The sequence below is a fragment of the Chryseobacterium sp. genome (assembly GCF_041914225.1).
Classification (GTDB): Bacteria; Bacteroidota; Bacteroidia; order Flavobacteriales; family Weeksellaceae; genus Chryseobacterium.
Map to the genome: position 1 here is coordinate 115,344 of NZ_JAYSDT010000003.1, position 56,230 is coordinate 171,573.

64 protein-coding genes (2 of these 64 only partly in view) are annotated in these 56,230 nt (G+C 37.6%); 22 read left to right on the plus strand and 42 right to left on the minus strand.

Going from position 1 to position 56,230, the window contains the following annotated elements; all coding sequences use genetic code 11:
- Positions 1-55 carry the final stretch of a TauD/TfdA family dioxygenase gene (locus ACE3RB_RS02425; protein WP_374462730.1) on the plus strand. 1,043 nt of this gene lie to the left of the window's left edge, so 55 of the gene's 1,098 nt are visible here — the last part of the coding sequence; its start codon lies off the left edge, out of view; it ends in the stop codon at positions 53-55.
- A 281-nt stretch (positions 56-336) separates the two neighbouring features.
- On the opposite strand, the gene ACE3RB_RS02430 is transcribed toward ACE3RB_RS02425, so the two are convergent.
- The 9 genes from ACE3RB_RS02430 to ACE3RB_RS02470 all read right to left on the minus strand — a co-directional run bounded on the left by ACE3RB_RS02430 (position 337) and on the right by ACE3RB_RS02470 (position 8,162).
- Positions 337-1,149: an alpha/beta hydrolase gene (locus ACE3RB_RS02430; protein ID WP_374462731.1), complete on the minus strand. Its 813-nt coding sequence runs from the start codon at positions 1,147-1,149 to the stop codon at positions 337-339.
- 159 nt (positions 1,150-1,308) lie between these two features.
- A complete protein-coding gene (locus ACE3RB_RS02435) occupies positions 1,309-1,884 on the minus strand; it encodes a Crp/Fnr family transcriptional regulator (protein ID WP_374462732.1) in 576 nt (191 codons plus the stop codon).
- Positions 1,885-1,981: 97 nt separating this feature from the next.
- Positions 1,982-2,503 carry a GNAT family N-acetyltransferase gene (locus ACE3RB_RS02440; protein WP_374462733.1) on the minus strand — a complete coding sequence of 174 codons (522 nt, stop codon included), beginning with the start codon at positions 2,501-2,503 and terminating at the stop codon, positions 1,982-1,984.
- A gap of 124 nt (positions 2,504-2,627) precedes the next feature.
- Positions 2,628-3,524, minus strand: coding sequence for a S41 family peptidase (locus ACE3RB_RS02445; protein WP_374462734.1), 897 nt, complete (start codon positions 3,522-3,524; stop codon positions 2,628-2,630).
- Between the two features lie 69 nt (positions 3,525-3,593).
- The gene (locus tag ACE3RB_RS02450; protein ID WP_374462735.1) at positions 3,594-4,388 is read right to left on the minus strand and encodes a helix-turn-helix domain-containing protein; all 795 of its coding nucleotides are present in this window, start codon (positions 4,386-4,388) and stop codon (positions 3,594-3,596) included.
- A 68-nt stretch (positions 4,389-4,456) separates the two neighbouring features.
- Positions 4,457-5,038: a nucleosidase gene (locus tag ACE3RB_RS02455; protein ID WP_374462736.1), complete on the minus strand. Its 582-nt coding sequence runs from the start codon at positions 5,036-5,038 to the stop codon at positions 4,457-4,459.
- Between the two features lie 104 nt (positions 5,039-5,142).
- Complete coding sequence (locus ACE3RB_RS02460) at positions 5,143-5,844, minus strand: DsbA family protein (protein ID WP_374462737.1); 702 nt, start codon at positions 5,842-5,844, stop codon at positions 5,143-5,145.
- 257 nt (positions 5,845-6,101) lie between these two features.
- Positions 6,102-7,268, minus strand: a complete 1,167-nt coding sequence (locus ACE3RB_RS02465; protein WP_374462738.1) for an MFS transporter — start codon at positions 7,266-7,268, stop codon at positions 6,102-6,104.
- Between the two features lie 3 nt (positions 7,269-7,271).
- On the minus strand, positions 7,272-8,162 hold the full coding sequence (locus ACE3RB_RS02470) for an alpha/beta hydrolase (RefSeq protein WP_374462739.1): 891 nt from the start codon (positions 8,160-8,162) through the stop codon (positions 7,272-7,274).
- 188 nt (positions 8,163-8,350) lie between these two features.
- Between ACE3RB_RS02470 and ACE3RB_RS02475 the strand changes: the two genes are divergently transcribed.
- Positions 8,351-8,728 carry a winged helix-turn-helix transcriptional regulator gene (locus ACE3RB_RS02475; protein ID WP_374462740.1) on the plus strand — a complete coding sequence of 126 codons (378 nt, stop codon included), beginning with the start codon at positions 8,351-8,353 and terminating at the stop codon, positions 8,726-8,728.
- 104 nt (positions 8,729-8,832) lie between these two features.
- Here ACE3RB_RS02475 and ACE3RB_RS02480 read toward each other — a convergent pair whose 3' ends face one another.
- Positions 8,833-10,029, minus strand: coding sequence for an MFS transporter (locus ACE3RB_RS02480; RefSeq protein WP_374462741.1), 1,197 nt, complete (start codon positions 10,027-10,029; stop codon positions 8,833-8,835).
- Between the two features lie 243 nt (positions 10,030-10,272).
- Here ACE3RB_RS02480 and ACE3RB_RS02485 point away from each other — a divergent pair, with 243 nt between their 5' ends.
- On the plus strand, positions 10,273-11,004 hold the full coding sequence (locus ACE3RB_RS02485; protein ID WP_374462742.1) for an MBL fold metallo-hydrolase: 732 nt from the start codon (positions 10,273-10,275) through the stop codon (positions 11,002-11,004).
- 13 nt (positions 11,005-11,017) lie between these two features.
- Here ACE3RB_RS02485 and ACE3RB_RS02490 read toward each other — a convergent pair whose 3' ends face one another.
- A complete protein-coding gene (locus ACE3RB_RS02490) occupies positions 11,018-11,359 on the minus strand; it encodes a helix-turn-helix transcriptional regulator (RefSeq protein WP_374462743.1) in 342 nt (113 codons plus the stop codon).
- Between the two features lie 580 nt (positions 11,360-11,939).
- Here ACE3RB_RS02490 and ACE3RB_RS02495 point away from each other — a divergent pair.
- Complete coding sequence (locus ACE3RB_RS02495) at positions 11,940-12,533, plus strand: Crp/Fnr family transcriptional regulator (RefSeq protein WP_374462744.1); 594 nt, start codon at positions 11,940-11,942, stop codon at positions 12,531-12,533.
- A gap of 59 nt (positions 12,534-12,592) precedes the next feature.
- Here the strand turns inward: ACE3RB_RS02495 and ACE3RB_RS02500 are convergent, their stop codons facing one another.
- The gene (locus tag ACE3RB_RS02500) at positions 12,593-13,219 is read right to left on the minus strand and encodes a CatA-like O-acetyltransferase (protein ID WP_374462745.1); all 627 of its coding nucleotides are present in this window, start codon (positions 13,217-13,219) and stop codon (positions 12,593-12,595) included.
- A 202-nt stretch (positions 13,220-13,421) separates the two neighbouring features.
- Here ACE3RB_RS02500 and ACE3RB_RS02505 point away from each other — a divergent pair, with 202 nt between their 5' ends.
- Positions 13,422-14,273 (plus strand): NAD(P)-dependent oxidoreductase, encoded by an 852-nt coding sequence (locus tag ACE3RB_RS02505; protein ID WP_374462746.1) that lies wholly within the window; start codon positions 13,422-13,424, stop codon positions 14,271-14,273.
- Between the two features lies 1 nt (position 14,274).
- Positions 14,275-14,730 (plus strand): PPC domain-containing DNA-binding protein, encoded by a 456-nt coding sequence (locus ACE3RB_RS02510; protein ID WP_374462747.1) that lies wholly within the window; start codon positions 14,275-14,277, stop codon positions 14,728-14,730.
- Positions 14,731-14,886: 156 nt separating this feature from the next.
- Here ACE3RB_RS02510 and ACE3RB_RS02515 read toward each other — a convergent pair whose 3' ends face one another.
- The 3 genes from ACE3RB_RS02515 to ACE3RB_RS02525 are packed head-to-tail and all read right to left on the minus strand — an operon-like array spanning position 14,887 to position 16,903.
- On the minus strand, positions 14,887-15,690 hold the full coding sequence (locus ACE3RB_RS02515; RefSeq protein ID WP_374462748.1) for a helix-turn-helix domain-containing protein: 804 nt from the start codon (positions 15,688-15,690) through the stop codon (positions 14,887-14,889).
- An 18-nt stretch (positions 15,691-15,708) separates the two neighbouring features.
- A complete protein-coding gene (locus tag ACE3RB_RS02520) occupies positions 15,709-16,110 on the minus strand; it encodes a heme-binding protein (protein ID WP_374462749.1) in 402 nt (133 codons plus the stop codon).
- 4 nt (positions 16,111-16,114) lie between these two features.
- Complete coding sequence (locus ACE3RB_RS02525; protein WP_374462751.1) at positions 16,115-16,903, minus strand: SDR family oxidoreductase; 789 nt, start codon at positions 16,901-16,903, stop codon at positions 16,115-16,117.
- 193 nt (positions 16,904-17,096) lie between these two features.
- Here ACE3RB_RS02525 and ACE3RB_RS02530 point away from each other — a divergent pair, with 193 nt between their 5' ends.
- From ACE3RB_RS02530 to pdeM, 7 genes are all read left to right on the plus strand, one after another.
- Entirely contained in the window at positions 17,097-18,542 is a 1,446-nt protein-coding gene (locus ACE3RB_RS02530; RefSeq protein WP_374462752.1) for a S41 family peptidase, read from the plus strand.
- A 128-nt stretch (positions 18,543-18,670) separates the two neighbouring features.
- Entirely contained in the window at positions 18,671-18,958 is a 288-nt protein-coding gene (locus tag ACE3RB_RS02535; RefSeq protein ID WP_374462753.1) for a hypothetical protein, read from the plus strand.
- Positions 18,865-19,692, plus strand: a complete 828-nt coding sequence (locus ACE3RB_RS02540; RefSeq protein WP_374462754.1) for a DNA ligase-associated DEXH box helicase — start codon at positions 18,865-18,867, stop codon at positions 19,690-19,692. The genes ACE3RB_RS02535 and ACE3RB_RS02540 overlap by 94 nt, the downstream gene beginning before the upstream one ends.
- On the plus strand, positions 19,689-21,269 hold the full coding sequence (locus ACE3RB_RS02545; protein ID WP_374462755.1) for an ATP-dependent DNA ligase: 1,581 nt from the start codon (positions 19,689-19,691) through the stop codon (positions 21,267-21,269). The genes ACE3RB_RS02540 and ACE3RB_RS02545 overlap by 4 nt, the downstream gene beginning before the upstream one ends.
- Positions 21,270-21,449: 180 nt before the next feature.
- Positions 21,450-23,903, plus strand: coding sequence for a ligase-associated DNA damage response DEXH box helicase (locus ACE3RB_RS02550; protein WP_374462756.1), 2,454 nt, complete (start codon positions 21,450-21,452; stop codon positions 23,901-23,903).
- A 343-nt stretch (positions 23,904-24,246) separates the two neighbouring features.
- Positions 24,247-24,849: a 2,3-diphosphoglycerate-dependent phosphoglycerate mutase gene (locus ACE3RB_RS02555; RefSeq protein ID WP_374462757.1), complete on the plus strand. Its 603-nt coding sequence runs from the start codon at positions 24,247-24,249 to the stop codon at positions 24,847-24,849.
- 47 nt (positions 24,850-24,896) lie between these two features.
- The gene (pdeM, locus tag ACE3RB_RS02560) at positions 24,897-25,541 is read left to right on the plus strand and encodes a ligase-associated DNA damage response endonuclease PdeM (RefSeq protein ID WP_374462758.1); all 645 of its coding nucleotides are present in this window, start codon (positions 24,897-24,899) and stop codon (positions 25,539-25,541) included.
- An 87-nt stretch (positions 25,542-25,628) separates the two neighbouring features.
- On the opposite strand, the gene ACE3RB_RS02565 is transcribed toward pdeM, so the two are convergent.
- The 4 genes from ACE3RB_RS02565 to ACE3RB_RS02580 are packed head-to-tail and all read right to left on the minus strand — an operon-like array spanning position 25,629 to position 28,229.
- Positions 25,629-26,558 (minus strand): MFS transporter, encoded by a 930-nt coding sequence (locus ACE3RB_RS02565; protein ID WP_374462759.1) that lies wholly within the window; start codon positions 26,556-26,558, stop codon positions 25,629-25,631.
- Between the two features lie 43 nt (positions 26,559-26,601).
- Positions 26,602-26,835, minus strand: a complete 234-nt coding sequence (locus tag ACE3RB_RS02570; RefSeq protein ID WP_374462760.1) for a thioredoxin family protein — start codon at positions 26,833-26,835, stop codon at positions 26,602-26,604.
- A gap of 9 nt (positions 26,836-26,844) precedes the next feature.
- A complete protein-coding gene (locus ACE3RB_RS02575; protein ID WP_374462761.1) occupies positions 26,845-27,729 on the minus strand; it encodes a dihydrodipicolinate synthase family protein in 885 nt (294 codons plus the stop codon).
- A gap of 44 nt (positions 27,730-27,773) precedes the next feature.
- A complete protein-coding gene (locus ACE3RB_RS02580) occupies positions 27,774-28,229 on the minus strand; it encodes a cupin domain-containing protein (RefSeq protein ID WP_374462762.1) in 456 nt (151 codons plus the stop codon).
- Between the two features lie 101 nt (positions 28,230-28,330).
- Between ACE3RB_RS02580 and ACE3RB_RS02585 the strand changes: the two genes are divergently transcribed.
- Positions 28,331-29,761: a PLP-dependent aminotransferase family protein gene (locus tag ACE3RB_RS02585; protein WP_374462763.1), complete on the plus strand. Its 1,431-nt coding sequence runs from the start codon at positions 28,331-28,333 to the stop codon at positions 29,759-29,761.
- Positions 29,762-30,224: 463 nt separating this feature from the next.
- On the opposite strand, the gene ACE3RB_RS02590 is transcribed toward ACE3RB_RS02585, so the two are convergent.
- On the minus strand, positions 30,225-31,361 hold the full coding sequence (locus tag ACE3RB_RS02590; protein WP_374462764.1) for an Atu1372/SO_1960 family protein: 1,137 nt from the start codon (positions 31,359-31,361) through the stop codon (positions 30,225-30,227).
- 92 nt (positions 31,362-31,453) lie between these two features.
- On the opposite strand from ACE3RB_RS02590, the gene ACE3RB_RS02595 reads away from it, so the two are divergent.
- The gene (locus ACE3RB_RS02595) at positions 31,454-32,272 is read left to right on the plus strand and encodes an AraC family transcriptional regulator (protein WP_374462765.1); all 819 of its coding nucleotides are present in this window, start codon (positions 31,454-31,456) and stop codon (positions 32,270-32,272) included.
- Here ACE3RB_RS02595 and ACE3RB_RS02600 read toward each other — a convergent pair.
- The 16 genes from ACE3RB_RS02600 to ACE3RB_RS02675 all read right to left on the minus strand — a co-directional run bounded on the left by ACE3RB_RS02600 (position 32,254) and on the right by ACE3RB_RS02675 (position 44,967).
- Positions 32,254-32,910, minus strand: a complete 657-nt coding sequence (locus tag ACE3RB_RS02600) for a DUF6766 family protein (RefSeq protein WP_374462766.1) — start codon at positions 32,908-32,910, stop codon at positions 32,254-32,256. The genes ACE3RB_RS02595 and ACE3RB_RS02600 overlap by 19 nt on opposite strands.
- A 67-nt stretch (positions 32,911-32,977) precedes the next feature.
- Positions 32,978-33,511 (minus strand): Rieske 2Fe-2S domain-containing protein, encoded by a 534-nt coding sequence (locus tag ACE3RB_RS02605; protein ID WP_374462767.1) that lies wholly within the window; start codon positions 33,509-33,511, stop codon positions 32,978-32,980.
- Between the two features lie 12 nt (positions 33,512-33,523).
- Positions 33,524-34,507 (minus strand): NAD(P)/FAD-dependent oxidoreductase, encoded by a 984-nt coding sequence (locus ACE3RB_RS02610; protein ID WP_374462768.1) that lies wholly within the window; start codon positions 34,505-34,507, stop codon positions 33,524-33,526.
- Between the two features lie 23 nt (positions 34,508-34,530).
- Complete coding sequence (locus ACE3RB_RS02615) at positions 34,531-34,695, minus strand: hypothetical protein (RefSeq protein WP_374462769.1); 165 nt, start codon at positions 34,693-34,695, stop codon at positions 34,531-34,533.
- A gap of 27 nt (positions 34,696-34,722) precedes the next feature.
- Positions 34,723-35,472: an SDR family oxidoreductase gene (locus ACE3RB_RS02620; RefSeq protein ID WP_374462770.1), complete on the minus strand. Its 750-nt coding sequence runs from the start codon at positions 35,470-35,472 to the stop codon at positions 34,723-34,725.
- An 11-nt stretch (positions 35,473-35,483) separates the two neighbouring features.
- The gene (locus ACE3RB_RS02625; RefSeq protein WP_374462771.1) at positions 35,484-36,281 is read right to left on the minus strand and encodes an SDR family NAD(P)-dependent oxidoreductase; all 798 of its coding nucleotides are present in this window, start codon (positions 36,279-36,281) and stop codon (positions 35,484-35,486) included.
- Positions 36,282-36,286: 5 nt separating this feature from the next.
- Complete coding sequence (locus ACE3RB_RS02630; RefSeq protein ID WP_002979597.1) at positions 36,287-36,787, minus strand: CinA family protein; 501 nt, start codon at positions 36,785-36,787, stop codon at positions 36,287-36,289.
- 46 nt (positions 36,788-36,833) lie between these two features.
- The gene (locus tag ACE3RB_RS02635) at positions 36,834-38,000 is read right to left on the minus strand and encodes a zinc-dependent alcohol dehydrogenase (RefSeq protein ID WP_374462772.1); all 1,167 of its coding nucleotides are present in this window, start codon (positions 37,998-38,000) and stop codon (positions 36,834-36,836) included.
- 49 nt (positions 38,001-38,049) lie between these two features.
- Complete coding sequence (locus tag ACE3RB_RS02640) at positions 38,050-40,188, minus strand: catalase (RefSeq protein ID WP_374462773.1); 2,139 nt, start codon at positions 40,186-40,188, stop codon at positions 38,050-38,052.
- Positions 40,189-40,244: 56 nt separating this feature from the next.
- Positions 40,245-40,622: a hypothetical protein gene (locus tag ACE3RB_RS02645; RefSeq protein ID WP_374462774.1), complete on the minus strand. Its 378-nt coding sequence runs from the start codon at positions 40,620-40,622 to the stop codon at positions 40,245-40,247.
- 16 nt (positions 40,623-40,638) lie between these two features.
- Positions 40,639-40,941, minus strand: coding sequence for a hypothetical protein (locus ACE3RB_RS02650; RefSeq protein ID WP_374462775.1), 303 nt, complete (start codon positions 40,939-40,941; stop codon positions 40,639-40,641).
- 62 nt (positions 40,942-41,003) lie between these two features.
- Entirely contained in the window at positions 41,004-41,591 is a 588-nt protein-coding gene (locus tag ACE3RB_RS02655) for a ferritin-like domain-containing protein (RefSeq protein ID WP_374462776.1), read from the minus strand.
- Positions 41,592-41,665: 74 nt separating this feature from the next.
- Positions 41,666-42,430 carry a KGG domain-containing protein gene (locus ACE3RB_RS02660; RefSeq protein ID WP_374462777.1) on the minus strand — a complete coding sequence of 255 codons (765 nt, stop codon included), beginning with the start codon at positions 42,428-42,430 and terminating at the stop codon, positions 41,666-41,668.
- A 406-nt stretch (positions 42,431-42,836) separates the two neighbouring features.
- Positions 42,837-43,433, minus strand: a complete 597-nt coding sequence (locus ACE3RB_RS02665; RefSeq protein ID WP_374462778.1) for a Crp/Fnr family transcriptional regulator — start codon at positions 43,431-43,433, stop codon at positions 42,837-42,839.
- Positions 43,434-43,753: 320 nt separating this feature from the next.
- Positions 43,754-43,996, minus strand: a complete 243-nt coding sequence (locus ACE3RB_RS02670; RefSeq protein WP_374462779.1) for a hypothetical protein — start codon at positions 43,994-43,996, stop codon at positions 43,754-43,756.
- Positions 43,997-44,082: 86 nt separating this feature from the next.
- The gene (locus ACE3RB_RS02675) at positions 44,083-44,967 is read right to left on the minus strand and encodes a DMT family transporter (protein ID WP_374462780.1); all 885 of its coding nucleotides are present in this window, start codon (positions 44,965-44,967) and stop codon (positions 44,083-44,085) included.
- Positions 44,968-45,064: 97 nt separating this feature from the next.
- Between ACE3RB_RS02675 and ACE3RB_RS02680 the strand changes: the two genes are divergently transcribed.
- Positions 45,065-46,486: a PLP-dependent aminotransferase family protein gene (locus ACE3RB_RS02680; protein ID WP_374462781.1), complete on the plus strand. Its 1,422-nt coding sequence runs from the start codon at positions 45,065-45,067 to the stop codon at positions 46,484-46,486.
- Positions 46,487-46,637: 151 nt separating this feature from the next.
- On the opposite strand, the gene ACE3RB_RS02685 is transcribed toward ACE3RB_RS02680, so the two are convergent.
- The 5 genes from ACE3RB_RS02685 to ACE3RB_RS02705 all read right to left on the minus strand — a co-directional run bounded on the left by ACE3RB_RS02685 (position 46,638) and on the right by ACE3RB_RS02705 (position 49,955).
- Positions 46,638-47,231, minus strand: coding sequence for a Crp/Fnr family transcriptional regulator (locus tag ACE3RB_RS02685; RefSeq protein WP_002979614.1), 594 nt, complete (start codon positions 47,229-47,231; stop codon positions 46,638-46,640).
- Complete coding sequence (ytxJ, locus tag ACE3RB_RS02690; RefSeq protein ID WP_374462782.1) at positions 47,228-47,608, minus strand: bacillithiol system redox-active protein YtxJ; 381 nt, start codon at positions 47,606-47,608, stop codon at positions 47,228-47,230. Before ytxJ ends, ACE3RB_RS02685 begins: the two co-directional genes overlap by 4 nt.
- Positions 47,605-48,021: a DUF1569 domain-containing protein gene (locus ACE3RB_RS02695; protein ID WP_374462783.1), complete on the minus strand. Its 417-nt coding sequence runs from the start codon at positions 48,019-48,021 to the stop codon at positions 47,605-47,607. The genes ytxJ and ACE3RB_RS02695 overlap by 4 nt, the downstream gene beginning before the upstream one ends.
- A gap of 38 nt (positions 48,022-48,059) precedes the next feature.
- The gene (locus ACE3RB_RS02700; protein WP_374462784.1) at positions 48,060-48,596 is read right to left on the minus strand and encodes a YfiT family bacillithiol transferase; all 537 of its coding nucleotides are present in this window, start codon (positions 48,594-48,596) and stop codon (positions 48,060-48,062) included.
- A gap of 216 nt (positions 48,597-48,812) precedes the next feature.
- Positions 48,813-49,955, minus strand: coding sequence for a DEAD/DEAH box helicase (locus ACE3RB_RS02705; protein ID WP_374462785.1), 1,143 nt, complete (start codon positions 49,953-49,955; stop codon positions 48,813-48,815).
- Between the two features lie 215 nt (positions 49,956-50,170).
- On the opposite strand from ACE3RB_RS02705, the gene pncA reads away from it, so the two are divergent.
- A complete protein-coding gene (gene pncA, locus ACE3RB_RS02710; RefSeq protein WP_002979619.1) occupies positions 50,171-50,776 on the plus strand; it encodes a bifunctional nicotinamidase/pyrazinamidase in 606 nt (201 codons plus the stop codon).
- A 168-nt stretch (positions 50,777-50,944) separates the two neighbouring features.
- Here pncA and ACE3RB_RS02715 read toward each other — a convergent pair whose 3' ends face one another.
- On the minus strand, positions 50,945-52,126 hold the full coding sequence (locus ACE3RB_RS02715) for a pseudouridine synthase (RefSeq protein ID WP_374462786.1): 1,182 nt from the start codon (positions 52,124-52,126) through the stop codon (positions 50,945-50,947).
- A gap of 102 nt (positions 52,127-52,228) precedes the next feature.
- Here ACE3RB_RS02715 and aroB point away from each other — a divergent pair, with 102 nt between their 5' ends.
- The 5 genes from aroB to ACE3RB_RS02740 all read left to right on the plus strand — a co-directional run.
- The gene (gene aroB, locus ACE3RB_RS02720) at positions 52,229-53,275 is read left to right on the plus strand and encodes a 3-dehydroquinate synthase (protein ID WP_374462787.1); all 1,047 of its coding nucleotides are present in this window, start codon (positions 52,229-52,231) and stop codon (positions 53,273-53,275) included.
- Positions 53,276-53,554: 279 nt separating this feature from the next.
- Positions 53,555-54,190 carry a porin family protein gene (locus ACE3RB_RS02725; protein WP_233333024.1) on the plus strand — a complete coding sequence of 212 codons (636 nt, stop codon included), beginning with the start codon at positions 53,555-53,557 and terminating at the stop codon, positions 54,188-54,190.
- 213 nt (positions 54,191-54,403) lie between these two features.
- On the plus strand, positions 54,404-54,991 hold the full coding sequence (locus ACE3RB_RS02730; RefSeq protein WP_374462788.1) for a porin family protein: 588 nt from the start codon (positions 54,404-54,406) through the stop codon (positions 54,989-54,991).
- Positions 54,992-55,278: 287 nt separating this feature from the next.
- Positions 55,279-55,467: a hypothetical protein gene (locus tag ACE3RB_RS02735; RefSeq protein ID WP_374462789.1), complete on the plus strand. Its 189-nt coding sequence runs from the start codon at positions 55,279-55,281 to the stop codon at positions 55,465-55,467.
- A 358-nt stretch (positions 55,468-55,825) separates the two neighbouring features.
- A protein-coding gene (locus tag ACE3RB_RS02740; RefSeq protein WP_374462790.1) for a porin family protein crosses the window boundary here: on the plus strand, positions 55,826-56,230 show its 5' portion. The gene runs 315 nt beyond the window's last position; only the first 405 of its 720 coding nucleotides appear in the window; its start codon is at positions 55,826-55,828; its stop codon lies beyond the right edge, outside the window.

A 56,230-nucleotide genomic window follows, 5' to 3' on the forward strand; every position in this document is an offset into this window, starting at 1 on the left:
AGATCCGTTTTTTGTCATAGAAGAACATCTGGGTAAAAACTTTCAACATTTTTAGATGCTGATGGGTTAGCATTTTTGAATATTCAATCAATCAAAATCCTTTTTGGGTATGGCTCAAAAAGGATTTGTGTTTGTCTTATATTTTCAAAATTACTTGATTTTCTATAAGTTTTGGCTAAAGCCAATATTACATTAACAATAGAAAACAAGCGGTCTAAAGTCCGCTTCTATTGATATAAAAACTAATCAATATTCAATAGGAACGGGCTTTATCCCGTTTAATAATTAAATATAAAGTCCAAATGGCTTTAGCCAAAACCTAATGACCATATATAGTTATTGTTTAAAAAATCTGTCAAATAATGACAACTGCTCAGACAATGATCTGCTCCAGTATTCCGGAACATGTCCTCCCAAAGATTCCGTGTAGAGGTGCTGGATCTTCATTTCTGTCAGCTTTTTATGAAAATTTCTGTTCATATTGATCATTTGAGTATCTTCCGTTCCACAGTCGAAAATATATTGCTGATCTGCTCCGGCCATCAGTTTTATTTTGCTGTCGGTCAGGAAAGCCGGATTCAAAGATTCCAATGGTCCCAGAACCTTATTCACCATATACTTCTGATAGCCTTCTCCGAATGAGTTAAAATCCAGGGCTCCACAAGAACTTCCTACAATACCGAATGTTTTGTTATAAGTAACTCCGATATTCGTTGCACCATAGCCACCCATGCTCCATCCCATAATTCCGCGGAATTTTTTCTCAGTTTTCACAGGATAATGTTTATCAATGAATTCTACCAGCTCTTTTCCGATAAAAGTCTGATATTGCGAATCTTTAACAATCGGGCTGTCTACATACCACGAACTGTAGTTGCCATCAGGAAGTACATAAATGGTTTTGTACTCCTGTGCTTTTTTAACCAGATCAGGAATATCCTGCTTGATAATTCTGTCCGGATTACCGCTGAAACCATGAAGAATATAAACAGACGGATATTTTGTATCAGGCTGAAGATTTGGGGTGATGATCACTGTTTTGATCTTTTTATTCATTTTCGGACTGAAAATTTCCTGATGAATAATTTTTTGTGCTGATAGCTGAATAAATACAGTCAGAACACATACAACGTTGATAAGCTTTTTCATACTGAAAAGTGTTTAATTAATAATAGCACAGGTATATTTTCCTAAACATATAGTATACCAATGACCTTTAGACAGGACAAAATTGTGAAATTAAAAAAGGGAAAGCCTCAACATATGTTGAAGCTTTTGTACATTTATTTTCCGTTAATATTTAGAATCTCAGCTGATTTCTTTTTTTATCCGGCTGAGCTGTGTAGGTGTAATCCCCAGATAAGAAGCAATGTGATGTTGTTTTAACCTGTTATAAAGAGAGGTATTTTCAAGCAATTGCAGATATCGTTTTTTAGCTGTTTCGTATTTGAGGGAAACTTCCAGAGGTTCTTTGTTTACCACCCAGTTTTTTTCAAGATAGTACATATGAAAAAGGGCAAGGTCATGATGCTTTTCAAGCAATTCCCGATAGGCTTTTGCAGGATATTGTATTACAGAACAATCTTCCAGCGCAATGATATTAAAGTCACTGGGTTCATTTTTTATGATGGCAGCTGTAGAAGCAACAAAGCTGTTTTCTTCAAAGAAGATTTTGTAAATATTATTTCCCTGTTCATCTGTTGTGTAGTACCCTATTAATCCAGACTTAAGAAAATAATAATACCTGGCCATGGCACCGGATTCCAGCAGAAGATCATTTTTATGGTAGTATTCTTCCGTACAGATATCCAATAAATCTTTAATGGTTTCATCAGATAAAGGATAATAGTGATTAATATGTTTTGTAAATTCTGAATGGTTCATTTTGATATTTAGAAGGTATAAAGAATAGTATTACATAATCATCTGTGAAAATCTGTGTAATCAGTGGTTAAATACAATCTTTCTATTTTGAAGAAAATTAATCCAATACTTTTTTCATCATCAGATCCATCTGTTCTTCTTCCCCGAGCCTGAAAATATGTTTGTCAAATTCAACAAATCCGTTTTTACTGTAGAAATTGATAGCCCTAAGATTTTTCTCCCACACTCCAAGCCAAAGGTATGATTTACCAAGCTGCTGAGCCGTTTCCAGAGCTTGATTATAAAGAAGCTGTCCCACTTTTTTCCCGTGATGGCTTTTCTTTACATAGATCCTTTCAATTTCCAGGCTGGTCTCGTCCTGAAGCTCGGTCTGAGCCTTCCCGGAATTCACTTTCAGATAACCTACCGGATTGTCTTCCTCCCAGGCAATATAGAAAAGAGAATCAGGATTATTCAGTTCTGATTTTATTTTTTCCGTATTAAAGCTGTCTTCCAGATATTTTTCCATTGCCTCTTCAGTATTATCTTCTGCAAAGGTTTCAGTGAAAGTCTGTATACCAATATTTTGCAATGTTTCGAGATCTTTTTCTCCGGATTTACTAATGATTATCGATGACATATTGTGTATTTATTGTTCTAATTTATTAATAAGATTTTTTATTTCAGGCAAGGTAAGTTCTGTTTTTGTACCTGTTGCTAAAATATTTTTTAAAATTGCACTATGGGCAGTTTTTAAAGCATCTTCACTTTTTTACTTCCTGGTCAGGGATTACTCCAGTATGTTCCCAGTTCTTACCAGTTGCTAAAGAGGTTATTTTTCCTGCCGGAACAAGCAGTAAATATTGATTTTGAACCATAAAATGATCTACAGGGTTGGCTGCACCACCTGTTTTTTCACCAATTACCTCGGCAAGTTTATATTGCTGTAAAAAGTAGGCAACAGCTTCTCCGGCCGAAAAAGTTTTTTTACTGGTAAGAATATAAATCTTTTTATGAAGGTATTTCTGTCCTGAAACTTTGGTTTGAGTACTGTCGGTAACCGTTTTCTGATCATGTCTGAACCAGGTGGTATAAAGATCTGTTTTCTGATCAAAAAAATAGCTTAAAAACAAAAGAAGCATCCCGTTTTCTCCTCCGCCATTCTCTCTGAGATCAATAATCAGGGAATGGGTATTCGCAACAAAATCCATAGTGGCAGCCAATGTTCTTTCGCTGGCTTCAGGAGAGGCAAAACCTTTGTAATTAATGTACCCTATATTACCCGGAAGCCGTTGAACGGTTTCAAACCCAAAGTTTTCGAGACGGTTGTTCTCATTGTTTAATGTCTCTCTTTCTTTTTCACTCATCTGTTTTTCAGGAATATAGTTATCGAGATATTTAACAAAAAAATGTTCATCTTTAACGGTGGTTCTCAGTTTTTGGGTAAGAAGTGCTGCAAAATCCTTTTTATTGAGCTGGTTAAATGTCCCTTTTTTCAGTTCACTTTGAAATAAAGAGTCCACTTTTTTATAAGTTTCTTTATCAATATAATGACTTTTTACTTTTTCTGTAATATCAGAGAGTACTGCTGAAATATCATTTTTCTGGGCAGCAGTGAATAAGGAGATAAAAAAGCAGGCCCTAATACATATTTTTTTCATTGAAATAAAGATTTAATATTTCAGCAAATGTATTTCAATGAAGTCTGCGGGAATTGTAAAAATGGAAACTCAGATAAACAGCCAGATATTATTTTTCCCGGTATCTACATCATCAAAGAATTTTCCGGGATTTATTCTGGTAAGTTCTTTAAAATCTTTAATAAGATGGGACTGGTCATAAAACAGGTTTTCATAAGAAAGCTCTGTAAGGTTTCTGAAATTTCTGTTTGTGATCAGCACATTGCGGAACCGCTGGATTTTTCTGAATTCTGAAGCCGGTTTAGCAAGATAGCGCTTGGAAATCTTATTGACATACTGCCTTGTTATTTTGTTTTTGGCTGCAATTTCTTCAATGCTCAATTCGGTTTCAAAATCATTCAAAATTGTATAAGCCAACTGTAAATCTTTCTTTATGAACTTTGAAAGCCAGTAGTTTTCCAGCATTTCAATTTGTTTATTTCTGTCAGATTCTTTTAAAATAGCATTCATCGTTTCTTTAAAATCTGAAATATTAATTTCCTGCTGCAGTTCATCACTCTTACTGGCATCATAAAAATGATAAATTCCTAATGGTTTAAAGTAAACGGTAACTTCATTAACGGATTGCTGATAAAGAATTTCAGTTGGAACAGAGCATCTGAACACAAAATCAATCACAATATTCTCAGATAGCGACCTTCTGATTTCTACCCATCCTTTATTCTGAACAATAGAAACATCCTGACAGGCTGACACGATAAAATAATTATCAGGAAACGTGAGGTATCTGATTGGCTGATGACTGTCATCTTTTTCCACGAAATAATAGCCTTCAATATATTCTTTAAGAACGGAATGTGTAGGTTGATAAAAAGTGACTTTCATACTAAAGGATTGAAGGTAAAAAATAAACAGAAAACAAAATCCTGAATGGTGTTCAGGATTGTATTATTTTATGAAAACAGTATTTTTTTAAATGCTTCAGAAGCCAGATGTACCTGTACGCTCCAGTCGTCTGCGGCATCGCTTCCTGCATCATCAGAGATGTATTTCAGGCATAGAAACGGGATATTTTCCTTTTGCGCAATCAATGCCAGTGGATAGGCCTCCATGTCTACAATATTATAATCTGTTTCAGAGTGGTTCATTTCAAAACTGTCACCGCTACCGCAGATACCTTCTTTTAAGGTATCGATCTTAAGACCGTATTCCAGTACAGGAGGCACACCGGATAATGGAGTTTCATACAGTTTAAATCCAAGCCCTCTTACATCCATATCTCTCTGGATGAACTTTGTACAGCACACCACTTCCCCTTTATGAAATCCTTTGCTTCCTGCAGAACCTAAGTTGACAATCAGTTTAGGTTTTCTGGTATGAATTTCTTTGGTTAGTTCTATAGCAGCATTCACTTTTCCGATACCTGTAATTAATTTGTTTTTATCATCGAATACAGTTCCTGCCTCGGAATCTAATGCAAAAACGAATAGTGTATCATCAATTGAATATTGGGTTTCGTCGTTAATTTTTATCATTGAGAAATCAGATTTATACAGCTGTTTGTTGTTGTATGACAAAGATACGATACTCTATTAAATTAAAAACCCAAAAACAAATATTGTTTTGGGGTTCTCATATCTTAAATACTGCATCCGTCAGCATCGCATGCTGCTCCACTGCCACCGGAAAGATCCTTAAACGGGCTTACTGTTTCTTTATAAGTCTGCTGGAGTGCATTTTCAAATACTTCTGCAGGCTGGGCTCCGGAAACAGCATATTTACCATTCAGAACAAAGAAAGGAACTCCGGAAATCCCATTGTTTCTCGCTTCCTGAATATCCTGATTAACCTCATAAGCGAGCTGATCTGTAGTAACGGCTTCTCTGGCTTCATCTTTATCAATTCCAAGATTTTCTGCAAGAGCAATTAAAACTTCAGTATCACCTACATTTTTGCCGTCAATGAAATGGGCAATAAATAATGCCTCTTCCATTTCATTGGATTTGTTGTGTTTCTTAGCTAAATGAAGCAATTTGTGAGCGCTGAAAGTATTTGTAATCAAAGTTTTTCCGAAATTGAAATCAATCCCGGCTCCTTTTCCCATTTGGGTAACTTGCCCCAGCATTTGAGTAGCCTGAGCTTCAGCAACTCCTTTTTTCTCCCTGAAATATTGAATCGTATCCTGAGTTTTATTGGGATCTAAGGTTGGATCCAGCTGAAAACTCTTCCATTCCACTTCTACTTCATCCTTAAAAGGAAGTTTATTCAAAGCCTGCTCAAAATTATTTTTCCCGATATAGCAAAACGGACACATTACGTCCGACCATATTTCTATTTTCATTGTATGTAATTTTAAATCAAGAAACTGTTTAAACTTAAAAAAGATATTCAATATATATCAAAACCATTAAGAATTGATTTAAGAAATAAGTATAGTTAAGATGAATCATTCTGATTTTAAGCCTTAAGCGAAGCTTATCTTAATACTCTCAACAACTTAATACAATCTTAATGTTTCAAAAATAAAAATTTAAACAAGTTTCAAATTAATACCACAAAGTTACTATAATTTATTTAATGTAACAAAAATTATTACATTTAATTCTGACAGGTGATTAATGTTTGACTCCGTTTCTCTACAATTCTTTTTAAGATCATCATTAAAAATGCAAGAATGCCAAAAACAAGGCCAACCCAGGGTATGTATTCTACTCCTTTTGCTACAATAATCCAGCCTCCTATTGTGGTTCCCAGCGTTACTCCCAGATTTCCGAAAGAAGTGGCCAGACTGTTGGCAAATTCTAACGAATCAGGTGCAGAAGAGATCATATAAGTAGAAGCATTCAGGAAACTTGGTGAATACAAAAATCCCCAGATACCGATAACGGCAATAGTTCCCCATAAATTTCCGTCAGAAAAATATAAAAGAACCGGTACCAAAACGGTTCCCGAAAGAAAGAAAGCAGTGGTTCCTGCTACATTTTTATTAAGCATTTTACCTGCTATTCCATTGGCGGCAATACCAATCGTTCCAAAGAGAAGCAGCATATAGCTGACCATTGAAGTGTCCATTCCCTTGGCTTTATTCAGGTAGTCAGCAAAATAACTGTAGGTAGAAAACCAGGCTGTAATCATGAAAAAATTAGTAAGAGTGCTCAGGATAAATGGAGGCTGTTTCAATATTCTGACCTGATTTCCATAGGATTTCTTTTCTTTCACCGGCATTGGGGGAAGCATAAAATAGATGACACCCAGAGCGATCAAACTAACCACAGTCTGTATCATGAATGAATATTCCCAGGATGCAATTCCAGCAATCCATGTAGCAAAAGGAACGGTAGCTATCATAGCAATGGCTACTCCATTAAAAACAATTCCCATTAACTCGTTCTTTTTCCTTTGATCTGCCTGAGATATTGCTACGGATAATGCAGTCGCAATATAAACAGGCTGAAGAAAGGCGGGTAAAATTCTCACCAGCATCAATAGCCAGAAAGGAGGAGAAAAAGAAGATACAAACCCTGTCACCAGAAACATAAAAATAGCAGTGAGCATTATTTTTTTACGGTCAAAGCCTGACGTGAATAAAGTCATAAAAGGTCCTGTAAGTGCAATGATTAATGCAAAAGCACTCAACAGATACCCTGCCTGATCTATACTGATTTTATAGTGCTCTGCAATTTGCGGAAGAATTCCTATGACACCAAATTCTGTTGTAATCACGGCTATAAATCCCAGACAGCCTATATATGCATATTTCTTCATATCTTAAATGTTGGATTTAAAATTATGAGAGGCAAAAGCAGCTATTTCATCTACAACTGACTGTACTTCTTCCAACAGTTCTCCCATATGCATAAAACCGTGAACCATCTCTTTGTAAAAACTTATTGTAAGGTCAACGCCTGCATTTTTCATATTTTCAGAAAGCTTTTTCCCGTCATCGAGCAAAGGATCATGCTCTGCAAGAATAATAAAGGTAGGCGGCGTTTCTTTAAAATCTTTTACTAAAGCAGGAATTGCCAGCGGATTACTTTTCTCCTCTTCCGGAAGGTACCAGTTCCAGGCTTCTATACCTCCCTGTTTTGTAAGAACAGGCCCGTTTGCATAGGTTTCCCATGAACCTGAATTCAATTGGTTATCTACAGCTGGATAAATCAATACCTGAAATCTGATCTGTTTTCCTGACTGAACGGAAAATGCAGTTGACAAAGCTGCTCCCGCACTGTCTCCTATGATTCCTATTTTATCAGGATCAATTCCTAAAGACTCTGCATTTTTGATGGCCCATTCTATTCCGTCAGTACAGTCATTTAATCCTGCCGGAAAAGGATATTCAGGGGCAAGACGGTAATCTATAAAAATAATTACAGATCCGGTTTTATTGGCAAGCTTGCGGACTAATGTATCATGTGTTTCGTATCCTCCTGAGATAAACCAGCCTCCATGTATATAGATGATAGCCGGTGAGGGTTGAGTATTTTTCCCGGCAGGACGGTAAATCCGGACAGGAATCTGGTGGTTTTCCTTTTGAATAGCCAATTCTTCAATCAATGCTACTGATTCTTTTTTACCACCCAACTGTTGAGACATTGTTTCATAATATTTTCGTACCCCATCCAGAGAATTTTGAGGATTGAAAGGTTCTATTTTTTTCAAATGATTTAAAATCTGTGTTATTTTAGAAGTTAATTGCATTTTTATTTCAATTTTAATTATGATGATTTTTGCAGGGAATTTTAGCGCTATTGTCCCTTATTTTCTGCTTTGACGAACAAAATTAAATCTCAAACCTTACATTTGCATTGTATACAGCTAAATGTATGGTACAAACAAATTTGTAAGTAATGGGCAAGATAAAAGAAAATTCAACGAATAATATCAACAGACAGTATATACAGGAATGTGATCTGAGCTATGCAGTATGTAAAATCGGCGGACGATGGAAACTGATTATTTTGAATAAATTAAAAGACGGGAAATTACGTTTCAGCGAAATTAGAAATTCCATTTCCGGGATAACGGAAAGAATGCTTACTCTTCAGTTGAGAGAGCTGGAAAAAGAAAGTTTGGTAAAGAGAACCGTTCATGCAGAAGTTCCGCCAAGAGTTGATTATGAACTTACAGCGATTGCCAAAGACCTGATTCCGATCTGGAAACAGCTTGATGAATGGGGCGGAAAACACAGGGAAATGATGCTGGCACAGGAAATAATTAAGGAATAAAGATTAGAAAATCTGAAGATTTAAAAATTGAATAGATTCAAAAATAGAAGCGGGATTTTATCAAAGATAAAATCCCGCTTCTTAAACGAATCAGAAATAAACAGCTATATCTCTGCGTTTGCTTTATTTACTTTCTTTGAAAACAAAATATGTGCAATCAGGGCCAATACTCCAAATGCGGTTCCTACGAAGCATACACCACCCCATTGGGCCTTTTGCCATGCAATAGAAGCCAGCCAGGTTCCCAGTGATCCACCAATAAAGTAAGATACCATATAAACTGTATTCAGTCTGTTTACGGCATTGGATTTAAGTAAAAAATAATTAGTCTGGTTCATAATATGACTGGACTGTACTCCCAGATCTACAAGAATTACCCCAACGATAAGCCCCCAGTAGGTTTCTCCTGCAAAGTAGGTAAATCCCCAGCTTCCAATGACAATCAGCAAGGAATACAGTATAATCCGGTTAATATCAAGGTGTTTTTGCAGTTTCCCTACCTTTGCAGCCGCCAGAGCTCCTACAGCACCTGCCAGTCCAAAACTTCCCACTACAGAAGAACCTGCGTTGAAAGGCGGTTTCTCCATATGGAAAACCAATGTGGTAAACAAAGCACACATAGATCCGAAAGCCATTGCCCCACGGAAAGATGCCAGCTGAAGAACCGGCTGGGTTTTCGCAAGATGGGCAACAGAGCGCATAAGTTCTTTATAAGTTCCTTTAAAGTTCGGAGATAACTCAGGCAGCATTTTATAGACAGCCAGCCAAACCAGGATCATTAATCCTGCCGCGATACCGAACATAGCTCTCCAGCCCCATACTTCGCCAACAATTCCTCCGACAAAACGGGATAAAAGAATTCCCAGCAGCAGTCCTGACATTACCAGCCCGATATTGCCCGATTTTTCTTTATCTGATGAAAGTTCTGCAGCAATAGGTACAAAAAGTTGCGGAATAACAGACGTTGCACCAATCAGAAGGCTGGCAGCATACAGCATCCACAGCTGAGTGGCAAAAGTCATCCATAAAAGTGATCCGAAAACAAGAAATAAATCAATTAAAATCAGTTTTTTACGAAAGAATTTATCTCCCAATGGTACAATCAATAGTAATCCCAATGCATAACCAATCTGGGTAAGTACAGAAATTTTACTCGCTGAACTCTCAGGAATCTGAAGCTCTTCTGAAATGAGTGCCAGCAGCGGCTGGTTATAATAATTATTGGCAACTACAAGTCCGGAAATAATAGCCATAAGCCAGATGACCGTCCGGGAAATACCTTGGGTAGAACTCTCCTGCATTACGTATAAATTTTTATTTGAAATGAAACTATCTGACCGTTGATATCGCCAGATTTTTAAGAGATCAAAGATAATCATTAAAAAAAGAAATTCCCTGGTTTCCGGTTTTACATTTTTATAAATAAAGCAGGAAACTGCTGTAAGTAAAATGATTTCAATAAACTGCCGGATCATTGTTTTTATTGATGATGTATATCGATGAAAAACCTTTTACATATTGGAAATATTAAAGAAATTTGCAGCATGAAAATCATTCCACTTAAAGAAGGCAATTTTTCGGCAAGCAAAACCAAGGATTTTACACTTTTAACAGATGAAAACTTTGATCAGGTTGGAGGAATTAAAATGTCTGTACAGCCTTTTCTCATCATTACTGAAAATGATTATATTCTTCTGGATGCAGGGATTGGCTGGAAAAACGAGTCCGGGGCAACTGTAATCTCCGAAATTCTGGAAAAGGAAAATATTCATCCCGGGCAGATCACTAAATTATTACTTTCCCACGTTCACAAAGATCATATCGAAGGAGCGGTGACGCTTACGGATAATGGCTTTGAAGCAACTTTTCCCAATGCTCAGGTGTATATACAAAAACGGGAGCTGGATTTTGCTATGGAAAATAAGGGTAATCCTTCCTTTAATTTTGATATGCTGGAAAAATTGATTCAACTGCCTGATATCATCTGGATGAATGAAGATAAAGGACAGATTACAGATGAAATTTCATATGAAGTGGCAGGCGGACATACTCCTTTTATGCAGGTATTCTGGATCAGGGAAAATGAGGAAACGGTTTTCTATGGTGCCGATGACCTTCCACAGGCTTCTTATCTGAAGTATCATTTGGCTTATAAAAGTGATTTTGATGGCAGGAAAGCAATGGAATTAAGGCTTAAATGGGAAAAAGAAGCACAGGAAAACCATTGGAAAGTTCTTTTGTATCATGACCTGGATAAAGCCGTTATAGAATTTTAAATAAAAAAATGGTTTAAATTTCATTAAACCATTTGTAGATATCAAATTCCGAAGGAATATTGAGCTTTTTTCTTATCCTGTTTTTCCTGTTTTGTATGGCTTTGGGCGTTACAAAAATACAGGTTGCAATTTCCTTGGTGGTCATATTGAGCTTAAGATAGATACAAAAGATCAGTTCAGAGTTTTTTAACGAAGGCTGTATAGCTGATAACTTTTTAAAAAAATCAGGATAGACAAGTCTGAATTTATTCAGCAAGCGGGGAGAATTTGCTTTGGCAAGTGCCATAATTTCGTCTTGTACAAGAATTTTCTGATTCAAATCCTCTATATTCGGTTCAGTGTTTCTATTTTTCATAATACTTTCTCATCTCTACTTATTTCAGATACGGCATCTCTTGCGCATCAGTACAAAGTCTTTTTTTTCTCTGATATCTGTGTTTTGCTGATTAATATTGGAAACAGAATAGTTTTTATATATTTAAAATTTTATTGTTTTTAATTAATATAATATAATTTTTCATAGTTATGGATTGTAATTGTTGAATAAATATGTTAAAAAAATTCTACATATGAATTTTATATCATTTTTACATTGGCAAAGAAAGAAAAAATGATTAAAATTTTGTTAAAACCGCGTACCACATAGATACCACGTTATTTTTTCAGCAAAATATCATAACAGCTTTTATCAGCCAGTTTCCCATTATTTACAATATTGCCTTTTAATGGGGTGTAAATGTAGCGGATTACCATTATTACTTTTTATGATCTCAATCAATATCCTTTAAAAGAAATATCCAAAAAAAGGTGATTATGTGTGGTATATGAATGGTACCACGTTATTCAAAAAATAAATAAAATCCATGTTCCTTTATTTTAAGAAAGTTTTAAACAAGAATAGTATGAATGTTTATTTAAAAATAGTAAAATAGAATATGATCACTGAAAGTTTATTGATTTCATTTGGAGCCGAAATTAAAGATTATAAGGCAGAAGATATTATTTTCCGTGAAGAAGAGTCTCCAATGTATTATTATCAGATTGAAAAAGGGAAAATTAAACTCAATAATTATACGGAAGACGGAAAAGAATTTATTCAGAATATATTCTCAGACGGTCAAAGCTTTGGAGAATCCCTGTTGTTTGTAAACAGACCATACCCTATGAATGCCGTTGCAATGGAAGATTCAAGTGTATTCAGAATACCAAGACAGAATTTTCTGGATCTGATCCGGAATAATCCCGAAGTTTCTTTAAGTGTCTATGAATGCCTCGCGGAAAGGATGTATTATAAATATATTATGTTGTATAATCTTTCTTTTCAGAATCCCGTATCCAAGCTGAAATTGCTTATGGATTATCTGAAAAGTTACCATGAGGAAAAAACACCCTATTCTTTCCAGGTTCCGCTTACCCGGCAGCAGCTTGCTTCACTTACCGGATTACGGGTAGAAACAGTGATAAGAACCATCAAACAGATGGAAAAGGATCAGATGGTAAAAATAGAACGCCGGAAGATCTATTATTAAATAAAAGCCGGATTATTCCGGCTTTTACTATATTTTATCTGGCAGTGTTCTGCCCGCTCCTACTGATCAAGCTGTCTTTGAAATTCTTCCAGGTATCTGGCAATATGAATCCCGTCTGCCAATCCGTGGTGTGCCTCAACAGAAACCGGAAGGTATTTTCTGCCGTCACGGATATTAAATCTTCCAAAAGCAACTTTAGGAACTGATTCCTTCGTATTAAAATCAGTAGGCTGCAATATAGCACTGAAAGAGTTCCATGGAATGGTGGTATGTCTTACATGATCTTTTCCCAGTCTTTCATTGCTTAGTCTCAGTCCCGAAGTCTGGTGAACCCCTTTTATTTCCTCCTGCAAAGCAGCATTAAACGTTTCAAAATCTTCTGAATAATGAGTAAAAGAAAAACCAAAAGTACCATCCGGTCTCCCGATTGTGCTGCCGGCATGAACCGTATCAAACTGTACAACCTGTCCGTCAACGATTCTGAGTTTTAATTCATCAACTGTATTGATTGCCACCATAGACTTATGAAAATAGTAGGCAAAAAAAGAATATCCTTTTTCTTTGGCTGTTTCATATGCTTTTGTACAGTCTACTTCTGTTGTAAATCCGAAATAAGGACTTGCCATATTAGAGAAAAATTCAAAATGTTCTTTCCTGTTCCAGTTATCTATGTCTACAATCTTCATTAATTCTTATTTTGTACAAATCTCTGAAAGTTTCTCCGGTTTAAAAAATTTATGACTGAAAATATAATTAAAACTTAACTTTACAAGACCGTGATTTGGTAGGCATTTTGCAGCAAAATAATGTATTTGCAACACTTATTGTACGTAACTCCTTTTTCATTCAGGAGATGACTTTAATCTAATTATTAATAAAATATAAAATATGGCAATGGAAAAAATCGGATTCATCGGATTAGGAAATATGGGACATCCTATGGCCAAAAACCTTGAGAAAGCAGGCTTTCAGTTATCTGTTTATAACAGATCTCCTGAAAAAACCAGAGACTTTGAAGAAAAATCATCCGTCTGCACCCAGATTGAAGAGTTGGTACAGAACAGCGATATCATATTCACTATGCTTACCAATGACAGTGCTGTAAAAGCAGTTTATGAGGAAATCATCCCTTTAAATATTCAGGGAAAACTTTTTGTAGATATGAGTACCATTTCTCCGGAAGCATCCAAAGAAACAGCCGGATCTTTGGAAACAAAAGGAGCTTCTTTTATTGACGCTCCTGTAGCAGGAAGCACTATGCCTGCAAAGGAAGGAACACTCATTATTATGGCAGGAGGTGAAGAAAAAGACATCAGGCGAGCCATGCCCTATCTTTTAAAAATGGGAAAATCTGTAAAACATTTGGGGGAAAATGGAAAAGGCATCGCAGGAAAACTATCCATCAATTATTTTCTGTCTGCCATTTATCAGGGATTGGCGGAAACTGTATTACTGTCCGGGAAATTAGGAATTGAACGGTCCGATATGCTTGAGATAATCAATGAAAGTGCCAGCGGAAGCGGTGCAACAAAGGTAAAAACACCTCTGCTGATTGCGGACGAGTATACCCCGGCATTTGCTCTTGATCTTATGCTCAAAGACATTCTTCTGGCTAAAAATGCCGGTGCTGATTTTCCTTTATCCGAAGCATTGATTCAAACGTATCAAAATGCACATGACAAAGGTTTTGGTCAGGATGACGTGATAGGAATCATCAATTATTTAAAAACAACAGAATAATATGGAGATCATCAATTATAAAGGAAAACATTGGTCTGCAAGAAAAACAGGTCATATTTATATAGTAAGTATTGACAATCATTCCAATATTGTAGAGACGCTAACGGATTTTATCCGGGACCAGAAAATTCAGGCAGGAGAAGTAACAGGAATTGGAGCGGTGAGTGAAGCCACACTCCGTTTCTTTAATCCGGCTACTAAAAAATATGTGGATAAAGCTTTTAAAGAACAGATGGAAGTCACCAATATTTCCGGAAATGTTTCGGAAATAGAAGGAAAATTGACGCTTCACCTTCATATTACGCTGGGTAGAGAAGATTACACCGCTTTGGCAGGACACCTTTTAGAAGCAAAAATTCAGGGAGCCGCAGAATTTATTTTCTATCCATTGAATACCAGAGTGGTAAAAATTAAAAACGAAGAAACGGGGATCAATCTTTATGATTTTGAAAAATAGAGTGCTGGCAACTGTTGATTGTTTATTGATGGTAGATGCTGTATTTAAATTTCAAGCTTTTGAAAATGCAAAGACACAAGATTTAGTTCCTGTGCCTTTGTTCTTTTTATCAGCAGCCATACTTATGCCCGAGTTTGTGTTTTTTAGCGGACTACATTAAATTTCAGTAGTGGTCATCCCGAATTTCTTTTTGAACGAAGAATAAAAGTGCGATAAATTCTCAAAACCCAGATCAAGATAAATATCTGAAGATTTTTTATCCCTGTTTTTTATTAAATAATAAGCTTCCTTCAATCTTTTTTCTTTCAGCCATTGTTTGGGCGTCATCTGAAATGTTTTACTGAAATCTCTCTTAAACCCTGAAAGACTGCGGCCTGTAAGCTTTGCAAAAGTACCAACCGACACATTGAACATAAAATTTCTGTTCATAAATTCTTCAAGATCAATTTTATGAGGTTCTGAGAAATCAAAAAGAAGATTTTTAAAATCAGGATTACTCAGTAAAAGCAGCTCTATAGCTTCCTTTACTTTTAAAATGGCCAGTTTTGGAGGTATCTCCTTTGTCTTATTGATATAGGGAATAAGAGAAGTAAAATAGCTATTAAAAAAATCATCAGGTTCAAAAAATAATCGTTGATCTCCTGGAAATCCGGTTTGTACCTTTATTTTGTTTTCAGCAGCATAGTGTCTCAATGTCTCATCGTCAAGTGTGATGGATACAAACTGATATTTCTCCCTGGCTGAAGGATATTTGACCGTTCTGATCAGCTGGTTTTTCCTGACGAGAACTACTGTATTTTCCTTAATCACTGTTTTTCCGTGTTCATGAAAAGCATGCGTTTCCCCGGAGATCTGAAATCCCAGAAAATAGTCAGGGATGAATTCTTCATGACCTCTGTAAGATTCAAAAGCACATGAATAAACCAGTTTGTCAAATATGATCTCCGTAGTGTTTTCCATAATGCAAATATCTGAAATTTAAGCAATAGCCTCCGCTCCAGCTTCTGCTATTTCCTTATCCTGTTCCGGAGTTCCTCCTGAAGAACCTATGGCACCAATAATCTTTCCGGCTGTATTTTTTATGACAACACCCCCTGCAATTGTCAGAAGTCCTTCATTTGAGTTCAGCATTCCATAACCATGAATACCTGTTTCAGAGATAATTTCTCCTATTATATCACTGTTCACTCCAAACATCACTGCCGTTTTTGCTTTTTTAACAGCAAAATCCATCACTCCGCAGACACTGTCCAGTCTTGCCAATGCAACAAGATGACCTCCGGCATCCATCACAGCAATACTTACAGGAATATTCATAGATAATGCCCTTTCCTTTGCTGCATTTAAAGCCTTTTCAGCAAGTTCATAATTCATTTCCATAGGATTAGCTTTTTGTGTTCCACGCCTCCGCCTGAAGTTGTTTTACAAAATCCTCAGTTTCTTTCGGATGGACATTTCTGAAATTACAATGGTCATCTAAAGCTACATTTACAGTCACTTCAGCCATAGACTGCGGATCAAGTTGATGTGCTAACGATTCAGCAGCACCGTCAAATGCAGATTCCGGTGTAAAATTAATTTTAGGATCATACCAATGGAAGATAGAATCTACACCCCTGTCATTAAATCCAGTTCCGAATACACCCGGATTGCAGGTTGCAATTTTAATATTAAACGGAGCGAGTTCGGTTCTTAGCCCTTCAGCAATAGATTCCAGCGCATGTTTGGAAGAACAATAAGCTGCAACATAAGGAACAGTCCACAACCCTCCCATTGAGGAAGTAAAAACAATCTTACCACTCTTCTTTTCAACAAACTTTCTGATGAAACCCTGCGCAAGATTCAATGCCCCAAACACATTCACTTCAAACATAGCACGGATAATATCTACCGGCTGTTCAGCAATGGGACCGCCTTCCATAATTCCTGCGTTGCTGATTAAGATATCTATTTCATACTTTTTCAGGATATAATCAATATCTCTTTGGCTGGTTACATCCAGCTTATCCACTGTAAGATCAATTCCCTGTTCCTTAGCCTCGCGGATTAAATTACTCATTTGAGGATAAACCTGCGCAGTGGCAATTACCTTATGTCCTTTTTTAGCAAGATCAAAAGCAGCAATCTTTCCGAACCCACTTGCTGCACCTGTAATTAAAATTGTTTTACTCATTGTATTCTTTTTTAATGATGATACAAATTTCAAAGATTTTCACAAGGGTAATATTGCTTGCAAGCTCATTTTTATATTGCTGGAAAGTTCATAAAAACGAACAGAGGATGAATAGTTTTCTGAATAAGTCTCCTTTTATATCATAAAAAAATATATTTATCGTTAGATTTGTAATATAAACTAAAACCAGTATATGCTTAAAATTAAAACGCTTCTTTTAATTTTTATCTCTTCTTCTTTCAGCTTTGCTCAGAATTGTAATTGTGAAAGTAATTATCAGTGGGTAAAAAAGACATTTGAGGAAAATGATGCCGGCTATCAATATGTGATTGATCAAAAGGGAATTCCGGCTTATCAGGCTCATAGCAATGAATTTCTGAACAAAATCAAAAATGTAAAATCAGATACTGAATGCCAGCAAATCATTTATGACTGGCTTAAATTCTTCAGATCCGGCCATTTTTCAATCTCAAAAATTGACAATGCCAGTCAGCAAAATCCGCCTGCAGCTGTTGAAAATATAAAAACAGAAATGGTGAAAGTTGATCTTGAAAAATTTAAAAATGAAGTTCTGACTAAGAAAGATTCGGATATTGAAGGGATCTGGGGAACCGGGCCCTACACGATAGGAATCAAGAAATTTGGCGATAGTTATAAGGGTTTTATCATTACATCCGGAGCAGAAAATTGGAAACCTTATGAACTGAAACTGGTTATTAAAGCTGATAAAACCACAGGAACCTTTTATTTGAGAAACAAATCAGCCCAGGAAATAAACAACATAAGGTTAATTGGAAAAAATTATCTTGGGTTGGGTGAGTTTACCCTGAAAAGAATTTCACCCCAATTTGAAAAAGAAGAAAGCGTTGAAACATACTTTGAAACAATAAAAGCAGAAAAACCTTTCCTGAAAGTGCTTAACAAAACCACACTGCTTTTAAGAGTTCCATCTTTCAACGGCGCTTTAAAAAAAGATATAGACAGTGTTATTGCAGCCAATCAATCTAAAATTGAAAGCACAGAAAATCTGATTATTGATATCAGAAATAATGGCGGCGGCAGTGACAGTAGTTTTGATAAAATTATCCCCTATCTCTATACCAACCCTATCAGAAGTATCAGGACACAGTTTTATTCTACGAAACTGAATAATCAGCGAATGCTGGATCTGTATGAAAATTACCAGAAATATGGAATACCGGAGGAAGAAAGAGAATATCTGAAGAAGGCCTATGATAAACTCACGAGGAACTTAGGCAAGTTTGTCAGCCTTCAGGACGATGGAAATATAGTAGGTATCAACAAGCTTGATAAAATTTCGCCTTATCCGGAAAATGTGGGAATTATCATCAATGATGGTAATGGCAGTACTGCCGAAGAGTTTTTACTGGCTGCCAAGCAGAGCAAAAAAGTGAAGCTTTTCGGGACAACGACAGCGGGAGTTCTTGATATTTCCAATATGTATTTTATTAATTCACCCTGTAACGAATTAAAATTAGGGTATTCTCTTTCTAAAAGTTTCTGCATTCCGGAAATGGCCATTGACGGAAAAGGGATTCAGCCGGATTATTACATAGACAGAACAATCCCTGATTATCAATGGATTGATTATGTATATGAAGTTCTTAATGAAAAATAAAATAAAAGGCTGTTTCGAACCGAAGCAGCTTTTTTTAAGCTCTTTCCATACTTTCAATGATTAAAAATAAACAGTTTGTTGTATATTGGTTAAGTTTTTGAAGCTACTCTACAAAACCAGTCACACCGTTGAAATTAATCACATTTACAAAAAAAGGAATTTACTGTCCGCAGGGAAAATTTTATATAGACCCCTGGCGACCGGTAGATATGGCGATCATTACCCATGGCCATGCTGATCATGCCCGCTGGGGAATGAAAAAATACCTGTGCCATCATTTCACAAAACCTATTCTTCATCAGAGAATCGGAACAGATATCGAATGCCAGAGCGTAGAATACGGAGAGGTTGTTACTATCAATGGGGTAAGCTTTCCCTTCATCCTGCCGGACATATTATCGGGTCTGCTCAGATAAGACTTGAGTATAAAGGATATGTAACCGTAATTTCGGGGGATTATAAAGTTCAGAATGATGGACTCAGCACCCCTTTCGAGCTGGTAAAATGTAATGAATTTGTGACGGAAAGTACTTTTGGCCTGCCCATTTACAACTGGCTCGAAGTTCCGGATTTAAATAAAAAACTTCAGAACTGGGTACTGAAAAATAAAGAAAACAATAAAACATCAGTCTTCATCGGGTATTCTCTTGGGAAAGCCCAGCGTATTATGAATGCGGTGGAAGAACTGGGAAAAATATATGTCCACTATTCCATTGGAAAATTGAATGAAGCCTTTGAAACTGTGGGAATTGATCTTCCGGATTATACGATTGCAGATTTCAGGGAACGTCCCAAGGAAGTGCAGCATGAAATTGTCATTGTACCACCTGCCTTACTGGACAGTAATATCATCAAAAAGATTCCCGATCCTGCTACAGCCATATGCTCAGGCTGGATGCAGGTGCGAGGTGCCAGAAGATGGCGGAGTGCAGATGCTGGATTTGCCATGAGCGACCATGCTGACTGGAAAGGATTATTACAGACTGTAAAAGCCACCGAAGCCGAGCTTGTACATGTTACCCACGGGCAGACAGAAGTCTTTTCAAAATACCTGAATGAGATCGGAGTCAAAGCAGATGTTGTGGAAACATTGTTTGGGGACGAAGAAGAAGAATCCGAAAAAGAAACCCTTCAAACCCCGGAATCATGAGACACTTTGCAGAACTTATCAATGCGTTGGAAACCACTAATAAGACCAACGCTAAAATTGATGCTATCATTGATTATCTGGAGCGCGCTCCTGATGAAGATAAAGTATGGTTTATTGCCTTGTTTACCGGAAAAAGACCCAAGAGAAATGTGAATACCAATTACATGAAAGAATGGGCACTGGAGATTACGCAGCTTCCCTACTGGCTGTTTCAGGAGTCTTATTCTTCTGTTGGAGATCTTGGGGAAACCTTATCATTGATACTGCCTCCCCCGCAGGAAAAAATCGAGCGTTCTTTATCAGAATGGATGAATGATATTGTTAATTTAAAAAGCAAAACAGATACAGAGAAAAAAGAATTTGTACTGCAGTCATGGAATGGCCTGGATTATACCGAGCGTTTGATTTTCAATAAATTAATTGGCGGAAGCTTCCGTATCGGAGTATCAGATAAAACATTAATCAATGCGCTGACCAGATTTTCCGGTCAGGAATCCAGTACTTTGATGCACAGCCTGATGGGAAAATGGCTGCCGGATGAAGTGTCTTTCAAAGAACTTATTGATGCAGAAAATGTTAATCCTGATAATTCAAAACCTTATCCTTTCTGCCTCGCCTATCCTCTGGAAAAAGAACCGGAAGAGCTGGGAAATCCTGATGAATGGCTGGTAGAATATAAATGGGACGGAATACGCGGACAGATCATACGGAGAAACGATGAAGTCTTCATCTGGTCAAGAGGTGAAGAACTTGTGACAGAACAATTTCCGGAAATCAGAGAAGTTGTACAGGAAATGAAAGGCAACTTTGTATTGGACGGAGAAATATTGGCCGTAAAAGACGGTAAAGTTTTAAATTTTAATGAATTACAAAAAAGATTAAACAGAAAAACTTTAACTAAAAAAATGCTGTCGGAAATCCCGATTGAAGTTTTTGCCTATGATCTGCTGGAACTTGAAGATAATGATCTGAGAGAGAAACCGATCTCTGCAAGACGAGCTTTGCTTGAAGAACTGTTATTGAATGAAAATCCTCAGAACATCAGCATTTCCAAAAGCCTGGAGTTTGAAAAATGGGAAGAATTGAACACCCTCAGGGAAAATTCACGGGAAGTAAACAGTGAAGGTTTGATGCTGAAGCAAAAAAATTCTCCATACCATTCCGGCCGGAAAAAAGGTGACTGGTGGAAGTGGAAAATCAATCCGTTTACCATTGATGCAGTGCTTATTTATGCCCAGAAAGGAAGCGGAAGACGAAGTGCTTACTATACTGATTATACTTTTGCCGTGAAAAATGGTGATGCTTTAGTAACCATAGCCAAAGCTTATTCCGGACTTACAGATAAAGAAATTATGGAAGTAAGCCGCTTTGTAACCAAAAATGCTATTGAGAAATTCGGTCCTGTAAGAACGGTAAAAGCAGAGCTGGTCTTCGAAATTGCTTTTGAGGGAATTGGTTTCAGCAACCGCCATAAAAGCGGTGTGGCGCTCCGTTTCCCGAGGATTGTAAGATGGCGGAAAGATAAAACAGTAGATGAAATTGATACTCTAGAAGAAATTAAAAAATTAATACAATAATAGTGTAACGCAATGACGCAAGGTTTTTTTAAATTATTAGTAATATTTCGTTCGCAAAGGCACTACGTTCAGCGATAGTGAAATATTGACTTTGCTGAGTGAAACGCCCTTGCGATCGAAAATTAAACAATATCACATAAAATCTTAGCGCCTTTTGCGTTAAAAGTAAATCAGATTAAATTGGCAGTTTTCGAACATACAGACGGATTTAAGATCATTCAGCAATGGATGAGCGATAAAGGTATTGCCCCTTTTAAATTCCAGCTTGAAACCTGGAAAAAATTCGGAAACGGATACAGCGGAATGGTTGTAGCTCCTACCGGATTCGGGAAAACTTTTTCTGTTTTTTTAGCACTGGTTTCAGACTTCCTGAATCATCCCGAACAATACAAAAAAGGGTTGAAAATGATCTGGATAACGCCGCTCCGTTCCCTTTCCAAAGACATTGCAAAAGCGATGCAGGAAGCTATTGATGAAATCGGACTGGATTGGGCCGTAGGTGTAAGAAACGGAGATACTGATCCCAAAGTAAGACAGCAGCAGGTAAAAAAAATGCCTGAAATTCTTGTTGTAACTCCTGAAAGTCTTCATTTGCTCCTGGCTCAGAAAAACAATGAAGCTTTTTTCAGGGATATGAAATGTGTGGCTGTGGATGAATGGCATGAATTACTGGGTTCAAAGCGTGGTGTCATGGTAGAACTTGCCATTTCCCAGCTCAGAAAATACGTTCCGAAGGTTAAGATCTGGGGAATTACCGCCACGATCGGGAATCTGGACGAAGCCATGGAAGTGCTTATTCCTTATGATATTAAAAAGACAAAGATTACGGCCAAAGAACATAAGAAAATAGATATTCTGCCTGTTTTCCCGGACGAAATTGAAATATTGCCGTGGGCAGGACATCTGGGAAACAAGCTTGCAGATAAGGTCGTTCCGATTATTCTCGGATCAAAATCCACAATTGTGTTTACGAATACGAGAAGCCAGAGTGAAATGTGGTATCAGCTTCTTTTGGATGCACATCCTGATTTTGCCGGCCAGATCGCCATCCATCACAGTTCCATTGACGCTCATCTGAGAATATGGATTGAGGAAAACTTAAGTTCCGGAAAATTAAAAGCTGTGGTTTCTACATCCTCTCTCGATCTAGGGATTGATTTTAAGCCTGTCGACACCGTTATTCAGGTAGGATCTGCCAAAGGAGTTGCGCGGTTTTTGCAGAGAGCCGGACGCAGCGGGCATTCCCCTTTTGAAACCTCAAAAATATATTGTGTTCCTACGCACTCTCTGGAGCTGATTGAAGTTTCAGCATTAAAAGAAGCGGTAAAACAGAAAGTTGTTGAGCCCAGGGAACCCCAGGTTCTGTGCTTCGATGTATTGGTTCAGTTTCTGATGACTTTGGCTGTAGGAGATGGTTTTTATCCTGATGAACTTTACGAAAGAATCAGAAAAGTATATGCATTTCAGGAAATACTGGATGAAGAATGGAAAAGTATCCTGGAATTCCTTACCATCGGCGGAAGTGTTTTAAAAAGCTATGAGGAATTCCATAAGGTTGTCATTATGGAAGATGGGCTTTATAAAGTAACTTCAAGAAAAATTGCCATGCTTCACAGGATGAATATGGGAGTGATCGTAAGCGATGCCATGCTGAAAGTGAAATTTATTTCCGGGGGTTATATTGGGATGATTGAAGAATATTTTATTTCAAAACTAAAAAAAGAGGAAAAATTTATTCTTGCAGGAAGAACGCTGGAAGTCGCCATGATCAAAGATATGACGGTCTATGTAAGAGCTGCCAAAGGAAAGGCTCTGGTGCCAAGCTATCTGGGAGGAAGACTTCCTTTAAGTTCCAATCTGGGACATTTTTTAAGAGAAAAGCTTTCCCATGCCTTAAATCCTAAAGCATCAGAAAAGGAACTTAAATTTCTTCATTCTTTATTAATTAACCAGGAAAAAAACTCCCACATTCCCAAGGAAGATGAATTCCTGGTGGAAATGATTAAAAACCGTGAAGGATACCATTTGTTTATGTATCCTTTTGAAGGGCGGCTGGTACATGAAGTAATGGCTGCATTAATTGCTTACCGTATCTCAAAGCTGGCACCTATTTCCTTTTCGATGGCAATGAATGATTATGGATTTGAATTATTCAGTGATAAGGAAATTCCGCTTAATGAAGAAAATCTGCAGCAGATCCTAACCCGTGATAATCTGATGAATGATGTGATTGCCAGTATTAATTCTGCCGAAATGGCCAGGAGAAAATTCCGGGATATTGCCGTAATATCAGGAATGGTGATTCAAAATTATGCAGGACAGCAGCGCTCCAACAAATCGTTACAAAGTTCAGCCGGATTAATTTTTAAAGTGCTGGAAGACCATGATCCCGGTCATTTTTTAATAAAGCAGGCCTATACGGAAGTCTTTAATATGCAGCTTCAGGAACAACGTCTTGTAGAAGCTTTTAAAAGGATTGAAAAGTCTGAAATTATTTTAAAACATTCCCGTTCCTTTACTCCGCTCAGCTTCCCGATTAAAGTGGATAGTTTGAGGCAGACCCTTTCCAGTGAAGGTCTGGATGCAAGGATTAAAAGGATGCTGAAACTCTCTGATATAAGTGATCTTTTATAATCAATTAATGTGTTTTCTGTAAGACCAGATATGCCGATGAATATTTGTTTATCGCAAAGACGCAAAAATTGATAATAATAACGTTTTAAGACGCAAAGATTTTATCTCCGATAATTTAGTCACGTTAATCTTGCTGAAAATCTTTGATTTTCTTGCGCCTTAAATAAAAATAGATAATATAAAATTTGCGCCTTTGCGAGATTCTAAAATTTATAATCAAATAAAAAACCTGTCTTTTTAATCTTATTCATAGCCTAATATTCTGCGTTAATTTTATTGATAATTTTAAATAATCACCGTAACTTAGAGTATAGCTTCTCAGAAGTTTAAATAAATGTAAATAATGGAAAAATTATTCTTGGTCCGTCACGGACAGTCACTCTGGAACCTTGAAAACAGGTTTACAGGCTGGAAAGATATCGATATAACAGAAGCCGGTATTGAAGAGGCAAAAAAAGCAGGACTTGCTTTAAAAGGAGAAAGAATAGATATCGCTTTCACTTCTGCCCTCATCAGGGCACAGCATACACTCTCTATCATTCTGAATGAAATAGGAAATCCCAATATCCCGGTTGTAAAAGATAAAGCTCTAAACGAACGTTCTTACGGAAACCTTGAAGGGCTAAACAAAGCAGAAACAGCACTTAAGTATGGTGATGAGCAGGTTCATATCTGGCGCAGATCGTATGATGTGGTTCCTCCGGGAGGTGAAAGCCTTAAGGATACGTACAACAGGGTCATTCCTTATTTTGAAAAACAAATAAGGCCATTATTAAAACAGGGTGAAAATGTATTGATCGTTGCGCATGGGAATAGCCTCCGTGCCCTGATCATGTATCTGGAACATCTTTCTCCTGAAGAAATTCTGGAGAGAGAAATTGCGACAGGCTTTCCTCTGACGTATGTTTTTGATGAAAAATTTCACGTAAGCCGGAAAGTAAGCTGATTCGATTAATAAAGCTTACCTTTGAACATTAAATCAATTCATACAGCGTGTTTATAGCTACCAAAAGCATTCCTATTCAGAACGAAATTTTTATCCTTACCAATCAGCGTGCTGCATTCTGGGAAAAAGAAAAAGCACTTGTTCTTTCTGATCTTCACATCGGGAAAACTGCTCATTTCCGGAAAAACGGCATTGCACTGGCTAATCATATTATGAAAAGCGATCTGGAAAGATTATCTGCGCTGATTGAGTTTTTTCAGCCTGAAAAATTTGTTGTGGTCGGGGATTTACTCCACGCAGGAGACAATTCTGATGTTGATGAGTTCTGTACATGGAAATCCCGATATCCGGAAATACAATTCTATCTTATTGAAGGAAATCATGACCGGATATCACAAGCTTTGGAAGAAAAATTATGTTTCAGTCATAAGTCTGAACTGCTTGAGATAGGAGACATTACTTTTATTCATGATTTTGATACAACAAGACCAGGATTTCAGGTTACCGGACATATTCATCCCGGAATTGTACTGAATTCTCCGGTAAGGAATATCAGGCTCCCCTGCTTTGCTCTCAGCAGCAACCAGTTATTATTACCGGCTTTTAGTGAATTCACCGGACTGGATACGAAAAACCTGCCTAAGAAAAGTACCTTTTTTGTATTTACAGATGCGGAGATTTATGAAATCTGATCTTTTACTTATCTCTGACAATATATCCGTGCCAAGGTTTTAAGCCTTAACACGGATGATACATCAGATAAAATTATTAGTAAAATATTAATCTTTCTTACTCAAACGGATACTGTACAGTGTGATCAGTACGGTAATTACCAGAAATAATGCTCCGATCCATGGTGTGCTTGCTAATCCTAAGGATGATGTTACAATAATTCCTCCTGCATAGGATCCGATGGCAATACCAATATTAAATGCTGCAATATTGATCCCTGAAGCGACATCCTCGGTTCCGGGAAGTTCCTTTTCCGCAATCTGTACGACCAACAGCTGCAATCCGGGAACAGAAACAAATGATAATGCTCCCAGAAGAAAAAGCGTAATGATGCTTAAAACAGGGCTGCTTACCGTAAAGTAAAACGCAAATAATACCAATCCCTGAGCCGCAAACATCCATAAAAGTGCCTTAAGAGGGTTTTTATTGGCTACCTTTCCACCAAGAAGATTTCCAAAAGCAATAGCAATTCCGTAGATCAGCAGGATAAAAGTAACTGTTGATTCCTGAAAACCTGTGATTTTCTGCAAAATGGGTGACAGATAAGTAAAAACTACAAATGTTCCTCCATATCCCATCGCTGTCATTAAAAAGGCAAAAATCAAACGTTTGTTTCCCAGTACTTTAAACTGGCTTTTTAGAGAAGCTGATTTCCCGTTTTTCAGGTTGTTGGGAACCAGCAATAAGCTGGCCGCTAATCCAATGATTCCCAGTATGGAAACTCCTATAAAAGTTGCTCTCCATCCGAAATGCTGCCCTATGAAGGTACCCAGCGGAACCCCCGTTACAATTGCCAGTGTGAGCCCGGCAAACATAATGGAAATAGCAGTAGCCCTCTTTTCTTCAGGCACCAGAGAAGCCGCAATGGTAGAGCCTATGGAAAAGTAAACCCCATGAGCAAAACCCGTAAGTATTCTTGCCAGCACTAAAGTTATAAATCCGGGCGCTATGTCACAGATTTTATTGCGGAAAAACAAAAACGGCTCAAGAAATTGAGCCGTTTATACAAGATTAATAATGTTAATTTTTCACATCTTCTATAGATGCTCCAAAATTAATATGAAGGACATTACCGTTCGGCGTTACTAAAGCCGGTACAGATTTTACTCCTGCATGTTCAGCCTCTTCAATTTTGTTTTTATCATTTCCCAAATGGATGATTTCAATATTTTCCAAACCTATAAGATTAATGATATCATGCTCTGCGCTGATGCAGACCGGACATCCGGCATGATAAAAAATGGATTTTTTCATAAGATGGTATTAATTAATAAGTGCTTTCATTATATTTTTTAACTCTTCCGTTTCCTTTTCATGTAGCGGCTTCAAGGGGCTTCGTAAATTTCCTCCGTCTTCCCCGAGAATATTCAGCCCTGATTTCACCGCTCTCGGCAAACCTTTGCTGACAATAAATTTTAAAAGGTCAAACTGCTGATAGAAAATTTCTTTTGCTTTTTCAAGATTTCCTTCTTCCACCGCATGATAAAGACTGATGTTCAATTCCGGGATAAGATTGGGAACTGCCGTACACCAGCCTCTTGCTCCGGCAGAAAATGCAGCCAGGGCCAAAGGATTCGAGCCGTTATAGAAGGCAACTTCTTCTCCCAGTTCTCTTCTCAGATAATGCATTCTCTGAACATCTCCGGTACTTTCTTTAATCATCGTTACATTGGGAATTTCAAGCAGCCTTTTCAGCAGGGCCGGTGACATATCTACTCCACTTGTTGCCGGATTATTATAGGCCATAATCGGAATAGAAATTTTATTGGCGACAGCATCATAATGGGTCACAATTTCGTCGTCTGTGAGTTTCCAGTAACTCATCGGGATGATCATCACGGCATCTGCTCCTGCTTTTTCGGCAAACTGCGCATGGTGAACCGTTTTTTCTGTTGTAAGATTGGAAACCCCTACCAGCGTTGGAATTCTTCCTTTTACCTGCTGCAAAGTAGCTTCTGTAACTTCTTCCTTTTCTTCATCAGACAGATATGGCATTACCCCTGTACTTCCTAATGGCGCAATGCCGTGGCTTCCGGAAGTGACCAGCCTTTCTACAAGGTGTTTGAAAAGAGGAATATCTACTTTTTCATTTTTGTCAAAAGGTGTTATGGGATAAGCTATAATCCCTTTGAATGGAACATTTTTCATATTTTGCTGATTTAAAAATTGAAACTAATTATTAACCTCTTGTCTTAAAGGTCTCTGCCTTCCTCTTCTCTTAATGCAACTCCTAAGTTCTGCAGCTGAGGAGCATTTTCGCAGGCAATATATTTGGCAGGTTCCTTATCGCTAAGGTTCTGGTGTTTATGCCATGCCCATGAAGGAATATATACTGCGTCTCCTGCTTCCCAATGTACTCTTTCATCTTCTACTTCTGTCCAGCCTTTTCCCTCAATGACAAATAATACGGTTTCATACGTATGGCGATGTCTGTTGGTCTGCTGGCCGGGAAGAAGGCCGCCGATCGTCATGCTGACATTCTTACTGGGAAGATCTACAAAGAAAACCGGATGTTTCCTTTCTGTTGAAAACTGATTGTGCTCACCTGCATTTTCTACATTTTTATGAATCAAATGGCTGGGTTTTACATACTTTGGTCTTGCAAAAGTTTCGTGAAAGTCTTTAGAACTGAATTGTTTCTTGTCCATGATTTTAAAATTATTAAGGTTTTGTGCTTTATTGCATGACAAAATTATTTTATATTTGGACTGTTTAAATGATTCAGTTTTTACACAAACAGATAGTCCAGATGTTACGACCTTGGAAATTAGAATTAGAAATTGATAAAAAGCTTGATAAACCTGTTTATCTGCAGATTGCCGATACCATTATCAGTGATATCCGTTCAGGAAGACTGAAACCCGGTGATGCTTTGCCTGGAAGCCGGAATCTGGCACAGACTTTAAAGATTAACAGGAATACCGTTGTGGAAGCTTATCAGGTTCTGATGAATGAAGAATGGGTGATTTCCAAAGAACGGAAAGGAATTTTTGTGTCAGAAAATCTCCCTGCTTTACATGAGAAAAAAACAGGCAGAATACAGGATTCTTTAAATCAGCAGATGATTTCCAACGCAATGCTAATCAATTTTGATGACGGGCATCCTGACAGTAAGATTGCGCCTGTAACAGAGCTGGCAAGGGCTTACCGACAAATTTTCAGTATCAAAGCCAAATGGCAGATGATGGGCTATGGAAATGAGCATGGGGATGTTGAGTTCCGTAAAATGATTTCTCAGATGCTGAATCATCAACGTGGAATGCATATTCAGGAAAATGAAATTTCTATTACCCGAGGCAGCCAGATGGGTATGTTTCTGACAGCTCAAACTCTTTTAACTTCCGGCGACAGTGTTATTGTAGAAGATCCGGGGTACCAGCCTGCATGGCATGCTTTTGAATATGCCGGTGCCGAACTTTTACCCGTACCTGTAGATTATGAAGGAATCAGTATTGAAGCTGTAGAAATGCTTTTGACAAAGCATCAGAATGTTAAAGCCATTTATATTACGCCTCACAGGCAATATCCTACAACTGTCACTTTAAGCCTTTCCAGAAGATTAAAATTAATTGAGCTTTCAAATCAGTATAATATAACCATCATTGAGGACGATTATGACAACGAGTTTCATTTCGGGTACCGCCCTATCCTTCCTGTTTCAAGTTTTCCGGAGCTGCACAATTATGTTTATATCGGAACACTGAGTAAGGTGGTAGCCCCTGCTTTGAGGATTGGCTACCTGACCACTAAAAATCAGGAATTACTGAAAAAAATCGGTGATCTGAGAAAAATTATTGATGTGCATGGAGATGTTATCATGGAACAGGCTGTTCTTCAGCTGATCAGAGAAGGTGCGGTAAAAAAGCATATCAGAAAAGCAACCGTTTATTACAGGCATAAAAGAGATTTCGTTTATGAGCTGCTAAAAAAGCATATGGCAGCTATTGCAGATTTCACATTGCCTGAAGGTGGGCTCGCCTTTTGGATTGTTCCTAAAGTTCAATTGGATTGGGATGTAGTAACCTCTCTTTTATTGGAGAAGAATATCAAAATAATCCATCCGGAACAATACAGTCAAAATAAGGTCAATGGCTTCAGATTAAGCTACGGAGCCCTTTCTGAAGAACAGCTGGAACAAAGTATTCCTTTGATTGCTGAAATTTTTTCGAACTCCTTTTAATCATTGATTTCAAGGAATACAGATATCCCACAATCAAAAATCAAATAAAAATCAAAGTTTTTTAACTTTAGTGAACTCTTCAGCAACTTATTTTAACCTAAAATCAACTTAAGTGGTTAAAGCTTTGTGACTTTTGTGGTTTAGTAAATATTTTCCCACAGATTTCACGGATTTACACAGATGTTTGAGCAATCAAAAAATCTTGATTTTTTTAAACTTTAGTGAACTTCTCCGCAGTTTATTTTTAACTTAAAATCAACTTAAGTGTTAAAGCTTTTGTGACTTTTGTGGTTAAATTATATTTTCCACCACAGATTTCACAGATTTACACGGATGTTTGGGCAATCAAAAAATCTTGATTTTTTTTAACTTTAGTGAACTTCTCCGCAGTTTATCTTTAAGCTTAAAATCAACTTAATGGTTTTTATCTTTTGTGACTTTTGTGGTTTAAACAGATCGGAAACTACTCCACTTCAAAAATAGCCTGAATCTCTACAGAAGCCCCCACAGGAATGGATGATGCCCCCAGAGTTGCCCTGGCATGTTTTCCCTTGTCCCCAAAGATTTCTACGGCCAGGTCAGAAGCCACATTCATAAGGTCTGCATGCTTTGTATAATCTTCTTTTGTATTGAAAATTCCTGTAAGCTGAACACATTGTTTTACTCTGCTCAGATCCCCTCCTACAGCTTCGTTCAATACAGAAATGACATTCAGCATGGTAACTTTTGTTGCTTCTTTTACCTGCTGTTCATTTACTTCAATACCCAATTTCCCGGGATTGAAGATTTTACCGTCTTTCAAAGCAACCTGATTAATGAATACCAGATTTCCGGAGCGCACAAAAGGCTGATAATTTCCTGCCGGTTTTGGGACCTGCGGAAGGGTAATATTTTTCTGTTTGAGTATTTCAGCGAAGTTCTGATGATGTTCTGCAGCAAGTGCCGCTCTTTTTGGACGGGTATCCTTTAATGCCAGCGCTACTTTTGCAAAGTTTTTTCCTTGTAATTCAGCAATATTCCGTTCTCCTTTGGTAGGTCTTTCAACATCTTTTAAAGAAGCCATACTCGTTACCCCTAACACGGTATTTCCCTGTGGAATAGCCTTATTCAGCTCTTCTGTTCCACGGATGCCGTTAGGTACCAATATCATTCCGTGAACCGCAAGACTGTTCCAGAATGCCTGTATGGCCAGCTCTTTTCCAGCACCGCTTCCTGCTGACATGAAAACTGAAGCCGGAACACCTTCTAAAGCATGATTGGTCCAAAGCTGGACGGTTTTAGCTAAAAATTCACTCATCCCCGTACTGATATTTCCGAAATAAACCGGTGAGCCAAAAACAATCCCGTCATAACTTGTCAGTTCGTCTACGGTTGCCACCGGAAGATTTTTAAGGTTAGGATTTTGTGAAGGTTTGACCATTTTGATATAAGGAACCGCATTATTTTCACTTTCAATTCCTTTAGCGATTTCTTTGGCCAGTTCATAAGTCCCGCCATTATCTGAATGGATAAGGACCAATATTTTTGCTTTATTTTGTGCCATAATGGTGGTGATATTAGATAATACAATTAAAATAAAAAAAAGACATCGTTTTTTCATTCTGAACAGGATATAGGTTATTTTTATTAATGTTATTTTATTGACAGTACAAAATTAGTATTGGCGTTTTTATTAAATTTGCCAAAATATATATGCAAAACGACATTATGAAATGCGGACTGATTGAAAAAACGGAAAGTCATTTTATCGATTCTATTGAAAAAGAGGCTTATGTCTGGTGTGAAAAAAACTGGAAACATGATGATTATGAACACAGGCATAGCCGCACTCAGCTGACTTTTGTAGAAGATGGTTACCAGTATTTCCATATCGACAGGAAAATTTATCTTGTCCCACAGCATCATGTCATATGGATTCCTTCAGAAAAAGGCCACAAAATAACTTCTGAAGCACAAACGGTGAATCTGATGGTATTTTTATTCAAATCTGTTTTTGAAGACGAATTTTATCAGAATGTTCAGGTGTTTGCCGCTCCTCCTGTGCTAAAGGAAATGCTTTTATATGCCTCAAAATGGAATCAATCATTAGATGAAAATGAAGAACAGGACGTGTTTTTTAAAGCTATTTTAAAAAGTCTTCCCAACTTCTGTAAGGAAAGCAGTGGGTTAGAAATTCCTGTACCTGCAGATACAAGGCTGATTCCTGTATGTGATGAAATCAATACTCATTCTAAATATAATTTAGACATTGATGCGCTGGCTGAAAAAGCACAAATGTCTGTCCGGAACCTCCAGAGAATTTTCAAAAACGAAACCGGAATTACCCTCCAAAAGTACCTTCAGCTGACAAGAATTTTAAAAAGTATCGAACTGATTGACACCAGACAATATACTTTAAGTGAAGTTGCTTATAAAGTTGGCTATCAAAGCCTGTCTGCATTTACTTCATCCTATTTTTCCGTCATGCAGGAAAAGCCAAAAGTTAGAAAAGGTCATGGCGTTTCATCATGAGGCATATCAACCGGTTTTGATTCGGGAGAGCCTTTTTCACGGAGCCATATGGATAGAAGAACCAATGAAGCTACGGCAAGAAATTCACTCTGCCAGTTCTGAAAGGATTCAAACCAGAATCTTGATTCTGAAATATACTGCATTGCCGTTACAGTCGGTTTGCTGTTCATCAGCTGTTCATCATTAAAATCCTTAAGGCTTCCGTAGAAATGTAAGATAAAGCTGGCCAGAAAGAGAACGGCAAAAGCAATGGATAAGGAATGCTTATAGAGTTTCAGCCATATTCCTCCTTTTTTGACGGGCCATGGCGCTTTGGGATGCGGTACAGGTTCCTTGTCTACATTTTCCTCTTCCGTCATAGATTTCGACTCACTGGAGCCTTTCTGCCTCAGAGAAATTGTTAATAAAACATAAAGCATCATCTGAAGAAATTCGCTTTCCCAGTTTTCAAAAGTTGCCTGTATGAAATGGCCGCTATGAATATATTCACCGATCTTTAAAGCAGGCTGTCCGTTTTCAATGAGTTCTTTGTTTTCTGTTTTCCAACCCATAAAAAACTGTCCTGCAAGAAAAATGATCATCAGAGTAATCAGAACAATACTTAAGCTGTTGCAATACAAGAAACTGGTGCGTGGCATATTTCCGGGTTTAAGGTTAAAATTTAAAGTTCAAGGTTTAAGGTTTAAGGTTTGAAATGTAGTGTTTTTATGGATCATGTTTCTGATAAGGGAATACTTTCTGCAGATTCCTGGTTGTGGGTCCGGTAAGAATTTTTCCATTCACATTGAATCTGGAGCCATGGCACGGGCAGTCCCAGCTCAGCTCTGCACTGTTCCATCGTACTTCACATCCTGCATGCGGACATGTACTTCTCAGGAGATGTAATGTACCGTCAATCTCTTTGTACAGGGCATAAGATTCTGATTCGTACCGGATGACTTTCGCCTCTCCTTCTCCAATTTCTGAAAAGGATTCTATTTTATCTTTAAAAATTTTATCTTTTACGAAGTCAAAGGCTACCGTTGCATTTTCTTTCACAAAATCTGAGAATCCGGCAACAGGCTTGATTCTTGAAGGGTTGAACAAATCACCGTATTTACTTTCTCCTGTAACAATCAGATCATGCAGGATCTGTGATGAAAGTGTTCCGAATATCATTCCGTTTCCTCTGAACCCTGTAGCAACAAAAATTCTTTCCTTACTGCCGGGAAGTTTTCCAATATACGGAAGCCCGTCCACCGGCTCATAATATTAGCTGGACCAGCTATAATACACTGTTTCCACATCAAAGTATTCCCTGACATAATTTTCAAGTCTTGAAAAGCATTCTCCGGTATTTTCAGCATGTCCTGTTTTATGATCTTCACCACCTGCAATCAAAAGGTTTTCACCTTCAATACTCTGAATACGGTAATAATGATAAGGCTCACAGAGATCATAACCCAGTGCCCACGGATAGCGGTCGTTTTTCATGGTAAAAGCCATTGCATAGCTTCTGTAAGGAGCATTCGTAAAATGAAGAACATTGACTCCCGGCGGTATGTGAGTTGCATAAACAACATTTCCTACCTTTATTTCTCCTTTTGAAGTTTTTAAAGTAACATATTCATCGTACTCATCATGATCTTCACAATGACAGTTTTCCTGAATGGAACCTCCCAGCTTTATAAAAGCCTCACAAAGTCCTTTGATATATTTTATCGGATGAAAATGGCCCTGTCCGGGAATAAGTACTGCTTCTTTGAAGGGTATTGGAAAAGGGATTTCATTCACATAACTCATTTCATGCCCAACTTTATGAGCTCCTTCCACAATACTTTTCAACTGTTCCTGCTGCTTTTCATCCAGTGCAAAAAGATATGCTGATTTCCTGGCAAAATCACAGCTGATATTGTATTGCTGAATGCGGTCTTCAATAATTTCAATGGCATCAACTCCGGATTCTGCATAAAGTCTGGCTTTTTCAAGACCAAAATCCCTGATAGCTTCGTTGAAGGTGGTATCAAAAAAATCATTTAAATGAGCAGTTGTTCCCCCTGTTGTTCCGAATCCGATATTGGCAGCCTCCAGAATGATGCATTTCTTTCCGGATTCCTGCAGCTTCAGCGCTGTTGACACTCCGGTAATTCCGCCGCCCACTATGGCAACATCAAATATCTGGCTGAGATCAGTTTCTGCAGAAAATTTTCTGACTTCTTCCTGCCATATACTTTTTCTTGCACCGTCTCTGTACATAACTCTATTTTTTACTATTAAACTTACCTGATACTTAAGGTATCACTTTCCGGAATTCCTGTTTTATCAGTATTGGCAGGATTGTTCTTCTGATCTCTTTTTCTGTTTTCGTCTTCATCAATATTGCATCTGCAGGAAGTAAAAGTAAACAGGCTTAGAACGCCTAAAATAAGTGCTGTTGTTTTCATAATGTAAATTTTTTAGTGTTGAATATCTTATCCGTTCACAATTAACCCTCCATTGGGGTGAAGTACCTGTCCGGTAATCTGCGAGGCATCTTTACTGGCCAGAAACAGAAAGCTGGAGGCAATTTCTTCAGGAGTGGCATTTCTCTCGAACGGAGGTTTGTTGGGATTTTCTTCTTTTTCGTCAAATGTTTCTTCAGTAAGCGGTGTTGCTACAGGGCCGGGCGCAACGGCATTGATGCGGATTCCTTTTGGTTTTGCCTGTAATGCCAGTGAGCGGGTAAAAGAAACAATAGCTCCTTTTGTAGCGGAATAATCAAGAAATTCCGGATGGCCCTGGTATGCAGAAACCGAAGTTGTATTGATGACACAGCTTCCTTCTTTCAGATAAGGGAATACGACCTTCGTCAGTAAGATCATCCCCACAATATTGGAATCAAAGGTTTGCCTTATATTCTTTTCCTCAAGATCTTCGATTTTGTCCGCAGGAAACTGAATTCCGGCATTATTGATGAGAATATCAATTTTTCCGAATACCGAGATCACTTCTTTTACCGTTTCTTCACAGAATTCATAGTCATTGATGTCTCCTTTAAAAATGATGCATTTTCTATTCAGCGTTTCAATTTCTGCTTTTGTTTTTCCGGCATCATTGTCGCTGGAGTGATAAATAATGGCAATATCTGCTCCTTCCAGGGCAAAAAGAAGGGCTACCGCCTTACCGATTCCACTGTCGGCACCGGTAATTAAAACAGATTTATTTTCTAATTTTCCGATCATACCGTTATTTATTATTCTTCTGTTGTGGGTTTTTGCATTTCATACATTCTGTGGGCAGCCATACTGTCGCTTGAAATATTAGCCATGGCTACGGAAAGTTTATTTTTTAAGCCCGATACTATTTTATCATCTCCGTTCATCAGAGCATTGTAACCGTCAATGGCCACTTCTTCAGGTGAAGCGAGATTATCCCTGTCTTCAAGTATTTTACTTGTGTTCATATCCGCTTTATTGAAGAAATCTGTGTCTGTAGGCCCCGGTAAAAGCGCAGTGACCGTAATTCCGGAATCTTTTAATTCTTCACGGATAGCTTCAGACCAGGACAACACAAATGCTTTGGTACCATGGTATACCGATTGCCATGGACCAGGAGCTTTACTGGCTACTGAAGCCAGGTTTAAAATTTTTCCTGATCCTTTGGGCAGCCGGTCCTTCAAAAACAGTTTGGTCAATATGATGACAGAAATGATATTTAACTGTATAATGTCTACTTCCCTGTGAATATCAGTATCCTGAAATTTTCCATAGACGCCCTGTCCGGCATCATTAACCAGGATTTCAGGGCTTATCCCATTCATTTTCAACTCTGAATAAAGGGAATAAGCTTCTTCTTCCAAAAAAAGATTTTTGGAGATGCTGATCACATTCACTCCAAAATTTTTAAATTCATCAGACTTTTTTTTCAGCTCTTCATGATCTCTGGCCACAATAACAAGGTCGTAGCCATTCTTGGCAAACTGTTTGGCCAGTTCGTAGCCTATACCGCTGGTAGCACCTGTAATGAGTGCAAATTGATTCTTGCGATCCATAGATTTTATTTTAAGATTAAAAGTCTGTTCAGCTCACTTTTAAAACAGCCCAAAATGAATTCCGTATAATAGAGCTGGGCATTCAGGGCTTGTGTTTTGGGATGAAGTTCCAGTTTTTTAGTCAGGATAATCTCACCTTTATAGGAGAATGAGAAATAGGCAAAAATTTTATATCCGGAATTGCGGATCGGTGTACAGTAGCCTGTTGTGGCAATAGACCAGTCGGACTCATAAAGTCTGGCTACATTCAATGCCATGGTTTCTGCAATATTCTCTGAAACACAATCGCATTCTTCGGCTTCCTGCCTGTTGACCTTTAACAATTTTACTTTTTCCTGCAAAGAATAAGCTGTCATGCCTCCTTTATAAAACATAGAGGCATTCGGCATCTGAGAAAAAGCCAGCTGTAAACATCCTGAGGTAACACTTTCTGCCACCGAAATGGTTTCGTCTGTGGTCATCAGTGACTGGCTTATATATTCGAGAAGATTCTTTTGAAAATCCATACTATTAATTTTAAGTAATTGATTTATAATTGTATCAAAATCCTTTTTATTTCCACGGGTCAAGAACGACCTTTACACATCCGTCTTCTTTCTTATCAAAAATTTCATATCCTTTGCTTACTTCATTAAGAGAAAGGCGGTGGGTAATGACATCATCAAGCGTGATTTTTCCGGTCACAACATAATCCATGAGTTGATCTATAATGGGATGAACGTTACATTGTCCTGCTTTAATGGTGATTCCTTTGTCAAAGATCTGTCCGAGTCTGAAATTGTCATAATTGACAGGATAAACTCCCAGAACGGAAACAATACCACCTCTTCGGACGGCACTCATGCATGCTTCCAGCACCTTGATTGAGCCTTTTTCAAAGTTCAAAACAGCTTTTGCCCGGTCTATAAAGCTCCTTTCAGGTTCAAAGCCTACGGCTTCAATACAGAGATCTGCTCCACGCCCGTCCGTCATATCCCTGATCTGTTCTATAGTGCTTTCCGCATCTTCCCACAAAATGGTTTCGCATCCTGTAAGTATTTTGATACGGTCCAGCCTGTATTGAAGAGTATCAACAACAATGACTTTTTTTGCATTATATAAGACTGCGCTTTTGGCAGCCATTGTGCCTACAGGGCCTGCTCCAAAAATGACCACGGTTTCTCCTCCTTTAAGTTCTCCCCACATCACGCCTGTATAACCGGTGGGGAAAATATCTGTGAGAAATAAAACCTGTTCATCTGTTAAATTTTCAGGAACCTTTCTGGGACCAAAATGAGCGTAAGGAACTCTTACATATTGTGCCTGTCCGCCGTCATATCCCCCATACAAATCTGTATATCCGAATAAAGCTCCGCCTTTATCTTTAAAAATGCCTCCTTCCGGGCCGTAATAATCAGGGTTACTGTGTTCGCAGGCAGTAGGAAGATCATGCTGACAGAAGAAGCAGCTTCCGCAGGCAACGGGGAAAGGAACTACTACCCTGTCTCCTTTGTTCAGATTGGTAATATTTTTTCCGGTTTCTTCTACAATACCCATAAATTCATGTCCCATTACCATGGGTCTTGCCTGGGGAATTCCTCCTGAATACATGTGCAGGTCGCTGCCACAGATAGCGGTAGAGGTTACTCTCAGGATAATATCATTTTCATCCAGAATTCTGGGATCTTCTACGGTGTCACAGGTAATGTTACCTGGTGAATGAAAAACGGCAGCTTTCATAATTTAAATATTTAAAGTGATTGGTGTTGGTGTGAAGGGTGTTTTATGATTACGCGTTTCTCTCCATTTCAAGATCCCAGACTCTGTGCTGAGCAATAGCCTGGATGAATTTATCGGCAGGATCTCCGTCTTCCCATGTAATGATTCCCGGATCCTCATGTTGTTTTGTTGCTACGTTGGAATTCTGATAAAGTACTTCTGTATCTTTTCCGAAATAAATGGCTTTACAATGTTTATAGGCTTCGTTGATGAAATGCAGTACCAGATGCTTATTTTCTGAAGTCATAAGCTCTTTTACAGCATCTTCTCCCGGGCAGATGGCAAGAGCATCAAAACATACGCTTGCAATACTCGTAAGAGAATGTTTTGGTACAAGCTCAGAGCCGTCATTCAGCCTTACCGGAGCAACACTTGGGGCAATCAGTTCTACTCTGGCGCCTTCTGCTTCAAGCTTTGTTTTAAGATCATTCACCGCTCCGCCATCAGCACCGTTAGCCAGGATAAAACCTATTTTACGGCTTTTGATCGTATTTTTTACGGTATGCGCCATGCTCAGTGCATCGGAAACTTTTGTGTGAGGTTCTCTTTCTTCGCTCTGAAGTTCTATAATATTACTGTCTGAAGGCAAACTTTGGTTAGGCCATTCCAGCTTTTTAACTTCAACACCTAATTTTTCTGCAACGCTCCATGCGAGGGACATGTCAATATAAGCCAGCTGGCCTACCAGCCTTTCTCTGATTTCCAGACGGGTTACTTTTGACAATTCAAAGACCAAAGCATTCTGAAGGTGCATTTTCTCCGGTGTTGACTGGCTGTTGTAGAATAATTTAGCCTGAGAATAATGATCTACGAAACTCTTGCTTCTTTCTCTGATCTTCACTCCGGAAACTCTTTCCTGCTGGGAGGTAAATCCACCTTCAGACATCATTGCCTGAAAAGGGCATCCTCCACCGATGGAATTCGGTTCATAACTGCTTTTCCCTTTGACGATTTGTTGTCTCATATGGCCGTCCCTTTGATTATTATGAACGGTATTAAGTGATCTGTTAATCGGTATTTCATGGAAATTGGGAGAGCCCAGCCTTGACAGCTGAGTGTCGGTATATGAAAATAATCTTCCCTGCAGCAACGGATCATTGGTAAAATCAATTCCCGGAATAATATGTCCGGGGTGAAAAGCAACCTGTTCTGTTTCTGCAAAGAAATTATCAGGGTTTTTGTTCAGGGTTAAAGTTCCTACAATTTCTACAGGGACTTCTTCTTCAGGAACTATTTTGGTAGGGTCAAGAAGATCAAAATCAAATTTGTGTTCATCTTCTTCAGGAATCAGCTGTACACCGAAATCCCATTCAGGATAATCGCCGTTTTCGATGGCTTCCCAAAGATCTCTCTTATGGAAGTCAGGATCTACCCCTGAAATCATCTGTGCTTCGTTCCAGGCTACAGAGTGTACGCCTAATTTGGGTTTAAAATGGAATTTTACAAAATGTACTTTTCCTGCTTCATTGATGAATTTAAAAGAATGTACTCCGAAACCTTCCATCATTCTCAGGCTTCTCGGAATGGCTCTGTCACTCATCAGCCACATGATCATATGCATACTTTCGGGCATCAGTGATATAAAATCCCAAAATGTATCGTGTGCCGATGCAGCCTGTGGAATTTCATTATCCGGTTCCGGTTTTACAGCATGGATGAGATCCGGAAATTTGATGGCGTCCTGAATAAAAAATACAGGCATATTGTTGGCCACGAGATCGTAATTTCCTTCTTCGGTATAAAATTTTACGGCAAATCCGCGGACATCTCTTGCCAGATCCGTACTTCCCTTGCTTCCCGCAACGGTTGAAAATCTCACAAAAACAGGGGTTTCTTTCCCAAGTTCTGTCAAAAATTTTGCTTTGGTGTATTCTGCAAGGCTTTTGGTAAGTTTAAAAATACCGTGGGCTCCGGAACCCCTGGCATGAACTACTCTTTCGGGAATTCTTTCATGATCGAAATGGGTAATTTTTTCCCTCAGAATAAAATCTTCCAGTAATGATGGGCCCCGTTCTCCCGCCTTCAGAGAATCCTGATTATTATTAATCTTTAAGCCCTGATTGGTAGTCAGTTTTTCGTTTTCATTGGAAGTACTGTGCAGGTCAAGCTGTTCTGCTTTTTTGTTGTGTTCGTTGGTTTTCATATTCATAATCTTTTTTGTGGTTGATCTTTTTCAAAAGCAGTTAAATAAGGGGGTCGGCAGAATTAATCTTTTTTATTGTCCAGGATTTCAAGGAACCTGTTGATGTATTCTTCTTCCTTCAGAACTTTATAATAAGCCGTTTTGGCATATAAAGTAAAAGAAGGAGACTCGAATTTTATATCATCATCCATTGCTGTGGTTTCCATGGTGTTTTTAGTATGGAATTCCCGGATATGAAGAAGATATTCTTTTATATAGGTGTCAATTGTATGTTTCAGGATATCACATTTCGCATTGTTTTTAATCTTTTCCAAAGACTTGATCAGAAAAGCAGTCACTCCGTAAGAATTGATAATTGGCGGAAATAAAGACGCATTCTCTATTGCATTATTTTTATCATTCAGCCCGGAATGTTGTAAAGTGTCATTTTCAAATATCATATTCAAAAAAATGGTATTAGTTGTGAGGAGCTTTTAAATATTGCTCAAAATAATGGAGGTCTTTTTTATCTTTAATGGACAGATAAAACATGATCTGTTCCGGTTCTTTCAATCCAATGCTGCTGAAACTGTCGAAGTGAGCAATTAATGCCTGAATATTTTCAATATCAATATCTTTCAGAATAATAAACAGAAGAAAAATATTTTCTCTGATCTCTTTGGCGTATACTGCTGCTCCGTCTTCAAAACATTTCCCTGTATGAGGTATTTTTATAAAATCTTTGTGTCTCAGTGTTTTTATTATGCTCTGACAGTCCATATATTTTGATTTCATAGTTAAAATAAGCCACATAGAACTACCTACATGGCTTATTGCATGCTTTAATCTTCCTGTTCTGCATCAAAATTGATGGATGTTTCCGCTATATCGGTAAGCAGGGAATCTGTGTCTTCCTCTTCCTGAAGTGTTCTTTCAAGAAGATCAGCGGCCTTATCATGTCCCATGGTAATGGCAAGCTGTGCAAGCCCGCCGTAGGTGGCAATTTCATAATGCTCCACTTTCTGTGCAGCAATGATAAGGGCAACATCTCTTGTTGCGGAGCCATCTTCTGTGGCTTTAATCACTTCTTCGCCTTCTTCTATGATTCCTTTGATGGCCTTACACTCTTTTTTCTCAGGCTTTTCGTCGATAAGCTGGAATACTTTTTCCAGACGTTTTACGTGTTTTTGAGTCTGAAGATGATGATCCTCAAAGGCATCTTTCAGCTCTTCAGTAGTGGCTGCTTCCTGCATTTTTTCCAGGGCATCCAGGATCACATTTTCAGCAAAATAAATATCTTTAAGCGCACTCACAAAAAATTTGTGAAGCGGTGAACTTTTCATTTCATCTTCTTTCACAGTTGGCTTATCTGCGGTCCCTTTTTTAGTAGCAGAAACAGCACTATTGGTTTCTAATATTTTATTTGGCATAGTATGAATGGTGTTTTGGTATTAAAAGGATTACCTCTTTATATAGGTCTAAAGAGGCAATCCTGGAAAAAGAATTATGAATTACGTCTGCCTCCGAATCCGGAACGACCTGAAGATCTTCCGCCTCCGTGGGAAGCCTGGCCTCCCATTCTGGCTATTCTTGTACGTTCAGCTTTGCTCATAGATGCGAAACCTCTTCTTGAAGTTCCTGAACCTGAATTTGATCCGCCTCTTCCTGAGCTGCTGCCATTATTTCCTGATCTTGAAGAGCCTCCTCTTCCTGAGCCTGAGTTAGAAGATCTGCCTCCACCGTGGGAAGCCTGACCACCCATTCTGGCAATTCTTGTACGCTCAGCTTTACTCATAGAAGCAAAACCTCTTCTTGAGGTACCATCTCCTGATGAGGACCTGCCCCTTCCTCCTGATCTGGAGCCGGAACCAGAATTTGAACGTCCGCGGGAACCACCACCGGAGTTTCCTCCACGAGATCCGCCTCTACCGGAAGTAAATCTTCCCTGGCTGTCTCTTTGCTGGTTTCCGTTTCCTCCTCTGGAACCTCCTCTTCTTCCACCGCTGCGTCCTCTCTGATCATCATCGTCATCATCTTCTTCGTCATCGTAGTCTTCATCATCCTCATCATCGTAATCATCATAGTCATCGTCATAATCCTCATTTTCATCAAAATAGTCTTCGTATTCTGAAAAATCATCATCGTAATCTTCATCTCTTGAGGCATCATTAAAACCATGATCATAGCCTAACTGGTAAACTTCTTCTAAGTTTTCCGGTGAATGTGACTGTCCTCTTGAACTGCGGTTTCTTGAATTTCTAGTGTTCATAACTGAATTTTTTATTATTAATATTTAGTGATGTGTATTGCAGTCCGTGACTAGTATTAGACGGCAACAGTTGGGTGTCGGTAATTTAAAATGATATTAAAAGCAAATGCTTTTTATGTTCCTTTTACAAAGGTCTTAAGAATTGGATTGAAAATTTATATTTCAAATGTACATCATAATAATTCACTTTTTTATGATCTGAATCATGTTAATGTAGATTAATACAAAACTTTCTGTTTTTTTATGACAATATCAGCTATTTTTCTGCTCTTTTAAATTGATCTGATGTATTAGTCTTCTGTAAAAAGACATTACAGAAGACTTTCATCAATATTCATTCAGCTTATTGTTTCCATAATTTTATGGATTTAATAGAAAAAATCACAAAATAATATACGAAGTGTTTCTAATATAAAATTTTGCGATTTTCAATTCTTAGGATTTTATCCTTCTCCATATGTTTAATGGTCCTTATTGCGGTTTCTACACACAGACCTGTAAGGCTTGCCATCTGCTGCCTCGTTAATGGAATCAGGAATGAATATGGACGTGCATCTTTCTGAAAGCTTTTCAAATAATCCATAAGCCCCCTAAGCCGTATAGACGGATTTTGAGACGAAAGATTCTGCATCATGATAAATTTGTAGTAAAGACGCTCAGAAAGAAAGCTGCTTACTTCCATGCATAATTCCGGATTCTGGTTCAGCAGATTTAAAAAAATGGATTTATGAAGTCTTAAAACAGTGCATTCTGTAATGACTTCAGCATTCATTGGATAAGGCTTATCTATAAATAATATAGATTCACCACAGCTTTCGCCGTCTGATAAAATGTTTTGAATAAATTCTTTCCCTTCCTCATTATAATTATTAAGTTTTACTTCTCCCTTAATAATCTGGTAATAATAGTTAGGGATATCCCCTTCAAAGAATATAGTTTCTGAAGGGCTATAGTGTCTCGTTTCTGCTCCCGCTGAAATCAAAATATTTTCGTCGATAACCATAATAGTTTGTTTTTGGTGGTGTTGTTTTCTTCTTCTCCTCTTCTTAGTCTTAGTAAAAATATCATTGGGAACTGATGATAGTACATGCAAAAATTGCACCTTTATGATTATTTATGAAGTTAAAAAAAGTTAAAAATATTAATAAATGTAAACCTATTTTGGATTATTGGTTAATTATTTTTATTAAAAATTAATTTAAATTAAACTTTTGATACCGCATTTTTGAAGTTGTAATTTCAACTTTCTGAAAAAATATTAGAAAATAAAACCCGTTTCGCTTGATTAAAACGGGTTTTTTCAAAGGAATAACAGAAAAACCGTTATTTTTTTGGAGATTTATTGTTAGGGGTTCTTGCAGTATCTGCGCGTTTTTTTGTAGAAACTGTATCCGTACGCATTGTATCTGAAGGAACCTGGGCCATAGGGGTAACATTGGAAACGGTATCTGTCCTCATTGTATCTGCGATAACACTGTCAGTTGTAACGGACGTTTCTGTTCTGTTTTCTTTTTTACAGCTCAGGACAATGACTCCCATGAGCAGGATTGACATAATAAATTTCATAATAGTATATTTTGTGGTGAAGGTTCAAAAGTAGACCATTATGAATACGATTTCTTATGACTTAAATCATAATGCTTTATTTTTAGTTATTTCGCAAATTTTTTGGTTCCTGCAACGCATAAGATGACTCCCAATGTCACTCCCAGCATTCCCAGGCTTACCTGTTCGTGAAGAAGCCATGCAGCCAACGCAAGACCAAAGAACGGCTGAAGCAGCTGCAGCTGTCCTACAGTAGCAATACCACCCTGCGCCAGGCCTTTGTACCAGAATATAAACCCAATAAACATGCTGAAAAGAGAGATATAAGCCATTCCGAACCATCCCTGGAAACTGACATTTCCGATATCATCAGGAAGATAAATAAAAAATAGAGGAATCATAATAGGTAAAGCCAACACCAAAGCCCATGAAATTACCTGCCAGCCGCCTAATGTTTTTGAAAGCTTAGCACCTTCCGCATAGCCCATACCACATAAAATAACAGCAAGCAGCATCAGAACATCTCCAATGGGCGAAGCAGATATTCCTTGCGAAACAGCATATCCGATCACCAAAAGACTTCCTACAACCGAAAAAAGCCAGAATACAGGATGAGGCCTCTCCCCTCCGCGCATCACCCCGAATACAGCAGTTGCCAATGGAAGCATTCCCAGAAATACAATAGAATGTGCGGAAGTAAGATATTGAAGAGCCAGTGCTGAAAGAAGCGGAAAACCTATCACACAGCCAAGGGAAACCAGCAGCAGAGGGACTAAATCTTTTTTGACAGGACGTTTTTCTTTTCCTATCCCTAATACTATAAAAGCTAATACTCCCGCTACCGCTGCACGGACTATGGTTACAAAGATCGGACTCATTTCCATTACTGCCAATTTGGTGGCAGGCAATCCGCCGCTGAATAACAGCACTCCTATAAAGCCATTGATCCATCCACTGATACTTTCATCTTTTGATATTTGTTTTGTCAACATTATATTCAAGCTTTTAATTGATTTTTCAAAATTAAAAAGGATCACCAGATAAACACAGTATCAGTTTTGTATATTTGCATGAGCACAGTTCAGAATTATGAGTAAAGAATTTTTATATACAGAAATTGCAGACGGCATTGCCAGACAGATCAGAAATGGTATCTTAAAAGCCGGAGATAAGCTTCCTTCGGTAAGAATGCTGTGCCAGGAACATCAGGTAAGTATGAATACTGCCAAACGTGTTTTTCTGGAACTGGAATCACAATCTTTGGTAGAACCCAAGCCGCAATCCGGGTATTTTGTAAGCCAGCTTCTCTCTGCCAGGCTTCCTTTGCCTGAAGTAAGCCGTCCGTCACTCATTGCCAATAATGATGAACCGGATGAGCTGATCAGTAAAGTATATGAAAATATGGGTAAAAACGGCATTACCTTTTTCTCTATCGGGATTCCGTCAGGAGATCTTTTACCCCAGGCAAAACTGAAAAAAGAAATCGTAAATGCTACCAGGGAATTAAAAGATGGCGGAACGGAATATGAAGAACTTCAGGGAAATCTGAAACTAAGAAGAATGATTGCCATACGTTCTTTACAATGGGGAGGAAACCTGAGCGAAAATGACCTGATCACTACCAACGGCGGAATGAATGCGCTTTCTTTCTGTTTAATGGCCTTAGGAAAACCCGGAGATACCATTGCGATCGAAAGCCCCTGCTATCCCGGAATTCTGCAGCTGGCCAACGGATTGGGTCTCAAAGTCCTGGAACTTCCTACTCATCCCACTACCGGAATAGAAATTGAAGCTTTAAAAAAAGTAATTCCTAAAATCAATATCTGCCTGCTTATTCCCAATTTCAACTCACCTTTGGGAAGCTGTATGCCTGATGAAAATAAAAAGGAAATTGTAAAGATACTTTCTGAAAACAATATTCCTCTGATAGAAGATGATGTGTATGGAGATCTTTATTTCGGGTCCAGCCGTCCTAAATGCTGTAAATCTTTTGATAAAGACGGCAATGTATTGTACTGCAGCTCTATTTCAAAAACACTTGCTCCGGGGTATCGTGTAGGCTGGATTGCTCCCGGAAAATACAAAGACAGGATTATGAAGCTTAAACTCCTTCATTCCACTTCATCGATTTCCATTGTTAACGAAGCGGTAGCTAATTTCCTGAAATCCGGAAAATATGAAAAGCATCTTCAGCAGCTCCGCAGAACATTGCAGATCAATTATCAGAACTATGTTCAGATCATAGCAGAATCTTTTCCGGAAGGCACCAAAACGAGCCGTCCGCAGGGAGGATTATCAATATGGATAGAATTTGATAAAAAGATAAAAACAACAGAATTATATGATCTGGCCATCAAACAGAACATAAGCATAGCTCCCGGAAGAATGTTCACATTGCAGGAGCAGTTTGAAAACTGTATGAGACTCTGCATAGGACTTCCATGGTCGGAAGATACACAGGCAAAGCTGAGACAGATCGGACAGCTTGCCCGAAAGATTTATTTGAAGTAAGGAAGATGGGGGCTGGAAGATGGAAGTTATTATAGTTTTAAGGATAGCTTACGTCAATTCTTATTGATAATGTGAAGGATTCTAATAACTACCAGGTTCTTTTTTGTTTATCAGAATTTCAAGCTTCCCTCTCCCATCTGCCAGCCTTTTATTATTTATCCGGAACGAAATTTTTTCTCGCCAGTTCTTTTCTTACACGACTCAGACTCTCAGGAGTAATTCCCAGGTAAGAAGCGATCATCCATTGTGGAACTCTCAGCAGTAAATCCGGATACATTTTAATGAATTTCATGTACCTTTCTTCAGCAGTCTCTCCCAGCAAGGAATTGATCCTGTTCTGAAGGCTTCTGATATGTTTCTGGAGAAGGAAATCACTTCTCTCAATACTGTTCGGAAATTGCTCTACAAGCTTATTGAAAAAATCAGGATGTAAAAACAGAACTTCTGAATCTTCAACAGCTTCTATATAGTAAATGGATTTTTCATTGAAATAAAGACTGCTTCGGTCCGATATCAGCCAGCTTTCCGGAGCAAACTGGATAATATGTTCTTTTCCGTTCTTGTCAATAGAATACATTTTCAGCAGGCCTTTTTCCACAAAGAATATATGACGGCATATTTCGCCATACTGAAGAAGAAACTGGTTTTTTGGAATTTTCTTTACTTCGTAATGCAGACTGCAGGTGTTCACGTTCTGAAGCGGAACATTTAAAACTTTGGCTAAATAATTATTTATATTCTTCATGGTACAATCTGGCTTAAGGAAATATCCTGGTGTGAAGCACTGTTTACAGGCTTTCCGTTCTCTATTACAATCAGCTGAGGACTTTCATGTCTGATCTCAAACTCTGCTGCTATTTTGTTGGAAACAGGTCTGTGAGCCAACAGGTCCAGGTAATATACATTAACAGGCTGGTCTGAGTTCTCAACCTCCTTTTCAAAGTTTTTCAATACAGTTCTGCTGATAAAGCAGCTTGTAGAATGCTTGAATATGGCTATCTTCTTCTGAAAAGAATCTTCTATCGCTCTGGCAAGATCCTCTTCAGATTCTATCTTTTTCCAGAATGTTTTTTGCTCAGGGGTTTCACTTTTCCCACCGAATATTTTATCAAAAAAACTCATACATTAAATTGTTTTAGATGGTGATCAAGATGCTTGTATTCTAAAAATGGCCAGTCTTTTTCAGTCATGCTTCCGAACAACCTGTGACGGCCCGGCAGCTTGTTATTACAGCAAACTTCCCGGAATTCTTCCAGTGTTTTCAGCAGATTGGCTTTTGATTCATCAAAATCACACTCAAAATTAACGATTAGTTTTTGAAAAGTGGGCATGTTTCTGGGAATTCCATTATTGAAAACATACATTTCTATTTTAGTACAGATTCCTATGGTCTCAAACAGGATATTGATACGGGGAAGGTCCAGTTTTTCCAAAGCTACCTGAAGAACCAGATCACAATGTTTCAGCATCTGACACACGTTCATTTTTCCCCATTTTCTTTGGGAATTTTCAGATAACATGGAAATTCTGTCCACAATTTCCTTATAGTATATGGGATTATTAAGACTCTTCCTTACCAACCTTTTTCTATCTTCAGATTTTCAATATGGGCAAAATGGTGATTACAGTGCCACACATATAAAGCAAGGCTCTCCCTTAGATTATAGTTTTTGTTATGTTCAGGATGATGAAATGTTCTTTCAAACTGTTTATTCGTAAGGCTTTTAAGAAGAACAACCCATCTCTGGTGAGTTCCTTTCAGCATTCTCATAGCGGGTTTTACAGGCATATGAAAACTATCCTGAAGCTCTGCCCATTTTGCTTCATCATAAGGTTTTATGGTAGGGTTATCTTCTGTAAGCGCCAGTTTAAAACGGATAAAGCTGTTCATATGGCTGTCTGAAAGATGGTTGACGAGCTGTCTGACGGTCCAGCCGCCTTCTCTGTAAGGAGTATCCAGCTGTTCGTCTGTAAAATGTTCAATGAGATTTTTTAGCCTGCCGGGAAAGTCTTTGATTACTTTAATATAAGTGTCCAATGTAGTATCACAAATATTTTCAGGAGCTTCAAACGGTCCTATTGGAAACTTTTTCTTTTCTAAATCACTCATTGTTACGGTTTTAATTTTTTAAACAGTTCCGGTTTGTCCGATTATATTTTTGAGGACAATTTTTCAAATATCACTTGTGTAAATTTATCAAAATTTCAAGAATATAAAATGAATAAAGCATTAATTGTAGAGATAACAATTTATTGAACAGCATATTTTCATTAAAAACGGCCTCAGTGATGATATTGAGGCCGTTTTTAGAAATTATTTAAGAAATTAATAACCATGCAGATCAATTCCTTCCGTTCTCTGTAAAGGTACTTTCTTACCCATTTTCTTTTGAATTACTCTGAAATGCTGCAACTCATCATCAGTAAGAATGCTGATTGCCGTTCCCTTTTCATTGGCACGGCCTGTTCTTCCGATACGGTGAATATAATCCAAAGGGGAACGTGGCAATTCGTAATTGATAACGCATGGCAGGGACTCGATATGAATTCCCCGACCGATCAAATCTGTGGCAACCAGGATCTGCACACCGTTTACTTTAAATTCTTCCAGATTATTTCTTCTCGCTCCCTGGGACTTCTGGCTGTGAATAGCCACTGCTTTGATTTTATTCTTTTTAAGCTTTTCTACCAGGTTATCTGCAGATCTGGTAGACGAAACGAAGACCAAAGCTTTTCCTACTTTCTTTTCTTTAATTAAATACCGTAGAAAGGGTCCTTTATTTTCAGGAGCAACATGGTATGCCAGCTGCTCAATATTATCAATTTCAACTTCTTCTTTTTTAATTTCAATGATGACAGGATTAATAGACAACCGCTCTTTCATTTCAGCTACCTTATCATTTAATGTGGCCGAAAATAAAGTCGTTTGTTTTACTACAGGCATCAGAGCAAAAAGTTTATCCATTTCCTCCCCAAAACCTAACTGAAACATTTTATCCGCTTCATCGATCACCAAATGCTGAATTCCTGAGATACTCAATGCATTATGGTCAATCAGATCCAATAAACGTCCCGGCGTTGCTATCAGAACTTCCACTCCAAACATCCCTTTCATCTGCGGATTAATGGAAACTCCGCCATAAACTGCCATGGTACGGATCTCTCTCTTCAGGTTTCCTGTAAAAGCCTGGAAGACTTCATCAATCTGAATCGCTAACTCCCTTGTAGGAACTAATATTAATACCTGAATATTACGTCCTTTTTTAATGTCTGCATTCTGAAGTTTTTCTAAAATCGGCATCACAAAACAAGCCGTTTTCCCGGAACCTGTCTGTGCAATTCCCATAAGATCTTTCCCTTGTAAAATAACAGGCACAGCCTGCTCCTGTATCGGGAATGGCTTTAAATACCCCAGTTTGTTGACAGAACGAATAATACTGTGTGATAATCCTAACGATTCAAATGACATAAAAATATTTATTTCCTGCAAAGATAAGCTATTGTTATTTGGTTTATCTCTCAAAATCCTATACTATTCTTACAAAAAATAATTATTCTGATTTCTAATCCCTTCATTTTATAAGCGTTGAAAATTTATGTTGCCGATTTGTCCGATAATTCAGTTTTGGACAAATTTTTGCGGATTAGTTTTGTAAATTTATCAAAAATTCGAGAATTCAAAATATGAAAAAAGCGTTAATAATAGTCGATGTACAGAATGATTTTTGTGAAGGCGGAGCACTTGCAGTCCCTGGAGCCAGCGAAATTATTCCATACATCAATCTCCTGATGGAGGAAAATGAATATGACCAGATTGTTCTGACTCAGGACTGGCATCCCGCAGGTCATAAAAGCTTTGCAAGCAGTAATGGAAGAAAGGTAGGAGAAAGTATTATTTTAAATGGGGTGCCACAGTTTATGTGGCCGGATCACTGCATCCAGGGAACTTTCGGTGCAGAGTTCCATAAAGATCTGAACAGAGACAAAGTAACCCACATCGTACAGAAAGGAAAAAATATTGAAATAGACAGCTACAGCGGTTTCCAGGACAATAATCATTTTATGAAAACCGGTTTGGATGACTTTTTAAAATATCATGATATTCAATTAGTAGAAATCGTGGGACTGGCATTGGATTATTGTGTGAAGTTTACTGCATTAGATGCTGTTGCCAACGGCTATGTAACCTGCCTGCATTTCAACGGCACCCGTGCTGTTAACGTAAAACCTGATAATGCAAGGGACGCAATCTATGAAATGATTGAAAAAGGAGTAACTGTTTTAGGGTAATTTTTTTTAATGATGAATTATAACCGATGGGTTATGGATTTTAAAATTTATGACTTAATATAATAAAAAAAGCGCAGAATTATTTTCTGCGCTTTTTGTTTTATTCTAAAGATACTTTTTGAAAGAATGAAGGAAGTTAAAAACGTGAATCCGTCATTCATCATTATTTTAAAGCATTTTAAGGTTGTTCACTTCCAGTTCTGTAAGGATTCTCCAGTGCCCTCTCTTGATGTTTTTCTTCGTTAATCCTGCAAACATCACTCTGTCCAACGCTTCCACTTCATAACCCAATCTTTGGAAAATTCTTCTGATAACACGGTTCCATCCGATGTGGATCTCAATTCCCACTTCATTCTTTGGCTTTCCTTCAATATAAGAAATCTGATCAACAACAGCTACACCTTCATCAAGACGAATACCTTCTGCTATAAGACGTAAATCTTCACCAGTAAGCTTTTTATCCAATGTTACATGATAAATCTTTTTCGCATCAAAAGATGGATGCGTCAGTTTTTTCGTCATGTGTCCGTCATTAGTTAATAAGATCACTCCTGTTGTAGAACGGTCCAGTCTTCCAACCGGGAAAAGTCTGTAAGGAGAAGCATTGGCAACAAGATCCATAACCGTTTTTCTTGCTTTGTCGTCTTTTGTAGTGGAAATATAACCTTTTGGCTTATTCAAAAGTACATATACAGGCTTTTCAGGCGTAATGCTTTGCCCGTCAAAAACTACCCTGTCTGTTTTCTGTACCTGATATCCCATTTCAGTTACCACCTTTCCGTTTACTTCTACCAGCCCCTGGGTAATCAGCTCATCAGCTTCTCTTCTGCTGCAGATCCCGGAATTAGCGATATACTTGTTAAGACGGATGCTGTCTTTATGAACATCTTTTTCAATTTTGTTCAGTCTTCTTTTCTGTACAAAAGATTTTGCTCTGTCTTCATTTCTTTCATCACCATTAGATGGTCTTCTTCCGTATTTCAGGCTGCCTCTTTCGTACTTATCTCTTGTATCAAAATTTCTTCCGCCTCTCTTAGGTTTCCCAAAAGATTTCTTCTCATAGCTCTCACTTTTGTTCGTGATGTAAGGTTTTCTTTCAGATTTTGAACCAAAATCATCATTGGAATTTTCGAAGCTGTCGGTATTTCTTTTGAAAGGTTTCTTTTCAAATCTTGAGTTGGATCCTTTATGTTCCGGCCCTTTTTTTCCTCCGTCTTTAGAGAAAGGCTTCTTAAAAGGTTTTGATCCTGAAGAATTTCTAGATCTGGAAGCACGAGAATCATCAGAACTTTTCTTGGTTGAAATTCTTGGTCTCTTTGGTCTGTCTGAATTATTATTATCTCTGCTCATTCTAAAAATTTCTGCAAAGATAGTAATTTAGTTACGAGTTAAAAATTAAGAATCATAACTTTGCACTATAGTTTACATTTTTAACTTTACATATAATAGAAGATGATAACAATATTAAACGATAATTTTTCACAGCTCAACGAGTTTCTTCACGAAAGATCTTTCAGTAAAATTTTCATTCTTGTAGATGAAAATACCCATGAATACTGCCTTCCTGTTCTTTTAGGAAATATGGAAACTGATCTTGGTTTTGAAATTTTAGAGATTGAAGCCGGAGAAGAAATGAAAAATATCCAGACAGCCAATCAGCTTTGGGAAATTCTTACGGAGATGAAAGCAGACAGAAAAGCATTGGTTATCAACCTTGGTGGCGGTGTCATTACGGATATGGGAGGATTTGTTGCATCTACTTACAAAAGAGGAATTCAGTTCATCAATATCCCCACTACCCTTTTATCCATGTGTGATGCTTCCATAGGAGGAAAAACGGGTATCGATCTGATGCATTATAAAAATATGGTAGGAACTTTTGCCTTCCCCGAACAGATTTTTATCTTCCCGAAATTCCTGGAAACATTACCATTTAAAGAATTAAGAAGCGGTTTTGCTGAAATGCTGAAACATGGATTAATTGCCGATAAAAATCATTGGGATCAACTGATTCAGATCCGTAAGCTGGAAGTGGAGACCATAATTCCGCATATTCAGACCTCAATGCACATTAAGCAGAATGTTGTAGATCAGGATTTCCATGAGCAGAATATCAGAAAAACACTGAATTTCGGACATACGATTGGCCATGCTGTGGAAAGCCTATGTTTACAGCAGGAAAATCCTATCCTTCACGGTGAAGCAGTAGCCATGGGTATGATTGCTGAAGCGCATCTGTCTTTTCTTGAAAACCTTATTTCTGAAGAAGATTCAAAAATGATCATTGAAAACATACAGAGATACTATCCATATCTTGATATCAGTGACTTTAAAGACGAAGATATCACAGCTTTATTACTGAATGATAAAAAGAATACAGACAGTAAAATCAATTTTTCCCTGCTTTCAGGAATCGGCTCTTGTACCTATGATCATCAGTGCAGCCAGAAGAACATTATTGAATCAATAGCTTTTTATCGAAAACTGAACGATGCTTAACTATTTTTCTGAAAAAATACATTAGTTTTAAAGCCGTTTTTGACAAAATTGTCAATTTAGACACTTTCTAAACAAACGTTTATTTATGTTTTTAAAACGTTGAAAATCAAATATATAACTGTAAAATCACTTAAACGCTAAGTGATTTTTTTATTGATTTTAATCATAAAAAACTTTTTTGGCAAGCAATTTGGAAGATACTCTGCGTTCAGCTGAAAATTGCTGAACAAGTAGTAAAATTTAAAATTAAGAAAGAGTAAAAATTAAAAAATTAAAGTTATGAAAAAGTTAATTTTAGGATTAGCGTTAACTGCAGGAACATTCGCATTCGCTCAACAGACAGGAAATACATCTTCTAATCCAGTAACATTCGGGGTAAAAGGAGGAATGAACGTATCTTCACTTTCAAAAGACAGCGGTCTTGATGATCAGAAATCTAAAATAGGATTCAACGCAGGTGTGTTTGCCAATATTCCTTTAGCAGCTTCATTCAGCGTTCAGCCGGAAGTATTATACTCTCAATATGGTAACAAATCAGAGTTTACCACACTTGGAAATAAATATTCAGCTTCTACTAAGTTAGATTATATTACTGTACCGGTAATGTTCCAGTATAACTTAATCCCTGATCTATACGTTGAGGCAGGACCAGAATTTGGTTTCATGGTAAGTGCTAAAAATAAATTAAAAAATGAAACCAACGGAAATTCTACTACATCAGACAATTACAAAGATAATTTCAATACATTTAACTTTGGTATTGGTCTTGGTGCAGGATATTATTTCACTCCAAACCTTGGACTTACAGCAAGATATGTTGCAGGTTTAACTGATATTGCAAAAAACAGACCTAGCGGTTCTGATGCAGTAAGAAACAATGTATTCCAGGTAGGATTAGCTTATAAATTCAAATAAGCTTATACATTCAATAACAAATTTTATATTCAATAGAAAAGATCAGATTATTTTAATCTGGTCTTTTTTTATGTTATAATTCTTAACCGGTTTTGTTCGGTTGCAATGGAGTGATGATAAATACTGATTAACAATTAATTTTAGTTTTTGGCACAACATTTGATAGTTAAAGAAATGTTAAATAAAACTCAAAAACTATTAAAATAAAAACTTATGAAAAAGATTTTTTTAGGTCTTGCATTAGTAGCAGGAACTTTCGCATTCTCTCAGAAAACTTCAGCTTCTGCTGCTTCAACTTCTCCAGTTAGATTTGGACTAAAAGCAGGTCTTAATATTTCAACTATCTCTAATAGTGATTTAAATTCAAAAGCTGGATTTTATGGTGGTGCTTTTGCAAACATTCCAGTAGCACAGGATTTCTCCGTACAGCCTGAAGTATTATACAGTGGTATGGGTGGTAAAGCCAAGTCTAATAGTGATTTAAAATTAAATATGGACTATATCGCAGTACCAGTAATGTTACAGTATAATCTAATCCCTAATCTATATGTAGAGGCAGGCCCTCAATTCGCTTTCCTTATCAGTGCTAAAGGAAAAGGTAATGGTGCATCTGTAGATGTTAAAGACAATTTCAAAACTTTTGATTTCGGTATTGGTCTTGGAGCTGGATATTATTTTACACAAAATATTGGCGTGAATCTAAGATATACCGCTGGATTATCGGATATTGCTAAAGACAGAATCGGTGGTGATTCTTCTAAAAACGGTGTATTCCAGATCGGTTTAGCTTATAAATTCTAGGAAATAACTTTATGTTCAATACAAAGCCGGATTATTTAAATCCGGCTTTTTCGTTTTATAAATGATTTTGGCAAGGAATTTGCGTGTTGAGTAATGATTGTACTCTATTCCGGAATTTTCAACTTACAGTTCCTGTTTTACAATGAGTAAGCGTAATTATCTGATTAATTCAATTGGATTTAAAGCTGAAATCTGACTATTACCATAAACTTTTAACGAGAACTGCATCGGGTTGACCGGAACAACAGAATACTGAAAAGGATTTTGTTCAACAATGAAAATACATTTTGATTTCAATAGAAAAAGTCAGGTTTATTAGTTTAAGCCTGACTTTTTCGCTTGCTGCAGGATACCAGAACTTTGGTGTGACAGCCAGATTTACAGCAGGTATCACAGACATTTTTAAGCACGATTATTACAATAATAAGGTAAGAAATAATGTACTTCAGGTTGGAGTGGCTTATAAGTTTAAATAGAGATATTTATTTTCAAAATGAATACCGGGCACACAGTCCGGTATTTTTTATTTTCAGTTCTTAAAAACAATCCAAATATTTCTATAATTTTTGGAAAGAGGCTTTCATTTTTTTGAATTTTCATTATTTCAATGATCAGCAATAAAGTATTTTTAATATTAAACTCTTTTCATACATAACGGGTTTGGCAGCATATTTATTCAATGAAAAGGGATAAATATTCAGAAAAAGTCTTTTAAAAAACTATCTGAAAACCCTTATAAACAGGCGTTTTTTAAGTTTGGCAAGCAATTTGCAAAATAATTCGGGTCTGATTGAAATGATCGACACACAAATAGTAAAATTAAAAAATAAAATTATGAAGAAGTTATTTTTAGGATTAGCATTAACTGCTGGTGTATTGGCTTTTGCTCAGGAAACAGAAACAAAGACAGAGTCAAAAACAGTAACTGCATCACCTCTAAAAAAAGATGTTCAACCGGTTAGATTCGGGATCAAGGCAGGAGGAAATTCATCTTATTTCAGCCAGCAGAAATTCGGGATCAACTCTCAGCAATTAGGTTTCCACGCAGGTGCATTCGTTAATATTCCAATTTCAAAACAATTCAGCTTTCAGCCAGAGGTATTATACAATCAAATGGGAGCAAAAGCTGTGATCTCTTCTACAGAAACTGACAATGGAGTTACGAATGTGAAGACAAAAGTTGAGGACAGAGTAAAAATGAACTATATCTCAGTTCCGTTAATGGTTCAAATGAGACCT

What these genes read in the sequence shown, in the direction of transcription:
- ACE3RB_RS02430 (WP_374462731.1), bottom strand. Translation starts at nt 1,149, where the DNA reads ATGAAAAAGCTTATCAACGTTGTATGTGTTCTGACTGTATTTATTCAG.
- ACE3RB_RS02435 (WP_374462732.1), bottom strand. Translation starts at nt 1,884, where the DNA reads ATGAACCATTCAGAATTTACAAAACATATTAATCACTATTATCCTTTA.
- ACE3RB_RS02440 (WP_374462733.1), bottom strand. Translation starts at nt 2,503, where the DNA reads ATGTCATCGATAATCATTAGTAAATCCGGAGAAAAAGATCTCGAAACA.
- ACE3RB_RS02445 (WP_374462734.1), bottom strand. Translation starts at nt 3,524, where the DNA reads ATGAAAAAAATATGTATTAGGGCCTGCTTTTTTATCTCCTTATTCACT.
- ACE3RB_RS02450 (WP_374462735.1), bottom strand. Translation starts at nt 4,388, where the DNA reads ATGAAAGTCACTTTTTATCAACCTACACATTCCGTTCTTAAAGAATAT.
- ACE3RB_RS02455 (WP_374462736.1), bottom strand. Translation starts at nt 5,038, where the DNA reads ATGATAAAAATTAACGACGAAACCCAATATTCAATTGATGATACACTA.
- ACE3RB_RS02460 (WP_374462737.1), bottom strand. Translation starts at nt 5,844, where the DNA reads ATGAAAATAGAAATATGGTCGGACGTAATGTGTCCGTTTTGCTATATC.
- ACE3RB_RS02465 (WP_374462738.1), bottom strand. Translation starts at nt 7,268, where the DNA reads ATGAAGAAATATGCATATATAGGCTGTCTGGGATTTATAGCCGTGATT.
- ACE3RB_RS02475 (WP_374462740.1), top strand. Translation starts at nt 8,351, where the DNA reads ATGGGCAAGATAAAAGAAAATTCAACGAATAATATCAACAGACAGTAT.
- ACE3RB_RS02480 (WP_374462741.1), bottom strand. Translation starts at nt 10,029, where the DNA reads ATGCAGGAGAGTTCTACCCAAGGTATTTCCCGGACGGTCATCTGGCTT.
- ACE3RB_RS02485 (WP_374462742.1), top strand. Translation starts at nt 10,273, where the DNA reads ATGAAAATCATTCCACTTAAAGAAGGCAATTTTTCGGCAAGCAAAACC.
- ACE3RB_RS02490 (WP_374462743.1), bottom strand. Translation starts at nt 11,359, where the DNA reads ATGAAAAATAGAAACACTGAACCGAATATAGAGGATTTGAATCAGAAA.
- ACE3RB_RS02495 (WP_374462744.1), top strand. Translation starts at nt 11,940, where the DNA reads ATGATCACTGAAAGTTTATTGATTTCATTTGGAGCCGAAATTAAAGAT.
- ACE3RB_RS02500 (WP_374462745.1), bottom strand. Translation starts at nt 13,219, where the DNA reads ATGAAGATTGTAGACATAGATAACTGGAACAGGAAAGAACATTTTGAA.
- ACE3RB_RS02505 (WP_374462746.1), top strand. Translation starts at nt 13,422, where the DNA reads ATGGCAATGGAAAAAATCGGATTCATCGGATTAGGAAATATGGGACAT.
- ACE3RB_RS02510 (WP_374462747.1), top strand. Translation starts at nt 14,275, where the DNA reads ATGGAGATCATCAATTATAAAGGAAAACATTGGTCTGCAAGAAAAACA.
- ACE3RB_RS02515 (WP_374462748.1), bottom strand. Translation starts at nt 15,690, where the DNA reads ATGGAAAACACTACGGAGATCATATTTGACAAACTGGTTTATTCATGT.
- ACE3RB_RS02520 (WP_374462749.1), bottom strand. Translation starts at nt 16,110, where the DNA reads ATGGAAATGAATTATGAACTTGCTGAAAAGGCTTTAAATGCAGCAAAG.
- ACE3RB_RS02525 (WP_374462751.1), bottom strand. Translation starts at nt 16,903, where the DNA reads ATGAGTAAAACAATTTTAATTACAGGTGCAGCAAGTGGGTTCGGAAAG.
- ACE3RB_RS02530 (WP_374462752.1), top strand. Translation starts at nt 17,097, where the DNA reads ATGCTTAAAATTAAAACGCTTCTTTTAATTTTTATCTCTTCTTCTTTC.
- ACE3RB_RS02540 (WP_374462754.1), top strand. Translation starts at nt 18,865, where the DNA reads ATGCCAGAGCGTAGAATACGGAGAGGTTGTTACTATCAATGGGGTAAG.
- ACE3RB_RS02545 (WP_374462755.1), top strand. Translation starts at nt 19,689, where the DNA reads ATGAGACACTTTGCAGAACTTATCAATGCGTTGGAAACCACTAATAAG.
- ACE3RB_RS02555 (WP_374462757.1), top strand. Translation starts at nt 24,247, where the DNA reads ATGGAAAAATTATTCTTGGTCCGTCACGGACAGTCACTCTGGAACCTT.
- ACE3RB_RS02570 (WP_374462760.1), bottom strand. Translation starts at nt 26,835, where the DNA reads ATGAAAAAATCCATTTTTTATCATGCCGGATGTCCGGTCTGCATCAGC.
- ACE3RB_RS02575 (WP_374462761.1), bottom strand. Translation starts at nt 27,729, where the DNA reads ATGAAAAATGTTCCATTCAAAGGGATTATAGCTTATCCCATAACACCT.
- ACE3RB_RS02580 (WP_374462762.1), bottom strand. Translation starts at nt 28,229, where the DNA reads ATGGACAAGAAACAATTCAGTTCTAAAGACTTTCACGAAACTTTTGCA.
- ACE3RB_RS02585 (WP_374462763.1), top strand. Translation starts at nt 28,331, where the DNA reads ATGTTACGACCTTGGAAATTAGAATTAGAAATTGATAAAAAGCTTGAT.
- ACE3RB_RS02590 (WP_374462764.1), bottom strand. Translation starts at nt 31,361, where the DNA reads ATGAAAAAACGATGTCTTTTTTTTATTTTAATTGTATTATCTAATATC.
- ACE3RB_RS02595 (WP_374462765.1), top strand. Translation starts at nt 31,454, where the DNA reads ATGCAAAACGACATTATGAAATGCGGACTGATTGAAAAAACGGAAAGT.
- ACE3RB_RS02600 (WP_374462766.1), bottom strand. Translation starts at nt 32,910, where the DNA reads ATGCCACGCACCAGTTTCTTGTATTGCAACAGCTTAAGTATTGTTCTG.
- ACE3RB_RS02610 (WP_374462768.1), bottom strand. Translation starts at nt 34,507, where the DNA reads ATGTACAGAGACGGTGCAAGAAAAAGTATATGGCAGGAAGAAGTCAGA.
- ACE3RB_RS02615 (WP_374462769.1), bottom strand. Translation starts at nt 34,695, where the DNA reads ATGAAAACAACAGCACTTATTTTAGGCGTTCTAAGCCTGTTTACTTTT.
- ACE3RB_RS02620 (WP_374462770.1), bottom strand. Translation starts at nt 35,472, where the DNA reads ATGATCGGAAAATTAGAAAATAAATCTGTTTTAATTACCGGTGCCGAC.
- ACE3RB_RS02625 (WP_374462771.1), bottom strand. Translation starts at nt 36,281, where the DNA reads ATGGATCGCAAGAATCAATTTGCACTCATTACAGGTGCTACCAGCGGT.
- ACE3RB_RS02630 (WP_002979597.1), bottom strand. Translation starts at nt 36,787, where the DNA reads ATGGATTTTCAAAAGAATCTTCTCGAATATATAAGCCAGTCACTGATG.
- ACE3RB_RS02635 (WP_374462772.1), bottom strand. Translation starts at nt 38,000, where the DNA reads ATGAAAGCTGCCGTTTTTCATTCACCAGGTAACATTACCTGTGACACC.
- ACE3RB_RS02640 (WP_374462773.1), bottom strand. Translation starts at nt 40,188, where the DNA reads ATGAATATGAAAACCAACGAACACAACAAAAAAGCAGAACAGCTTGAC.
- ACE3RB_RS02645 (WP_374462774.1), bottom strand. Translation starts at nt 40,622, where the DNA reads ATGATATTTGAAAATGACACTTTACAACATTCCGGGCTGAATGATAAA.
- ACE3RB_RS02650 (WP_374462775.1), bottom strand. Translation starts at nt 40,941, where the DNA reads ATGGACTGTCAGAGCATAATAAAAACACTGAGACACAAAGATTTTATA.
- ACE3RB_RS02655 (WP_374462776.1), bottom strand. Translation starts at nt 41,591, where the DNA reads ATGCCAAATAAAATATTAGAAACCAATAGTGCTGTTTCTGCTACTAAA.
- ACE3RB_RS02660 (WP_374462777.1), bottom strand. Translation starts at nt 42,430, where the DNA reads ATGAACACTAGAAATTCAAGAAACCGCAGTTCAAGAGGACAGTCACAT.
- ACE3RB_RS02665 (WP_374462778.1), bottom strand. Translation starts at nt 43,433, where the DNA reads ATGGTTATCGACGAAAATATTTTGATTTCAGCGGGAGCAGAAACGAGA.
- ACE3RB_RS02670 (WP_374462779.1), bottom strand. Translation starts at nt 43,996, where the DNA reads ATGAAATTTATTATGTCAATCCTGCTCATGGGAGTCATTGTCCTGAGC.
- ACE3RB_RS02675 (WP_374462780.1), bottom strand. Translation starts at nt 44,967, where the DNA reads ATGTTGACAAAACAAATATCAAAAGATGAAAGTATCAGTGGATGGATC.
- ACE3RB_RS02680 (WP_374462781.1), top strand. Translation starts at nt 45,065, where the DNA reads ATGAGTAAAGAATTTTTATATACAGAAATTGCAGACGGCATTGCCAGA.
- ACE3RB_RS02685 (WP_002979614.1), bottom strand. Translation starts at nt 47,231, where the DNA reads ATGAAGAATATAAATAATTATTTAGCCAAAGTTTTAAATGTTCCGCTT.
- ytxJ (WP_374462782.1), bottom strand. Translation starts at nt 47,608, where the DNA reads ATGAGTTTTTTTGATAAAATATTCGGTGGGAAAAGTGAAACCCCTGAG.
- ACE3RB_RS02700 (WP_374462784.1), bottom strand. Translation starts at nt 48,596, where the DNA reads ATGAGTGATTTAGAAAAGAAAAAGTTTCCAATAGGACCGTTTGAAGCT.
- ACE3RB_RS02705 (WP_374462785.1), bottom strand. Translation starts at nt 49,955, where the DNA reads ATGTCATTTGAATCGTTAGGATTATCACACAGTATTATTCGTTCTGTC.
- pncA (WP_002979619.1), top strand. Translation starts at nt 50,171, where the DNA reads ATGAAAAAAGCGTTAATAATAGTCGATGTACAGAATGATTTTTGTGAA.
- ACE3RB_RS02715 (WP_374462786.1), bottom strand. Translation starts at nt 52,126, where the DNA reads ATGAGCAGAGATAATAATAATTCAGACAGACCAAAGAGACCAAGAATT.
- aroB (WP_374462787.1), top strand. Translation starts at nt 52,229, where the DNA reads ATGATAACAATATTAAACGATAATTTTTCACAGCTCAACGAGTTTCTT.
- ACE3RB_RS02725 (WP_233333024.1), top strand. Translation starts at nt 53,555, where the DNA reads ATGAAAAAGTTAATTTTAGGATTAGCGTTAACTGCAGGAACATTCGCA.
- ACE3RB_RS02730 (WP_374462788.1), top strand. Translation starts at nt 54,404, where the DNA reads ATGAAAAAGATTTTTTTAGGTCTTGCATTAGTAGCAGGAACTTTCGCA.